The sequence below is a fragment of the Bacillus sp. AR13-1 genome, from assembly GCF_008042285.1.
Classification (GTDB): Bacteria; Bacillota; Bacilli; order Bacillales; family Bacillaceae_G; genus Bacillus_A; species Bacillus_A mycoides.
The window spans coordinates 1-56835 of sequence record NZ_QNUA01000016.1 but is presented as its reverse complement, the minus strand read 5'-3'; the positions used below and the strand labels follow the sequence as shown (position 1 = coordinate 56835).

General features: G+C 39.1%; 72 protein-coding genes and 2 other annotated features. Of the genes, 1 reads left to right on the top strand and 71 read right to left on the bottom strand.

All coding sequences use genetic code 11. The features are described 5' to 3' along the window. Positions 1–22 precede the first annotated feature (22 nt). A complete protein-coding gene (gene kbaA / locus DN408_RS14420; protein WP_002124701.1) occupies positions 23–634 on the bottom strand; it encodes a KinB signaling pathway activation protein KbaA in 612 nt (203 codons plus the stop codon). Positions 635–773: 139 nt separating this feature from the next. Between kbaA and gerD the strand changes: the two genes are divergently transcribed. After that, positions 774–1388: a spore germination lipoprotein GerD gene (gene gerD, locus DN408_RS14415; RefSeq protein WP_002009716.1), complete on the top strand. Its 615-nt coding sequence runs from the start codon at positions 774–776 to the stop codon at positions 1386–1388. A 53-nt stretch (positions 1389–1441) separates the two neighbouring features. On the opposite strand, the gene DN408_RS14410 is transcribed toward gerD, so the two are convergent. From DN408_RS14410 to ctsR, 70 genes are all read right to left on the bottom strand, one after another. Beyond that, positions 1442–2509 (bottom strand): Mrp/NBP35 family ATP-binding protein, encoded by a 1068-nt coding sequence (locus DN408_RS14410; RefSeq protein ID WP_002009718.1) that lies wholly within the window; start codon positions 2507–2509, stop codon positions 1442–1444. 144 nt (positions 2510–2653) lie between these two features. Next, positions 2654–3367, bottom strand: coding sequence for an N-acetylmuramoyl-L-alanine amidase CwlD (gene cwlD / locus DN408_RS14405; RefSeq protein WP_002009721.1), 714 nt, complete (start codon positions 3365–3367; stop codon positions 2654–2656). Between the two features lie 66 nt (positions 3368–3433). After that, positions 3434–3862, bottom strand: coding sequence for a DUF2521 family protein (locus DN408_RS14400; RefSeq protein WP_002029335.1), 429 nt, complete (start codon positions 3860–3862; stop codon positions 3434–3436). 162 nt (positions 3863–4024) lie between these two features. After that, positions 4025–4417 (bottom strand): 30S ribosomal protein S9, encoded by a 393-nt coding sequence (gene rpsI, locus DN408_RS14395; protein WP_002009728.1) that lies wholly within the window; start codon positions 4415–4417, stop codon positions 4025–4027. 21 nt (positions 4418–4438) lie between these two features. Continuing rightward, the gene (gene rplM / locus DN408_RS14390) at positions 4439–4876 is read right to left on the bottom strand and encodes a 50S ribosomal protein L13 (protein ID WP_002029337.1); all 438 of its coding nucleotides are present in this window, start codon (positions 4874–4876) and stop codon (positions 4439–4441) included. 152 nt (positions 4877–5028) lie between these two features. Beyond that, positions 5029–5772, bottom strand: a complete 744-nt coding sequence (gene truA, locus DN408_RS14385; protein ID WP_002169325.1) for a tRNA pseudouridine(38-40) synthase TruA — start codon at positions 5770–5772, stop codon at positions 5029–5031. A gap of 14 nt (positions 5773–5786) precedes the next feature. After that, entirely contained in the window at positions 5787–6581 is a 795-nt protein-coding gene (locus tag DN408_RS14380; protein WP_078178335.1) for an energy-coupling factor transporter transmembrane component T family protein, read from the bottom strand. Next, on the bottom strand, positions 6569–7450 hold the full coding sequence (locus tag DN408_RS14375) for an energy-coupling factor ABC transporter ATP-binding protein (RefSeq protein ID WP_002124690.1): 882 nt from the start codon (positions 7448–7450) through the stop codon (positions 6569–6571). Before DN408_RS14375 ends, DN408_RS14380 begins: the two co-directional genes overlap by 13 nt. Further along, a complete protein-coding gene (locus tag DN408_RS14370; RefSeq protein WP_002009740.1) occupies positions 7426–8268 on the bottom strand; it encodes an energy-coupling factor ABC transporter ATP-binding protein in 843 nt (280 codons plus the stop codon). Before DN408_RS14370 ends, DN408_RS14375 begins: the two co-directional genes overlap by 25 nt. Before the next feature lie 104 nt (positions 8269–8372). Continuing rightward, positions 8373–8735, bottom strand: coding sequence for a 50S ribosomal protein L17 (gene rplQ / locus DN408_RS14365; protein ID WP_000331490.1), 363 nt, complete (start codon positions 8733–8735; stop codon positions 8373–8375). 35 nt (positions 8736–8770) lie between these two features. Further along, positions 8771–9715 (bottom strand): DNA-directed RNA polymerase subunit alpha, encoded by a 945-nt coding sequence (locus DN408_RS14360; RefSeq protein WP_002009743.1) that lies wholly within the window; start codon positions 9713–9715, stop codon positions 8771–8773. Between the two features lie 180 nt (positions 9716–9895). After that, positions 9896–10285: a 30S ribosomal protein S11 gene (gene rpsK, locus DN408_RS14355; protein WP_002009745.1), complete on the bottom strand. Its 390-nt coding sequence runs from the start codon at positions 10283–10285 to the stop codon at positions 9896–9898. A 24-nt stretch (positions 10286–10309) separates the two neighbouring features. Further along, positions 10310–10675 (bottom strand): 30S ribosomal protein S13, encoded by a 366-nt coding sequence (gene rpsM, locus DN408_RS14350; RefSeq protein WP_002009746.1) that lies wholly within the window; start codon positions 10673–10675, stop codon positions 10310–10312. A 21-nt stretch (positions 10676–10696) separates the two neighbouring features. Then, positions 10697–10810 carry a 50S ribosomal protein L36 gene (gene rpmJ / locus DN408_RS14345; RefSeq protein WP_000868344.1) on the bottom strand — a complete coding sequence of 38 codons (114 nt, stop codon included), beginning with the start codon at positions 10808–10810 and terminating at the stop codon, positions 10697–10699. A 35-nt stretch (positions 10811–10845) separates the two neighbouring features. Further along, entirely contained in the window at positions 10846–11064 is a 219-nt protein-coding gene (gene infA, locus DN408_RS14340; RefSeq protein ID WP_001029884.1) for a translation initiation factor IF-1, read from the bottom strand. Between the two features lie 68 nt (positions 11065–11132). Then, positions 11133–11879, bottom strand: coding sequence for a type I methionyl aminopeptidase (gene map / locus DN408_RS14335; protein ID WP_000582542.1), 747 nt, complete (start codon positions 11877–11879; stop codon positions 11133–11135). Beyond that, positions 11879–12529 (bottom strand): adenylate kinase, encoded by a 651-nt coding sequence (locus DN408_RS14330; RefSeq protein WP_002124689.1) that lies wholly within the window; start codon positions 12527–12529, stop codon positions 11879–11881. Before DN408_RS14330 ends, map begins: the two co-directional genes overlap by 1 nt. A 54-nt stretch (positions 12530–12583) precedes the next feature. Beyond that, entirely contained in the window at positions 12584–13885 is a 1302-nt protein-coding gene (gene secY / locus DN408_RS14325) for a preprotein translocase subunit SecY (protein WP_002124688.1), read from the bottom strand. Beyond that, the gene (rplO, locus tag DN408_RS14320) at positions 13885–14325 is read right to left on the bottom strand and encodes a 50S ribosomal protein L15 (protein ID WP_002009754.1); all 441 of its coding nucleotides are present in this window, start codon (positions 14323–14325) and stop codon (positions 13885–13887) included. The genes secY and rplO overlap by 1 nt, the downstream gene beginning before the upstream one ends. A 33-nt stretch (positions 14326–14358) precedes the next feature. Further along, a complete protein-coding gene (rpmD, locus tag DN408_RS14315; RefSeq protein WP_002009757.1) occupies positions 14359–14541 on the bottom strand; it encodes a 50S ribosomal protein L30 in 183 nt (60 codons plus the stop codon). 13 nt (positions 14542–14554) lie between these two features. Beyond that, positions 14555–15055: a 30S ribosomal protein S5 gene (gene rpsE, locus DN408_RS14310; RefSeq protein WP_002009759.1), complete on the bottom strand. Its 501-nt coding sequence runs from the start codon at positions 15053–15055 to the stop codon at positions 14555–14557. A gap of 21 nt (positions 15056–15076) precedes the next feature. After that, positions 15077–15439, bottom strand: coding sequence for a 50S ribosomal protein L18 (rplR, locus tag DN408_RS14305; RefSeq protein WP_002009761.1), 363 nt, complete (start codon positions 15437–15439; stop codon positions 15077–15079). A gap of 31 nt (positions 15440–15470) precedes the next feature. Next, positions 15471–16010, bottom strand: coding sequence for a 50S ribosomal protein L6 (gene rplF, locus DN408_RS14300; protein WP_002009762.1), 540 nt, complete (start codon positions 16008–16010; stop codon positions 15471–15473). 32 nt (positions 16011–16042) lie between these two features. Then, positions 16043–16441 (bottom strand): 30S ribosomal protein S8, encoded by a 399-nt coding sequence (rpsH, locus tag DN408_RS14295; RefSeq protein ID WP_002009764.1) that lies wholly within the window; start codon positions 16439–16441, stop codon positions 16043–16045. A gap of 29 nt (positions 16442–16470) precedes the next feature. Next, complete coding sequence (gene rpsN / locus DN408_RS14290) at positions 16471–16656, bottom strand: 30S ribosomal protein S14 (RefSeq protein ID WP_001085700.1); 186 nt, start codon at positions 16654–16656, stop codon at positions 16471–16473. Positions 16657–16689: 33 nt separating this feature from the next. Continuing rightward, entirely contained in the window at positions 16690–17229 is a 540-nt protein-coding gene (gene rplE / locus DN408_RS14285; RefSeq protein WP_002091528.1) for a 50S ribosomal protein L5, read from the bottom strand. A 26-nt stretch (positions 17230–17255) separates the two neighbouring features. Beyond that, on the bottom strand, positions 17256–17567 hold the full coding sequence (gene rplX / locus DN408_RS14280; protein WP_000558201.1) for a 50S ribosomal protein L24: 312 nt from the start codon (positions 17565–17567) through the stop codon (positions 17256–17258). A 38-nt stretch (positions 17568–17605) separates the two neighbouring features. Further along, a complete protein-coding gene (gene rplN / locus DN408_RS14275; protein WP_000615912.1) occupies positions 17606–17974 on the bottom strand; it encodes a 50S ribosomal protein L14 in 369 nt (122 codons plus the stop codon). Between the two features lie 43 nt (positions 17975–18017). Further along, positions 18018–18281, bottom strand: coding sequence for a 30S ribosomal protein S17 (gene rpsQ / locus DN408_RS14270; protein WP_002091526.1), 264 nt, complete (start codon positions 18279–18281; stop codon positions 18018–18020). A gap of 20 nt (positions 18282–18301) precedes the next feature. Next, positions 18302–18502, bottom strand: coding sequence for a 50S ribosomal protein L29 (gene rpmC, locus DN408_RS14265; protein WP_002091523.1), 201 nt, complete (start codon positions 18500–18502; stop codon positions 18302–18304). After that, the gene (gene rplP / locus DN408_RS14260) at positions 18492–18926 is read right to left on the bottom strand and encodes a 50S ribosomal protein L16 (RefSeq protein WP_000928969.1); all 435 of its coding nucleotides are present in this window, start codon (positions 18924–18926) and stop codon (positions 18492–18494) included. Before rplP ends, rpmC begins: the two co-directional genes overlap by 11 nt. 1 nt (position 18927) lies before the next feature. After that, on the bottom strand, positions 18928–19587 hold the full coding sequence (rpsC, locus tag DN408_RS14255; protein WP_002009771.1) for a 30S ribosomal protein S3: 660 nt from the start codon (positions 19585–19587) through the stop codon (positions 18928–18930). A gap of 3 nt (positions 19588–19590) precedes the next feature. Beyond that, positions 19591–19932, bottom strand: a complete 342-nt coding sequence (rplV, locus tag DN408_RS14250) for a 50S ribosomal protein L22 (RefSeq protein ID WP_002009773.1) — start codon at positions 19930–19932, stop codon at positions 19591–19593. Between the two features lie 17 nt (positions 19933–19949). Continuing rightward, complete coding sequence (rpsS, locus tag DN408_RS14245; protein ID WP_000124452.1) at positions 19950–20228, bottom strand: 30S ribosomal protein S19; 279 nt, start codon at positions 20226–20228, stop codon at positions 19950–19952. Between the two features lie 60 nt (positions 20229–20288). Beyond that, the gene (rplB, locus tag DN408_RS14240; RefSeq protein WP_000511584.1) at positions 20289–21119 is read right to left on the bottom strand and encodes a 50S ribosomal protein L2; all 831 of its coding nucleotides are present in this window, start codon (positions 21117–21119) and stop codon (positions 20289–20291) included. Positions 21120–21147: 28 nt separating this feature from the next. Further along, on the bottom strand, positions 21148–21438 hold the full coding sequence (rplW, locus tag DN408_RS14235; RefSeq protein ID WP_001205557.1) for a 50S ribosomal protein L23: 291 nt from the start codon (positions 21436–21438) through the stop codon (positions 21148–21150). Further along, positions 21438–22061, bottom strand: a complete 624-nt coding sequence (rplD, locus tag DN408_RS14230) for a 50S ribosomal protein L4 (RefSeq protein ID WP_001127261.1) — start codon at positions 22059–22061, stop codon at positions 21438–21440. Before rplD ends, rplW begins: the two co-directional genes overlap by 1 nt. 25 nt (positions 22062–22086) lie before the next feature. After that, a complete protein-coding gene (gene rplC / locus DN408_RS14225; RefSeq protein ID WP_000160209.1) occupies positions 22087–22719 on the bottom strand; it encodes a 50S ribosomal protein L3 in 633 nt (210 codons plus the stop codon). A 34-nt stretch (positions 22720–22753) separates the two neighbouring features. After that, positions 22754–23062, bottom strand: a complete 309-nt coding sequence (rpsJ, locus tag DN408_RS14220; protein ID WP_001040595.1) for a 30S ribosomal protein S10 — start codon at positions 23060–23062, stop codon at positions 22754–22756. 400 nt (positions 23063–23462) lie between these two features. After that, complete coding sequence (gene tuf / locus DN408_RS14215; RefSeq protein ID WP_002009778.1) at positions 23463–24653, bottom strand: elongation factor Tu; 1191 nt, start codon at positions 24651–24653, stop codon at positions 23463–23465. A gap of 117 nt (positions 24654–24770) precedes the next feature. After that, complete coding sequence (fusA, locus tag DN408_RS14210) at positions 24771–26849, bottom strand: elongation factor G (protein WP_002169326.1); 2079 nt, start codon at positions 26847–26849, stop codon at positions 24771–24773. Between the two features lie 207 nt (positions 26850–27056). Further along, entirely contained in the window at positions 27057–27527 is a 471-nt protein-coding gene (gene rpsG, locus DN408_RS14205; protein WP_001137492.1) for a 30S ribosomal protein S7, read from the bottom strand. Positions 27528–27556: 29 nt separating this feature from the next. Further along, positions 27557–27979, bottom strand: a complete 423-nt coding sequence (rpsL, locus tag DN408_RS14200; RefSeq protein WP_001142341.1) for a 30S ribosomal protein S12 — start codon at positions 27977–27979, stop codon at positions 27557–27559. A 114-nt stretch (positions 27980–28093) separates the two neighbouring features. Further along, a complete protein-coding gene (locus DN408_RS14195) occupies positions 28094–28342 on the bottom strand; it encodes a 50S ribosomal protein L7ae-like protein (protein ID WP_000121833.1) in 249 nt (82 codons plus the stop codon). Between the two features lie 113 nt (positions 28343–28455). After that, positions 28456–32067, bottom strand: a complete 3612-nt coding sequence (gene rpoC, locus DN408_RS14190) for a DNA-directed RNA polymerase subunit beta' (RefSeq protein WP_002009783.1) — start codon at positions 32065–32067, stop codon at positions 28456–28458. A 37-nt stretch (positions 32068–32104) separates the two neighbouring features. Beyond that, positions 32105–35638 (bottom strand): DNA-directed RNA polymerase subunit beta, encoded by a 3534-nt coding sequence (rpoB, locus tag DN408_RS14185; RefSeq protein WP_002113316.1) that lies wholly within the window; start codon positions 35636–35638, stop codon positions 32105–32107. Between the two features lie 291 nt (positions 35639–35929). Beyond that, the gene (locus DN408_RS14180) at positions 35930–36529 is read right to left on the bottom strand and encodes a class I SAM-dependent methyltransferase (RefSeq protein WP_002124684.1); all 600 of its coding nucleotides are present in this window, start codon (positions 36527–36529) and stop codon (positions 35930–35932) included. Between the two features lie 76 nt (positions 36530–36605). Further along, positions 36606–36965 carry a 50S ribosomal protein L7/L12 gene (gene rplL / locus DN408_RS14175; RefSeq protein ID WP_002009788.1) on the bottom strand — a complete coding sequence of 120 codons (360 nt, stop codon included), beginning with the start codon at positions 36963–36965 and terminating at the stop codon, positions 36606–36608. Between the two features lie 67 nt (positions 36966–37032). Continuing rightward, positions 37033–37533: a 50S ribosomal protein L10 gene (rplJ, locus tag DN408_RS14170; RefSeq protein WP_002009790.1), complete on the bottom strand. Its 501-nt coding sequence runs from the start codon at positions 37531–37533 to the stop codon at positions 37033–37035. A gap of 39 nt (positions 37534–37572) precedes the next feature. Further along, positions 37573–37718, bottom strand: a sequence feature (ribosomal protein L10 leader region). A gap of 49 nt (positions 37719–37767) precedes the next feature. Next, complete coding sequence (gene rplA, locus DN408_RS14165; protein WP_002009792.1) at positions 37768–38460, bottom strand: 50S ribosomal protein L1; 693 nt, start codon at positions 38458–38460, stop codon at positions 37768–37770. A 180-nt stretch (positions 38461–38640) separates the two neighbouring features. Further along, positions 38641–39066 (bottom strand): 50S ribosomal protein L11, encoded by a 426-nt coding sequence (rplK, locus tag DN408_RS14160; protein ID WP_001085872.1) that lies wholly within the window; start codon positions 39064–39066, stop codon positions 38641–38643. A 168-nt stretch (positions 39067–39234) separates the two neighbouring features. Then, positions 39235–39768: a transcription termination/antitermination protein NusG gene (gene nusG, locus DN408_RS14155; RefSeq protein ID WP_002009795.1), complete on the bottom strand. Its 534-nt coding sequence runs from the start codon at positions 39766–39768 to the stop codon at positions 39235–39237. A gap of 131 nt (positions 39769–39899) precedes the next feature. Next, a complete protein-coding gene (secE, locus tag DN408_RS14150; protein ID WP_002009797.1) occupies positions 39900–40079 on the bottom strand; it encodes a preprotein translocase subunit SecE in 180 nt (59 codons plus the stop codon). Positions 40080–40111: 32 nt separating this feature from the next. Then, entirely contained in the window at positions 40112–40258 is a 147-nt protein-coding gene (rpmG, locus tag DN408_RS14145) for a 50S ribosomal protein L33 (protein ID WP_012260172.1), read from the bottom strand. A 128-nt stretch (positions 40259–40386) separates the two neighbouring features. Further along, a complete protein-coding gene (locus DN408_RS14140) occupies positions 40387–41046 on the bottom strand; it encodes an RNA polymerase factor sigma-70 (protein ID WP_002009799.1) in 660 nt (219 codons plus the stop codon). A gap of 67 nt (positions 41047–41113) precedes the next feature. Further along, positions 41114–41626 carry an NYN domain-containing protein gene (locus DN408_RS14135; protein ID WP_002169327.1) on the bottom strand — a complete coding sequence of 171 codons (513 nt, stop codon included), beginning with the start codon at positions 41624–41626 and terminating at the stop codon, positions 41114–41116. A 3-nt stretch (positions 41627–41629) separates the two neighbouring features. Further along, entirely contained in the window at positions 41630–42373 is a 744-nt protein-coding gene (gene rlmB / locus DN408_RS14130; RefSeq protein WP_002091503.1) for a 23S rRNA (guanosine(2251)-2'-O)-methyltransferase RlmB, read from the bottom strand. Then, complete coding sequence (locus tag DN408_RS14125; protein WP_002063411.1) at positions 42370–42777, bottom strand: Mini-ribonuclease 3; 408 nt, start codon at positions 42775–42777, stop codon at positions 42370–42372. Before DN408_RS14125 ends, rlmB begins: the two co-directional genes overlap by 4 nt. Before the next feature lie 2 nt (positions 42778–42779). After that, on the bottom strand, positions 42780–44177 hold the full coding sequence (gene cysS / locus DN408_RS14120; protein WP_078178336.1) for a cysteine--tRNA ligase: 1398 nt from the start codon (positions 44175–44177) through the stop codon (positions 42780–42782). Continuing rightward, complete coding sequence (gene cysE, locus DN408_RS14115) at positions 44158–44823, bottom strand: serine O-acetyltransferase (RefSeq protein WP_002169329.1); 666 nt, start codon at positions 44821–44823, stop codon at positions 44158–44160. The genes cysS and cysE overlap by 20 nt, the downstream gene beginning before the upstream one ends. A 137-nt stretch (positions 44824–44960) precedes the next feature. Next, positions 44961–45206, bottom strand: a binding site (T-box leader). 47 nt (positions 45207–45253) lie between these two features. Next, positions 45254–46711 carry a glutamate--tRNA ligase gene (gltX, locus tag DN408_RS14110; protein WP_002091496.1) on the bottom strand — a complete coding sequence of 486 codons (1458 nt, stop codon included), beginning with the start codon at positions 46709–46711 and terminating at the stop codon, positions 45254–45256. Positions 46712–46800: 89 nt separating this feature from the next. Then, entirely contained in the window at positions 46801–47277 is a 477-nt protein-coding gene (gene ispF / locus DN408_RS14105) for a 2-C-methyl-D-erythritol 2,4-cyclodiphosphate synthase (RefSeq protein WP_000488386.1), read from the bottom strand. Between the two features lie 113 nt (positions 47278–47390). Continuing rightward, the gene (ispD, locus tag DN408_RS14100) at positions 47391–48071 is read right to left on the bottom strand and encodes a 2-C-methyl-D-erythritol 4-phosphate cytidylyltransferase (RefSeq protein WP_002009811.1); all 681 of its coding nucleotides are present in this window, start codon (positions 48069–48071) and stop codon (positions 47391–47393) included. Positions 48072–48087: 16 nt separating this feature from the next. Then, the gene (locus DN408_RS14095; RefSeq protein WP_002063406.1) at positions 48088–49191 is read right to left on the bottom strand and encodes a PIN/TRAM domain-containing protein; all 1104 of its coding nucleotides are present in this window, start codon (positions 49189–49191) and stop codon (positions 48088–48090) included. 160 nt (positions 49192–49351) lie between these two features. Then, on the bottom strand, positions 49352–50425 hold the full coding sequence (disA, locus tag DN408_RS14090; RefSeq protein WP_000392162.1) for a DNA integrity scanning diadenylate cyclase DisA: 1074 nt from the start codon (positions 50423–50425) through the stop codon (positions 49352–49354). Positions 50426–50428: 3 nt separating this feature from the next. Continuing rightward, complete coding sequence (gene radA / locus DN408_RS14085) at positions 50429–51805, bottom strand: DNA repair protein RadA (protein ID WP_002169331.1); 1377 nt, start codon at positions 51803–51805, stop codon at positions 50429–50431. 94 nt (positions 51806–51899) lie between these two features. Then, positions 51900–54335 carry an ATP-dependent protease ATP-binding subunit ClpC gene (gene clpC, locus DN408_RS14080; protein ID WP_002063405.1) on the bottom strand — a complete coding sequence of 812 codons (2436 nt, stop codon included), beginning with the start codon at positions 54333–54335 and terminating at the stop codon, positions 51900–51902. A 22-nt stretch (positions 54336–54357) separates the two neighbouring features. Beyond that, positions 54358–55422: a protein-arginine kinase McsB gene (locus DN408_RS14075; protein WP_147740220.1), complete on the bottom strand. Its 1065-nt coding sequence runs from the start codon at positions 55420–55422 to the stop codon at positions 54358–54360. A 4-nt stretch (positions 55423–55426) separates the two neighbouring features. After that, positions 55427–55975, bottom strand: a complete 549-nt coding sequence (locus DN408_RS14070; RefSeq protein ID WP_002009823.1) for a protein-arginine kinase activator protein McsA — start codon at positions 55973–55975, stop codon at positions 55427–55429. 169 nt (positions 55976–56144) lie between these two features. Continuing rightward, positions 56145–56606 (bottom strand): transcriptional regulator CtsR, encoded by a 462-nt coding sequence (gene ctsR, locus DN408_RS14065; RefSeq protein WP_078178337.1) that lies wholly within the window; start codon positions 56604–56606, stop codon positions 56145–56147. Positions 56607–56835 lie beyond the last annotated feature (229 nt).

The window sequence follows — 56835 nt, the reverse complement described above, 5'->3', positions numbered from 1 at the left end:
AATTAAAAATCCACTCTCCTCATTAAGCTGACTTACTCTTTTGTCCAATTAAACGATGCAATACAAGTAACTGATATGAATTACATAATAAAAGTGGTATCACCATTAAATATAACCAATCAGTATCATTAATCCGGAGCGCTGGTACCCATTCAAGAATTGTTACAACAACCATAAAGAACAGAGCGGGAACGAATGCTTTTTTATTCGTTTCTTTACTCTTTATATAAGCGACAATTGCCCCAAACACAAATAACATCCCAGCAACAAGTATGTTATTCCCTAATGAAACTTCCCCATTCGCAACAAGTACTGACCTTAAATAAACGAAATCAAACAATACGAACGCAATAAAGAACAGTTGCACTGTATTCCATAAAGAAGATGACCGAAACATCCCTAATCCAAAACGATGGATCGTTAAATACGCAAAGAACCCCATTTGACTTATAACACTAAAAATAAATCCTACGCCCATCAACCAAAAGGAAATTGCTAAAATCTCTTTTCCGTCGAAATTTTGAAAAAATTTAGCGTACTTGTCCCACTCTAAAACAAAACCAATAAAGACTGTGCTAATCCCACCAAGAAACAACGTCGTAAAAAATAGTCGTACCCACTTGCGGCTATTCACAACACATCCCCCATTATTCTTATATTTCTAATTAAATTGTAACAATGACAATTTCAAAAAGCTAGCCATGTTAATGTATAAATTCCTTAAAGAGATTTATATTAAAAAAAGAGAACTTTGCTGAAAGGAGCTCCAACTTATGAAACGGATGCTGCTCGTTTTGATTTCTTCTTTTCTATTTATAGCACTAGCGGCATGTGCACAAGAAAAAGAAGCAAAATCCGAACTTGATTATGATCAAACAAAAAAAATGATTGTTGATATTTTAAAAACCGATCAAGGAAAAAAAGCGATCCAAGATGTATTAACTGATGAAAAAATGAAACAAGCACTCATACTAGATGAAACAGTAGTAAAGAAAACGATTGAAGATGCACTGGTATCTGAAAAAGGGCAACAATTCTGGGAAAAGCTCTTTAAAGACCCTGAGTTCTCATCGAAATTTGCTAAAAGTATGGGAAAAGAACAAACAAACTTAATGAAAACTTTACTAAAAGATCCTGAATACCAATCAGGTGTTATAGAGATTATGAAAAATCCTGAAGTAGAGAAAATTATGTTACAAACAATGAAGAGTAAAGAATATCGTCAATATTTACAGCAAGTACTAACTGAAACTGCCGAAAGTCCTCTCTTCCAAGCTAAGATGATTGACATCATTAGTAAAGGTGTACAAAAAGCCGAAAAAGGTGGGTCTGATAAGAAAGGCGCAGGTGGTGAAGGCGGTTCTCAAGATGGGAACAAAGAACAATAATAAAAATTATAGAACTGAGTGGACAATGTATATATTGTCCACTCATTACTACTTTATTTTTGTGTAACAGCTGTTTTATCAATAACTGTCTCAGCTATCGTACGATAAATGAGACCCGTTGTATGTGTATCTTCATATACTGACGGCGCAAAGTCCTCTTTATTCCAATCAGGTTGTTGAAGTGGAATTCGGCCAAGTATATCCGTTTGGAGTTCCGTAGCCAATTTATCTCCTCCACCTCTTCCAAACACATACTCTTTTTCACCAGTTGCTTTACTTTCAAAATACGCCATATTTTCAACAACACCAAGAATACTATGTTCTGTACGTAAAGCCATGGCTCCAGCGCGCGCTGCTACAAATGCCGCTGTTGGATGCGGCGTTGTTACAATAATCTCTTTACAAGCCGGCAACATCGAATGTACATCTAAAGCAACATCCCCCGTACCTGGTGGTAGGTCCAATACTAAGTAATCTAAATCACCCCACTCTACTTCTGTGAAAAAGTGATTTAACATTTTCCCAAGCATCGGTCCTCTCCAAATAACAGGTGCGTTATCTTCTACAAAGAATCCCATTGAGATTACTTTCACGCCTAGACGCTCCACTGGTATTATCTTATCACCTCTTACGATTGGACGTTTTTCTATACCCATCATATCCGGTACACTAAAACCGTAAATATCCGCGTCGATGATACCAACCTTTTTGCCTAAACGAGCTAAAGCAATTGCAAGGTTAACAGAAACAGTTGATTTCCCTACTCCACCTTTTCCACTTGCCACTGCTAAAAATGTTGTATTTGAGTTCGGTGATAATAAGGATTCACTTTTCTCTTCCTCTTGCGGTGGTGCAAACTGAGCTAATTCCTCTTCTGTAAATTCTGCAAAACGAAGTCCCACTGTTGTTGCTCCAAGTTCTTTTACTAACTTTACAATTCCAGACTGCAACTGCATTTGTTCCGCTGTACCCGTCTTTACAATTGCAATTTTAACACTTACATGTTCCTTCTCAGGCTTGACTGTCACCTCTTTAATTGCATTTGTTTCTTTTAACGTTTTATGTATAAACGGATCTACAATCCCTTCCAATGCTTCCACTACCTGCTCTTTTGTTACCATAATTAGCCCAGCCCCCTGTATGAAAAATAACGTATTGTTAATTAAATTTATCTCTCTTTATTTTTAAAATAAATGCGTTTACATTTCCAGTATAACATATTTTCGGAAAACTTCGTTAACGAGAGAAACTCGAAAAAATCCTCCTTATTCTGGAGGATTTCCTTTTTCCGTAAAATAACGTAATATACCACGATATATTGCAGCAGCTACTTTTTGTTGGTATTTCTCCGAATTTAACATATATCTTTCATTCACATTCGATAAAAAGCCCGCCTCAATTAAAGCACCTGGTGTTTTGGCATACTTCAATAAATACACGTGAGGAATTGTTTTAGCAGAACGATTCGTATTTTCTAAGCTTGTTCTCAATTCAGCTTGTATAAATTTCGCAGCCCGTTCATTTTCAATCGAAGAACGATAGTAGAACGTTTGTGCGCCTTTAGATCCACTACTAGTTAGGGCATTTAAATGAATACTCGCAAAAAAGTCTACATCAGGCTTATTAATGATCTCAACACGCTTTTTTAAATCCTCTGCTTTACGCCTACTATATGACTTTGTATCTTTATTAGCTAAATCATAATCTCCTTCACGCGTTAAAATAACTAAAGCACCTTGTTCTTGTAAATAATCTTGTACCTTTTTTGTAATCTCAAGTGTAATGTCTTTTTCTACAATATCCTTTCCACCAACAGCCCCTCCGTCTGGCCCACCATGCCCAGCATCTAGTACAATCACTTTCCCTGATAAGGGTAAATTCCAAGCTCGCCACGATTTTGTAATTTGAAATTCTTGTTTAACTAAAAAAAACAAAACAACCGCAGCGAGCGCAAAAGAGATAATTCGAATTCTCTTCATACCTTTCCTCCTCCAGCTAGTCCCTCTAATTACTTATATGGGACAAGAGGAAAGTTTATGCTTGTCTTAGTGTAGCTTTAATCGATATCTTCTTTCGCCTTTTTCATAGCCTTCCTGCCACCACAAGCCGATAAACTGCTGGCAAGATTCAAAAAGCAATTCCTCGTCTTGCAACTTAATTTCACGTATAGTCATACTCGTTAAAAATTGAAATAACGTTTCAGTTAATTGTTGTTCTTCTTCTAAAGCCCTATATTTCACATCAAAGAATGATTCGCCATGATAACCAAATTTACTGTATCTCGCTCCTAATAAATAAGATTCTATCCCTAGTTCAATGCAATAATCTTCATACTGACGATGAAGTTCTTGCATCTGAAAGGCATCACGAATATTTAAACGCAATGTTTTTAATGATAATTCTCGCAGCATCTTCCGCTCGTATTTTAACTGCTTTTCTTTTTGTTTTTCTTGTAAGCTGACAATGACATTCATAGTACTTATAAACCTCCCTAATACGTATTAGTCTAAACTTCTAAAGAAGAAGCATACGTAGGACGGTAGCACTAAAATATTCCAAGCTAAAAAAATTACAAAAGAAGAATTAAACATAAAAAAACCCCAACCAAAATGGTTGGGGTTTTTAGTTCGCAAAAATTAACGTTTTGAGAACTGAGGTGCACGACGTGCGCCTTTAAGACCGTATTTTTTACGCTCTTTCATACGTGCGTCACGAGTTAATAGACCCGCACGTTTTAATGTTAGACGGTATTCTGGATCAGCTTTTAATAAAGCGCGAGAAATACCGTGACGAATAGCACCAGCTTGACCAGTGTATCCACCACCATTTACGTTTACAAGTACATTGTAGTTACCTAAAGTTTCTGTTGCAACTAGAGGTTGTTTCACTACTTCACGTAATGCAGCAAATGGGATATAGTTTTCAAAATCACGACCGTTAATAATAACGCGTCCTTCGCCTGGAACTAGGCGTACGCGCGCTACTGAACTCTTACGACGTCCAGTGCCATAGTATTGAACCTGTGCCAAAGTAAGCCCTCCTTTAATTAATTATCCGCGAAGTTCGTAAACTTCTGGTTGTTGTGCTTGGTGTGGATGCTCTGCTCCAGCATACACGTTTAATTTCTTAGACACTTGACGTCCTAAACGTCCTTTTGGAAGCATGCCTTTAATTGCAAGCTCTAACATTTGTACAGGGTAGTTTGTACGCATTTCTAGAGCTGTTCTTTGCTTAAGTCCACCTGGGTGGTTAGTGTGACGGTAGTAAATTTTATCGTTTAATTTATTACCTGTTAAATGAATTTTCTCAGCGTTAATAATAATTACATGATCACCCGTGTCAACGTGTGGTGTAAATGTTGGTTTGTGTTTACCACGTAAAATGGATGCTACTTCAGTAGATAGGCGACCTAAAGTTTGACCTTCAGCATCAACCACATACCATTTACGCTCAACTTCGTTAGCTTTTGCCATAAAAGTCGTACGCATGTGTTTCCCTCCTCGTTATCTTTTCCATAGAAAAAATCTATTGTTTATCTTAAACACGATTTCCTTCCGGGGCTAATCGTGGTTTTAGAAACAATACCATATGTTATGATATACTTTTGAGTTTCTAATGTCAAGCAAATGTTACACCAGGATTAGTTGTTATAGTTTACCTGCCATAAGTAAAGTCCATGACCTGGAGCCATCTTTCCAGAAAACTGGCGATTTTGTTTCGCTAAAATCTCTGGAATACTATCCGGATCAAGCTTTCCTTGACCTACGCTAAGTAACGTACCAACAATAATTCTGACCATATTATATAAAAATCCATTACCTACAAAGCGAAAAATTAATTCATCGTCTTGCTCAATTAATTCGATTTCATAAATTGTTCGTACTTTATCTTTTTTGTCAGTTTTTGCCGAACAAAAAGAAGTAAAGTCATGCGTTCCAATAAAATAAGGAATCGCTTTTCTTATAGAGTTTATTTCGAGTGGATATGGATATTGATATACATAATTTCTACGGAATACATCCGCAGTCTTTGATAATAATACACGATAGCGATATTCTTTTTTCTCGACACCGTAACGTGCATGAAATTCTTCTGTTTTCTTCTCTACCTGCCTGATAATAATATCATCCGGCAACATTGTATTTAAAGCATTACTCCATTGCCACTCTTCAAGAGACAAAGGTGTATCAAAGTGTATCACTTGTCCTTTGGCGTGAACGGTAGAATCCGTTCTGCCTGATGCCTGCACACGAACAAGTTCTCCTTTATGCAACTTCTGCAATGCTTTCTCTATTTCTTGTTGAACAGTCCGATGCTGTGGTTGAATTTGGTAACCACAAAAATGAATGCCATCATATGCAACTGTACATTTTATTCTTTCCATTTCTCTATTCTCCATTACGACCGCACCCATGCCAAAATACAAGCTAAACAAAGTAAGCTTACAATTGTTACTGTATCACTTATTTTCCAGCGTAGTTGCCTAAATTTAGTACGTCCTTCGCCACTTTTATATCCACGAGATTCCATCGCAATCGCTAAGTCCTCTGCACGCTTAAAAGCACTGATAAATAATGGAACGAGTAGTGAGATAATAGCTTTCATCCTATCTTTTATCGGTCCCCCGGCGAAATCAATGCCACGTGACGCTTGTGCTTTCATAATTTTACTCGTTTCATCCATTAATGTCGGGATAAAACGTAGTGAAATTGACATCATTAATGCGATTTCATGAACAGGAACTTTTATACGCTTGAACGGCTTTAATAACGTCTCCAACCCATCTGTAATTTCAATAGGTGTCGTCGTTAACGTTAATAATGTCGTCATTAAAATAATAACGAAGAATCGTATAGAAATGTATATTCCTTGCTCTAATCCTTTTTCATGTATCGAAAACCAACCAAGCTGGAATAGTACTTCCCCTTCTTTATTTGTAAAAATATGCAGGAAAAATGTAAAAATAAAAATCCACAGAATTGGTTTTAAGCCCGAAAGTACATAACGAATCGGCACTTTTGCAAAAAATAAAGCAATGAGTGCATATAAAAATAAAAATCCATATGAAATCGCATTATTTGCTAAGAAAACAACAAATACATATAAAAAGACAATCAACAGCTTCGTACGAGGATCCAGTTGATGAATGAGTGACTGACCTGGAATATATCTCCCAATAATCAACTGCTGCATGATTCATGACCACCTTTTCGTAACACCTGTACAACTTCATGAGTAAGATCCTCTAAAGATAAGGTAGCCTTCGAAATTGAAATACCAAACTTCTCTTCAATTGCACGTTTATACTTTAAAGACATTGGAAGATCCACACCGATTTGTTCTAATTCATCAGCATATGAAAATACTTCCTCTGCTCTTCCTTGCAAAAAGACCGTTCCTTTATGCATGACCACTATTTGATCTGCATACTTAGCGGCATCCTCCATATTATGGGTAACAAGAATGACTGTAAGCCCCTGTTCCTTATGCAAATTGTAAAACATCTCCATGAGCTCGTGCTGTCCTTTTGGATCAAGCCCTGCTGTAGGTTCATCTAATACAAGCACTTCGGGTTCCATCGCAAGTACGCCTGCTATTGCAACACGCCTCATTTGCCCACCGCTTAATTCAAACGGAGAACGTGCTAATAACTCTATGTCCAATCCAACAAGCTGGATTGCATCTTTCGCCTTTTGTTTTGCCTCTTCTTCAGATACACCAAAATTAGTCGGTCCAAAACAAATGTCCTTTTCAACTGTTTCTTCAAATAGTTGATGTTCTGGAAACTGAAAGACAACCCCTACTTTTTTTCGTAGCGGCTTAAGCTTTTTCTCTTTCTTCCCTGCTGAAATTAAATGTTCACCAATTTGAACCGTACCATTTGTCGGCTGCAATAAACCATTTAAATGTTGAATCATCGTCGACTTACCTGAACCAGTATGACCGATAATGGCATAATAGCCCCCACTTGGAAACGACACGTCTACATCATAAAGTGCGCGTCTTTCAAATGGAGTTTTATATTGATAACGATGTTCTACTTTTTGGAATGTAATCTCCAAAGTTCGTTCACCAAGCTTTCCATTGTAAGATGCGTATTTTGCAAGTGAATTTCATTTCTTTTTAATAATTCTGCTATTTTCACCGAAAAAGGTACATCTAATCCAATCTCTTGGAGCATATGAGAGGATTTGAAAATTTGCTCTGGAGTACCTTCCTCTAATATTTCTCCCTTGTTCAAAATAATAATACGGTCTGACTGTGCCGCTTCTTCTAAATCGTGCGTAATCGATAATACCGTAATACCCTTTTGATCAACAAGTTGTCTGACCGTTTCTACTACTTCACGTCTCCCCTGAGGGTCTAACATTGAAGTTGCTTCATCTAGTATTAAAATAGATGGTTGAAGTGCTAGAACACCTGCTATTGCGACTCGCTGCTTTTGTCCACCAGATAACGAATGGGGTTCTTCATTTAAAAAATCTTCCATACGGACAAGTTGCAGAGCTTGTTCTAGTCTTTCTATCATCTGCTCCCTTGGCATTCCGATGTTCTCTAGGCCGAATACAACGTCATCTTGTACTGTCGTTCCAACAAATTGATTATCTGGATTTTGAAATACCATGCCAATTTGCTTTCGAACATCCCATACTGTTTCCTCTGATAAAATCATTGTATCATTTAAAGTAATTTTCCCTGATTCCGGTAAAAATAAGCCATTCAATAATTTTGCAAGTGTAGACTTCCCTGAACCATTTTGTCCAATAACAGATACCCATTCTCCTTCATATAAGGAAAACGAAACATCTTTTAATGCATAAGAGGCTGCCCCAGGATATTGAAATGATATATTTTCTGTCCGAAGTTTCTCTTTTTTCAATACAAGGCACCCTTTCTTTCGTCAAGTTAGCCTATTTTTATACTTAAAAAAAAAGGGCCATGACCAGTTACTTGAAAAGAACTGTCCTGCCCTTTTAATCATCATTATACTAACTCGATAATTACCATTGGTGCTGCGTCTCCGCGACGTGGACCAATTTTTGCAATACGAGTGTATCCGCCTTGGCGCTCAGCATAGCGTGGAGCTACATCAGCGAATAATTTTTGAAGTGCATCTTGACCAGTCTCAGCGTTAGCAACCTCATTACGGATGAAAGCTGCTGCTTGACGACGAGCATGAAGATCTCCGCGTTTACCTAAAGTGATCATTTTTTCCACTACAGAACGAAGTTCTTTTGCACGAGTTTCTGTCGTTTGGATGCGCTCGTTGATAATTAAATCAGTAGCTAAATCACGTAACATAGCTTTACGTTGCGCACTTGTACGGCCTAATTTTCTGTATGCCATTCGTAGTTCCCTCCTTTGTTGATGGGTTTAAATCCTCAGTCGTCTTTACGTAAACCTAAACCTAATTCCTCAAGTTTATGTTTAACTTCTTCTAAGGATTTACGTCCTAAGTTACGAACTTTCATCATATCTTCTTCTGTTTTGTTCGCAAGCTCTTGTACAGTATTAATTCCTGCACGTTTTAGGCAATTATAAGAACGAACAGAAAGATCTAGTTCTTCGATAGTCATCTCAAGAACTTTTTCTTTTTGATCTTCTTCCTTCTCGACCATAATCTCAGCATTTTGTGCTTCGTCAGTTAAACCAACAAAGATATTTAAATGCTCAGTTAAGATTTTGGCACCTAAAGAGATAGCTTCTTTTGGCCCGATGCTTCCATCCGTCCATACATCAAGCGTAAGCTTATCATAATTAGCCACTTGTCCGACACGTGTCTTTTCCACTTGGTAAGTCACACGTGATACTGGAGTATAAATAGAATCAATAGGAATTACTCCTATTGGTTGATCTTCGCTTTTATTTGCATCAGCTGGCGTATACCCACGGCCACGCTTTGCAGTTAAACGCATGCGGAAATGCGCATTTTTTGCTAACGTCGCAATGTGTAAATCTGGATTTAAGATTTCAACATCACTATCGTGAGTAATATCAGCAGCTGTGACAATACCTTCGCCCTGTACATCGATTTCCAACGTCTTCTCTTCTTCAGAGTAGATTTTAAGAGCTAACTTTTTCAAGTTTAAGATCATCGTCGTAACGTCTTCTACTACGCCCTCAACTGTTGAAAATTCGTGTAAAACGCCATCGATTTGGATAGCAGTTACAGCGGCACCAGGGAGTGAGGATAAAAGAATACGACGTAAGGAGTTACCCAAAGTAGTACCATATCCACGCTCAAGCGGTTCAATCACGAATTTGCCATACTTAGCATCTTCGTTAAGTTCAACCGTTTCGATTTTCGGTTTTTCGATTTCAATCATTAACTAAACCCTCCTTCAAAACGTCGAAACCCCGGTTAAACAAAGGAAGAACCTCTGTTTAACCGAAAGTCCCCCTTAGGCAGTTCCCGATTGTGCACAACAAGCGATGTTTCTGTACGAAATTTCTCGATAATGCATCATATCCATTATAGACAAAAGGGAAAATTCTATACAGAAAAATTACACACGACGACGTTTTGGTGGACGACATCCATTATGAGGAACTGGAGTAACATCTCTAATTGCTGTTACTTCTAGACCTGCCGCTTGAAGAGCACGAATTGCAGCTTCACGACCAGCACCAGGACCTTTAACAGTAACCTCTAAAGTTTTTAAACCATGCTCCATTGCAACTTTAGAAGCAGCTTCAGCAGCCATTTGCGCAGCGAATGGAGTAGATTTACGAGATCCACGGAAACCAAGTGCACCAGCACTAGACCAAGAAAGTGCGTTACCATGAGTATCTGTAAGTGTTACGATTGTGTTGTTGAAAGTAGAACGAATATGAGCTATACCAGCTTCAATATTCTTTTTCACACGTTTTTTACGAGTGTTTGTTTTACGTGCCATTGTTAGTTCAACCTCCTTTACTTATTATTTCTTTTTATTTGCTACTGTACGACGTGGACCTTTACGTGTACGAGCATTGTTTTTAGAGTTTTGACCACGAACTGGTAAACCACGACGGTGACGAAGACCACGGTAAGAACCGATCTCCATTAGACGTTTAATGTTAAGAGATACTTCACGACGAAGGTCTCCCTCAACTTTAATACGATCGATGATATCACGGATACGTCCTAATTCATCTTCCGATAAATCACGAACTCGTGTTTCCGAAGAAATACCAGCTTCTGTAAGAATTTTTTCAGCAGTTGTGCGACCAATGCCGAATACGTAAGTTAAAGAAATAACAACGCGCTTGTCACGAGGAATATCTACACCTGCGATACGTGCCATTTTGAATGCACCTCCTTCTGATTAACCTTGTTTTTGTTTATGTTTAGGGTTTTCACAAATAACCATTACTTTTCCACGTCTACGAATAACTTTACATTTTTCGCAGATTGGTTTAACTGACGGTCTTACTTTCATGTCTCGAACCTCCTTAAAGATTACGGAGTGCTATATTATTTAAAACGGTACGTAATACGACCACGATTTAAATCGTACGGAGATAATTCTACCGTAACTTTGTCTCCTGGTAAAATACGAATGAAATTCATACGGATTTTACCAGAAACGTGAGCCAATACGACATGCCCATTCTCTAATTCTACTTTGAACATAGCATTTGGCAACGTTTCAAGAACGGTACCTTCGACTTCAATTACATCATCTTTAGCCATTCAATAGTTCTCCCTTCTTCAAATCAGTAACATTTTACACTGCTCTGAAATCCCGGAGAGCCAGCTACTTATAAAGTGGTAAGGATTTCGTATCCTGCTTCTGTAAGAGCAATCGTGTGCTCAAAATGGGCACACCATTTACCATCTACCGTTACCACTGTCCAGTCATCAGATAGTGTTTTTACATATCGTCTTCCTTGATTCACCATCGGCTCAACACAGATGACCATTCCCGGCTTTAATCTAGGGCCTCTATTTGGTGGACCATAGTGCGGGATTTGAGGGTCCTCATGTAAGTCTTGCCCGATTCCGTGACCAACATACTCCCTAACGATCGAGAACCCATTCTCTTCAGCATGTGTTTGAACCGCATGCGAGATATTTGATAATCTTTCGCCTGGTTTTACTTGTTCTAGACCAAGATACAACGATTTTTCTGTGACATCAAGTAGCTTTTGAACAGATTCAGAAATGTTTCCAACTGGATACGTCCATGCAGAATCACCATGGTACCCATTGTATTTCGCACCAATATCGATACTGATGATATCGCCCTCTTCGAGCTTACGCTTCCCTGGAATCCCGTGTACAAGCTCTTCATTTACAGAAGCACAAATGCTCCCCGGAAATCCGTTGTATCCTTTAAAAGATGGCGTAGCACCATATTTTCGAATCGTCTTTTCCGCTATTTGATCGAGCTCTTTCGTTGTAATTCCTGGAGTAATATGTTGTTTCAACTCTTGATGAGTTAAAGCAACGATCCTGCCAGCTTCTCGCATGATTTCTATCTCGCGAGGAGTTTTGCAGATGATCATTACGCTAAGTCTCCGATGAGAACATCGATATCAGCAAATACTTTATTGATATCTTGCTCACCATTAATGCTTTGTAAGTAGCCAAGCTCCTCGTAGAAATCAAGCAAAGGTTTTGTTTGCTTAATATTTACATCTAAACGATTTGCTACAGTTTCTTCATTGTCATCAGAGCGTTGATATAATTCGCCACCACATTTATCGCACACATCAGCTTTTGCTGGCGGATTGAATTCTAAGTGGTAAGTCGCACCGCATTCTTTACAAATGCGACGGCCTGTAAGGCGTGTTAATAACAACCCTGAATCCACATTAATGTTTAAAACATAGTCGATTTTTTTGCCAAGATCTTTCATAATCTCTTCAAGAGCTGATGCTTGTGCAACAGTTCGTGGGAAACCATCTAATAAGAAGCCTTTAATACAGTCTTCTTGGCTTAAACGTTCACGAACAATTCCAATTGTAACTTCATCTGGAACAAGCGCACCTTTATCAATAAAAGATTTTGCTTGTAAACCAAGTTCAGTTTCAGCCTTCATAGCTGCACGGAACATATCTCCTGTTGAGATGTGAGGGATGTTATACTTGGCAATAATCTGTTCGGCTTGTGTACCTTTACCAGCACCAGGAAGCCCCATTAAAATCAAGTTCATCCTTGTTCCCCCTCAGTACATGAGCATGTAGGGAAGACAGTTCTTCCCACTTACTCACTGCTTGATAAACCCTTTGTAATGGCGTTTTACCAATTGGCTTTCTAGCTGCTTCATTGTTTCTAAAGCAACGCCGACAACGATTAACATACTCGTTCCACCAATCTGTGCAGATGGAGGAAGATTTCCCAATTTCGTAAAGATAACTGGTAAGATTGCAATCGCTGCTAGGAAAATTGATCCCACAAAGGTCAAACGATACAAGATTTTTGTTAGATATTGTTCTGTATTCTTACCCGGACGAATACCTGGAACATATCCACCTTGCTTGTTTAGATTCTCTGACATTTGCTCTGGATTAACCTGAACAAATGCATAGAAATATGTGAAGGCTACAATGAGCGCAACATATATGATCATTCCCACTGGGTGAGAATAGTTAAAGTTTGCAATAATCCACTGCGACACATCATGTTTCGGGAAGAACTGTGCAATAGTTGGAGGCGTAATTAAGAATGAAACAGCAAAAATGACTGGAATAACACCCGCACTATTTACCTTAAGTGGTAAATGAGTGTTTTGTGCTCCAGCATGATTCCCATTCCCTCCTGTTACACGCTTCGCGTATTGAATTGGGATCTTTCTAACAGCCTGTTGAATGAAAATAACACCAACAATAACCGCTAGCACAGCTAGTAAAATCAATGCAACTTTAACGATACTCATGAACAATTGATCTCCGATATTTTGAAACTGTTGTTGATACACTTGAGATATAACACTTGGGATCGCTGCGGCAATACCGCCAAAGATAAGAATGGAAATACCATTACCTACACCTTTAGCTGTAATCTGTTCACCTAACCACATTAAAAATGCAGTACCAGCAGTCAGTACCGTAGCAATGTATAAATAAGTGCTCCAACCTGGATTCAAAATTAATTGCCCACCTACCATACCGTTAAAACCGATTGACATACCAAACCCCTGAATAAACGCAAGAACAATTGTAAAGTAACGCGTGAATTGCGTTAGTTTACGACGGCCCATTTCGCCTTGCTTCGACCATTCCGAAAATTTAGGAACAACATCCATCTGCAATAATTGCACGATGATGGATGCTGTAATATACGGCATGATTCCCATCGCGAAGATGGAGAAGTTTTTCAAGGCGCCACCGCCAAATGTATTTAGGATACCTAAGGCATTTAATTGATCTTGTGCTTTCAGTACGTCTCCATTTGTAAATGGCACTGGGATAAACGTGCCAATCCTGAATACGACTAACATCGCTAAAGTGAATAATATTTTACGTCTTATCTCAGCAACGCGCATAAAGTTGGAGATTGTACGAAACATTAGATCACCTCAACTGATCCGCCAGCTGCTTCAATTGCTTCTTTAGCACTTGAAGAGAACTTGTGCGCTTTAACAGTTAATTTTTTCTCTACTGCTCCGCTTGCAAGAATTTTAACACCGTCGTTTAATTTGCTGATAACGCCAGTTTCCAGCAATAATTCAGGTGTTACTTCTGTACCATCTTCAAAACGATTTAACGTTGATAAGTTTACAATAGTAAACTCTTTACGGTTAATGTTTGTGAAGCCGCGTTTTGGTAAACGACGGAATAGTGGAGTTTGACCACCTTCGAAGCCAAGACGAACACCGCCGCCAGAACGTGCGTTTTGTCCTTTATGACCTCTACCAGCAGTTTTACCGTTACCAGAACCGATACCACGACCGACACGGTTACGTACTTTACGAGAACCTTCTGCAGGTTTTAATTCATGAAGTTTCATTCCCAGGCACCTCCTTATATTAATGAGTTATCCTTAAGCTTCTTTTACAGAGATAAGGTGAGAAACTTTGTTGATCATACCAAGAATAGCAGGAGTTTCTTCCTTAACTACAGTTGAATTCAACTTTTTAAGACCTAAAGCTTCTACCGTCGCACGTTGATCTTGTGGACGACCAATTACACTACGAGTGAGGGTAATTTCTAACTTTTTCGCCATTTGTTTTCCCTCCTTAACCTAGTAGCTCTTCTACAGATTTACCGCGTAATTTTGCAACATCTTCAGCGCGCTTAAGTTCGCTTAATCCGTTCACAGTAGCGCGAATCATGTTGATTGGTGTGTTAGAACCAAGAGATTTCGAAAGAATATCTTGTACACCAGCTAATTCTAGTACCGCACGAACAGGTCCACCAGCAATAACACCAGTACCCTCAGCAGCAGGTTTTAAGAATACTTCACCAGCTCCAAAATGACCGTTGATTGTGTGAGGAATTGTTGTACCAACTAATGGTACAGCGATTAGGTTTTTCTTAGCGTCTTCGATAGCTTTACGGATTGCGTCTGGTACCTCTTGTGCTTTACCAGTACCGAATCCAACATGACCGTTTTTATCGCCAACTACAACTAGTGCAGCAAAGCGGAAACGACGACCACCCTTAACAACTTTCGCGACACGATTTATCGTAACTACACGTTCTTCAAGTTCTAATTTACTTGGGTCAATGCGTTGCATCAATTTTCCCTCCTTTGACCATTAAAATTGTAATCCAGCCTCACGAGCAGCTTCAGCTAGAGCTTTAACACGGCCATGGTATAAGTAACCACCGCGATCAAATACTACTTCTTTAACGCCTTTCTCTACAGCACGCTTAGCAACTGATTCTCCAACTTTCGTAGCAGCTTCAGTATTGCTAGTACCGTTAAGAGCAAGGTCTTTATCAAGAGTAGATGCACTTACTAATGTTACACCATTTACATCATCAATAACTTGAGCGTAAATATGTTGGTTAGAACGGTACACGTTTAAACGTGGACGTTCTGCAGTACCAGTAAGTTTAGCACGTACACGTGCATGTCTTTTCTTACGAGTCGCATTTTTAGCAGCTTTAGTGATCATTCTTGTCACTCCTTTCTTTCACCTAACGGGTTTACTTAGCAGTTTTACCTTCTTTACGACGAACAACTTCGCCTTCGTAACGAATACCTTTACCTTTATATGGTTCAGGAGCACGTACAGCGCGGATGTTAGCAGCAAATTCGCCAACACGTTGCTTGTCGATACCTTTAATTACGATTTTAGTTGGTACAGGTACTTCAACTTCAAGTCCTGCTTCTGGAGTCATTTCTACTGGATGAGAATAACCTACGCTTAAAACAAGTTTATCTCCTTGTTTTTGAGCACGGTAACCAACACCGACTAATTCAAGTCCGCGTACGAAACCTGTAGTTACACCTTCAACCATGTTTCCGATTAAAGCACGAGTTGTACCGTGTAATGCACGGTGTTCCTTCTGTTCAGATGGACGCTCAACTGTTAGTGTATTTTCTTCAATTTTGATAGACATATCAGTTTTGAAAGTACGAGTTAATTCACCTTTAGGGCCTTTTACTGTTACAGTATTGTCTTCTGCAACTGTAATAGTAACACCTGCAGGGATTTCAAGAATCTTTTTACCAATACGAGACATGTGGTCACACCTCCGTTCGTTTTAAATATATATTACCAAACGTATGCTACTACTTCTCCACCAGTTTGTAATTGACGAGCGTCTTTGTCTGTCATTACTCCCTTAGATGTAGAAACAAGAGCGATACCTAATCCGTTAAGTACACGTGGTACTTCATCAGCTTTTGCGTAAACGCGTAAGCCAGGTTTACTGATACGTTTTAATCCAGTGATTACACGTTCATTGTTTGCACCATATTTCAGGAAAATACGAAGGATACCTTGTTTGTTATCCCCAATGTATTCTACATCACGAATGAAACCTTCACGTTTTAAAAGTTCAGCGATCTCTTTTTTGATTTTAGAAGCAGGAACCTCTAATTTCTCATGACGTACCATGTTCGCATTACGGATGCGAGTAAGCATGTCTGCAATTGGATCTGTCATCACCATGTGTTTTACCTCCTTCCCATTTGTGGGTTTTACCAACTAGCTTTTTTAACACCAGGAATTTGACCTTTATATGCAAGTTCACGGAAACAAATACGGCAAAGCTTAAATTTGCGGTATACAGAATGCGGACGACCGCAGCGTTCGCAACGTGTATACTCTTGTACTTTAAACTTAGGAGTACGCTTTTGTTTCGCGATCATAGATTTTTTAGCCACGTTTTCGCCTCCTCTACTTAGCGTTGGCTTCCATTATTTTTGGAATGGCATACCGAATTGTGTTAAAAGTTCACGAGCTTCTTCATCAGTTTTCGCTGTAGTAACGATTACGATGTCCATACCGCGGACTTTACTTACTTTATCATAATCAATCTCAGGGAAAATTAGTTGCTCTTTAACACCTAATGTGTAGTTCCCACGACCATCGAATGATTTCTTAGAAACACCACGGAAATCACGTACACGTGGTAAAGAAACTGATACTAATTTGTCGAAGAACTCATACATTTGTTGTCCGCGTAAAGTTACTTTCGCACCGATTGGCATACCTTCACGAAGACGGAAACCAGCGATTGATTTTTTAGCGCGAGTTACAACAGGTTTTTGACCTGCGATTTGCGTTAATTCTTCTACTGCATTGTCTAAAGCTTTTGAGTTAGATACCGCGTCACCAACACCAGTGTTGATTACGATCTTTTCGATTTTCGGTACTTCCATCACAGATTTATAGTTAAACTTGCTCATTAGAGCAGGAGTAATTTCCTTTTGGAACTTCTCTTTAAGGCGATTCAATGAAGTGACCTCCTTTCTTAAGAAAATTATTTATCTAATAATTCACCAGATTTTTTTGCAATACGAACTTTTTTACCATCTTCTACTTTGAAGCCTACGCGAGTAGGTTCGCCTGTTTTCGGATCTAATACCATAACATTAGAAACGTGAATAGGTGCTTCTTTCGTAATAATTCCACCTTGTGGATTTAATTGAGATGGCTTAGAGTGTTTTTTAACGATGTTAACACCCTCAACGATAACACGGTTTTGCTTTGGGAAAGCCACAAGGATAACGCCTTGTTTTCCTTTGTCTTTACCAGTGATTACCTGAACTTTATCACCTTTTTTTACATGCATCTTAATTCTGCACCTCCTTAGCAAGGCAATACCTTAAATTATAGAACTTCTGGAGCTAAAGAAACGATCTTCATGAAGTTGCTATCACGTAATTCACGAGCTACTGGTCCGAAGATACGAGTACCACGTGGGCTCTTATCGTCTTTGATGATAACCGCTGCGTTTTCATCAAATTTAATATAAGAACCGTCCGGACGACGAGCTCCGCTCTTCGTACGTACCACTACTGCCTTAACAACGTCACCTTTTTTAACAACGCCACCTGGTGTTGCTTGTTTTACCGTAGCAACGATAATATCACCAATATTAGCATATTTACGACCAGAGCCGCCTAATACTTTAATTGTTAAAAGTTCACGTGCACCAGAGTTGTCAGCAACTTTCAAACGAGATTCTTGTTGGATCATGTTATGAAACCTCCCTTCGGACTAAAAATTCCGATTCGTCTATTTAGATAACAACCGCTTCTTCAACGATTTCAACTAAACGGAAACGCTTAGTAGCAGAAAGCGGGCGAGTTTCCATGATTTTAACGATATCGCCAAGTTTTGCTTGGTTTTGCTCATCATGGGCTTTGTACTTTTTAGAATACTTAACACGTTTTCCGTACAAGGAATGAGTTTTGTAAGTTTCAACTAAAACTGTAATCGTTTTGTCCATTTTATCAGACACAACACGACCAGTATAAACTTTGCGTTGGTTACGTTCGCTCACTATGCAAACCTCCCCTCAATTTATCGATTAATTCCGATCTCTCTTTCACAAACTACAGTTTTCATACGAGCAATCGCTTTACGCACTTCACGGATGCGAGTTGGATTCTCTAATTGTCCTGTAGCAAGTTGGAAGCGAAGATTGAACAATTCTTCCTTTAAAGCTTTAACTTTTGTTTCGATTTCGGCAGTGGTTAATTCACGAATATCATTAGTTTTCATTAGATTCACCACCATTTTCTTCACGTTTTACGAACTTACATTTCACAGGTAGTTTGTGAGCTGCAAGACGTAATGCTTCGCGTGCTACCTCTTCAGATACACCCGCGATTTCAAACATAATTTTCCCAGGTTTTACTACTGCTACCCAGCCTTCTGGTGCCCCTTTACCGGAACCCATACGTACTTCTAGAGGTTTTGCAGTGTAAGGTTTAGAAGGGAAAATTTTAATCCATACTTTACCGCCACGTTTCATGTAACGAGTCATTGCACGACGAGCAGCTTCGATTTGACGGTTTGTAATCCATGAAGCAGCTTGTGCTTGTAAACCGAATTCACCGAAAGCAATTTCAGTTCCACCTTTTGCACGACCACGCATTTTACCACGATGCTCTCTACGATATTTTACGCGTTTTGGCATTAACATATTATTTTCCTCCTTCCTCAGAAGCTTTCTTTTTTGTAGGAAGGACTTCTCCACGGTAGATCCATACTTTTACGCCTAATTTACCGTATGTTGTATCAGCTTCAACTGCTGCATAGTCAATATCAGCGCGAAGTGTATGAAGTGGAACAGTTCCTTCACTGTAAGATTCTGCACGAGCGATATCAGCCCCGCCAAGACGACCAGAAACCTGTGTTTTAATACCTTTTGCTCCTGCACGCATAGCACGTTGAATAACTTGCTTTTGTGCACGACGGAATGATACACGGTTTTCTAATTGACGAGCGATGTTTTCGCCCACTAATTTAGCGTTAAGATCAGCTCTCTTAACTTCTAAAATGTTAATGTGTACACGCTTGCCTGTTAATTGGTTAAGAGCTTTACGAAGTGCTTCAACTTCAGTACCACCTTTACCAATTACCATACCAGGTTTTGCAGTGTGAATTGTAACATTTACACGATTTGCTGCACGTTCGATTTCTACTTTAGCAACAGCAGAATCTTTTAAGCGTACAGTAATGTACTCACGGATTTTGATGTCTTCATGTAATAACGTAGCATAATCTTTCTCAGCGAACCAACGAGATTCCCAGTCGCGGATAATACCGACACGAAGACCAATTGGATTAACCTTCTGACCCATCGATTATCCCTCCTTCTTTTCTGATACCACAACTGTGATGTGGCTTGTGCGTTTGTTAATTTGGCTTGCACGACCCATTGCACGTGGACGGAAACGTTTCAACGTTGGACCTTCGTCAACGAAGACTTTTTCAACAACTAGGTTGTTAATATCCATCTCATAATTGTGCTCTGCATTTGCGATTGCAGATTTTAAAACTTTTTCTACAACTGGAGAAGCAGTTTTTGGTGTGTGGTTAAGGATAGCAATCGCTTCACCCACTTGCTTACCTCGGATTAAGTCTACTACTAAACGAACCTTACGAGGAGCAATACGAACTGTTCTCACTACTGCTTTAGCTTGCATTGAAGTGCCTCCTCTCATTATCTTCTAGTTTTCTTATCGTCAGCAAGGTGACCTTTATACGTACGAGTTGGTGCGAATTCACCTAACTTATGGCCAACCATATCCTCAGTGATGTACACAGGTACGTGTTTACGACCATCATATACAGCAATTGTATGTCCGATGAACTGAGGGAAGATTGTTGAACGGCGAGACCAAGTTTTAACAACTTGTTTTTGCTCAGATGCAACTAATTTTTCCATTTTGTTCATTAAGTGATCATCGACAAATGGTCCTTTTTTTAAGCTACGAGCCATTTTGGTGCCTCCCTTCGTGATTGGCGTACGGTTCTTGAAATGAACCGTACTACAATCCCATTATTTTTTACGACGACGAACGATAAATTTATCAGACGCTTTGTTTTTCTTACGAGTCTTGAATCCAAGAGTTGGTTTACCCCATGGAGACATTGGAGACTTACGTCCGATTGGAGAGCGTCCTTCACCACCACCGTGTGGGTGATCAACCGGGTTCATTACAGAACCACGAACTGTTGGGCGCTTACCTAACCAGCGAGAGCGACCTGCTTTACCGATTTTGATAAGTTCGTGTTGTTCGTTACCAACTTGACCGATTGAAGCGCGACAAGCAGATAATACTAAACGTACTTCACCAGAAGTTAAACGTACAAGTACGTATTTTCCTTCTTTACCAAGTACTTGAGCAGATGTACCAGCAGAACGGACTAATTGTCCTCCACGACCAGGCTTAAGCTCGATATTATGAACAACAGTACCTACTGGAATGTTGATTAATGGTAATGCGTTACCGATTTTAATGTCAGCTTCAGGGCCAGACATAACTTCCATACCTACTTCTAAAGTTTTAGGAGCAAGAATGTAACGTTTTTCACCGTCAACGTAGTTAATTAATGCGATATTCGCAGAGCGGTTTGGATCGTATTCGATCGTAGCAACGCGTCCTGGAATTCCATCTTTGTTACGCTTAAAGTCGATGATACGGTATTGACGCTTATGTCCGCCACCTTGATGACGTACAGTAATTTTACCTTGGTTATTACGACCAGCCTTTTTGCTTAAAGGAGCAAGTAAAGACTTTTCTGGTCTGTCGGTCGTGATTTCAGCGAAATCATTCGTAGTCATGTTACGACGACCGTTAGTAGTTGGATTATACTTTTTAATTCCCATCTCAATTTCCCTCCTTCTTTAGTAAGAATTAAACGCCTTGGAAGATTTCGATTTCTTTGCTGTCAGCAGTTAGCTTAACGATTGCTTTACGACGACGGCTAGTAAAACCAGCGTGACGACCAACACGTTTTGCTTTCGGCTTGTAGTTCATGATATTTACTTTGTCTACATTAACACCAAAGATCGCTTCTATAGCGTCTTTAACCTCTGTTTTATTAGATTTAACGTCCACGTCGAACGTGTATTTTTTTTCAGCCATCATTTCCATAGAACGTTCAGTGATAACTGGGCGCTTAATGATATCACGAGGATCTCTCATTATGCAAGCACCTCCTCTACTTTTTCCACTGCCGCTTTTGTCATGATTAGCTTATCATGATGAAGCACATCTAGCACGTTTACGCCATCAGCAGTGATTACTGTTACTCCAGGGATATTGCGAGCAGATAACTCTACAGATTCGTTTGCATCAGCAGTTACGATAAGAGCTTTCTTCTCAACAGTTAATCCTTTAAGTACTGCTACCATGTCTTTTGTTTTTGGTGCATTTAACACTAGGTCCTCAAGAACTACAATGTTGTTCTCAACTACTTTAGTAGCTAATGCAGATTTGATTGCTAAACGACGAACTTTCTTAGGAAGTTTGTACGCATAGCTTCTTGGTGTAGGTCCGAATACCGTACCACCACCACGCCATTGAGGAGAGCGGATAGAACCTTGACGAGCACGTCCAGTTCCTTTTTGACGCCATGGTTTACGACCACCACCACGAACTTCAGAGCGAGTTTTTACTTTGTGTGTACCTTGACGTAAAGATGCACGTTGCATCATTACAGCTTCAAATAGTACAGCTTCATTTGGTTCGATACCGAAAATAGCTTCAGCTAATTCGATTTCACCAACCTGTGAACCAGTTTGGTTATATACAGTAACTTTTGGCATTGGAATTCCTCCTTCCTATTGTGAATTATTTGCTAACCTTCACAGCGCCTTGAACAACTACAAGAGATTTCTTAGCACCTGGAACGTTACCTTTTACTAGTAATAAGTTGCGCTCAGTGTCAACTTGAACGATTTCTAAGTTTTGGATAGTAACTTGGTCTCCACCCATACGTCCAGCAAGTTTTTTGCCTTTGAATACACGGTTCGGAGCAACTGGCCCCATTGAACCTGGACGACGGTGATAGCGAGAACCATGAGACATAGGTCCGCGAGATTGTCCGTGGCGTTTAATAACACCTTGGAAACCTTTACCTTTAGAAATTCCTGTTACGTCAACGATTTCACCTGCAGCGAAAACTTCAACTTTTACCTCTTGACCAACCTCTAATCCGTCCACGTCTGCATCGCGGATTTCGCGAATGAAGCGCTTAGGAGTTGTAGATGCTTTAGCAGTGTGGCCTTGTTCAGGTTTGTTAGTTAACTTTTCACGTTTATCTTCAAATCCTAACTGAATTGCGTTGTAGCCATCAGTTTCAGTTGTTTTCTTTTGAAGAACAACGTTTGGATTAGCAGCGATTACCGTTACTGGGATTAACTCACCGTTCTCAGCAAATACTTGAGTCATACCGATCTTTCTTCCTAAGATTCCTTTGGTCATGAGTTACACCTCCTACATTTTTAAGTTATATGAATTATAGTTTGATTTCGATATCTACACCAGATGGTAAATCTAAACGCATTAATGAATCTACTGTTTGCGGAGTAGGACTCACGATGTCGATTAGACGTTTGTGTGTGCGCATTTCGAATTGTTCACGAGAATCTTTGTACTTATGAACAGCACGAAGAATTGTGTAAATAGTCTTCTCAGTTGGTAATGGGATCGGACCAGAAACTGTTGCCCCAGAACGCTTAGCTGTTTCTACAATTTTCTCAGCTGATTGATCAAGAATACGGTGATCATAAGCTTTTAAACGGATACGAATTTTTTCTTTTGCCATTATTTTCCCTCCTTCGTTCGCCTATTTCTAAAATAGACCTTCTCCATGGAAATTTCCCCACACCATGCCATGGCAAAGCGGCCGGGTGTGTCAGCAACCTTCCACTTCATCGCAGTCAAAGACCAACATTGTCTATTATACAATGTTATTCGTCTAGATGCAAGCATCTTTTTGTTCGCATCTGCTTTTCTCTACTTTTGCTATTATACATGGCACTTTAAAGAATATCAAGTTTTCATCTACTCTTATTCACCTTACAGTTTTTGGGTGTTGTTTTCGTTTTATATACTATAGAAGAAACTCATCCAAAAATAGAAAATACATCTCTTTCTTCTATAGTAATAAGCAATAAAAAAACTCAAGGGAGAATCCCTTGAGTTTTTAATAATCTAATTAAAGACTACTCAGCAACGATTGTAGCAACTACACCGTAACCTACTGTACGTCCACCTTCACGAATAGAGAATTTAGTTCCCTCTTCGATAGCGATTGGAGCGATAAGTTCGATAGTCATTTCGATGTTGTCACCAGGCATTACCATTTCAGTACCTTCTGGTAATTGGATGATACCAGTTACGTCAGTTGTACGGAAGTAGAACTGTGGACGGTAGTTAGCGAAGAATGGAGTATGACGTCCACCTTCTTCTTTAGATAATACGAAAACCTCAGCTTTGAATTTAGCGTGTGCTTTTACAGAGCCAGTTTTAGCAAGAACTTGTCCACGTTGGATGTCTTCACGAGCAACCCCACGAAGTAGAGCACCGATGTTGTCTCCAGCTTGAGCTTGGTCAAGAAGCTTACGGAACATTTCTACACCAGTTACAGTTGTAGTAGCATTCTCTTCAGCAAGACCGATGATTTCTACTACGTCACCAACTTTAACGATTCCACGCTCAACACGACCAGTTGCAACTGTACCACGACCTGTGATAGAGAATACATCCTCGATAGGCATTAAGAATGGTTTGTCAGTTTCACGTTCTGGAGTTGGGATGTAAGCATCAACTTCAGTCATTAATTCGATGATTTTTTCTTCCCACTCAGCTTCTCCTTGAAGAGCTTTAAGAGCAGAACCTTTAATTACAGGAATATCGTCGCCTGGGAATCCGTATTCAGATAATAGGTCGCGAACTTCCATTTCTACTAATTCTAATAATTCTTCGTCATCTACCATGTCGCATTTGTTTAAGAATACAACGATGTAAGGAACACCTACTTGACGAGAAAGAAGGATGTGCTCACGTGTTTGAGGCATTGGACCATCAGCAGCAGATACTACTAAGATACCGCCGTCCATTTGAGCAGCACCAGTGATCATGTTTTTAACATAGTCAGCATGACCTGGGCAGTCAACGTGTGCATAGTGACGAGTTTCAGTTTCGTACTCAACGTGTGCAGTTGAGATTGTGATTCCGCGCTCTCTTTCTTCTGGAGCAGCGTCGATTTGATCGTATCCGCGTGCTTCAGCACCACCAGCTTTTGCAAGAACTGTAGTGATCGCAGCAGTTAATGTAGTTTTACCATGGTCAACGTGGCCGATTGTACCGATGTTAACATGGGGTTTAGAACGTTCGAATTTAGCTTTAGCCATTCTAAATTCCTCCTTAGTTTATATGGGTTATTTTATATTTAGACTAGAAAGTGAAACTTGCGTCTCACTTTCTAAGCTTACATAAGTAGTTATACTTGAACAATCGATAAAAATCAATTATTCACCTTTATTTTTTTTAATAATTTCTTCAGAAACAGACTTCGGTACTTCTTCATAATGATCAAATGTCATTGAGAATGTTCCGCGTCCTTGAGTGTTAGAACGTAATGCCGTTGCATAACCGAACATTTCAGAAAGTGGAACCATAGCGCGAACAACTTGAGCGTTACCGCGAGCTTCCATACCTTCTACACGTCCACGACGAGATGTTACGTCGCCCATAATGTCACCCATGTACTCTTCAGGAATTACAACTTCAACTTTCATCATTGGCTCAAGAATTACTGGGCTACATTTAGAAACCGCAGCTTTAAGCGCCATAGATGCAGCGATTTTGAACGCCATCTCAGATGAATCGACATCATGGTAAGATCCGTCAACTAACGCAGCTTTGATGTCAACTAGTGGATAACCAGCTAGTACACCATTTTTAAGTGAGTCTTCAAGACCCGCTCCAACAGCTGGGATGTATTCACGTGGAACTACACCGCCGACGATTTTGTTTTGGAATTCAAAACCTTTACCTTCTTCATTAGGTTCAAACTCAATCCAAACGTGACCGAATTGTCCACGACCACCAGATTGACGAGCGAACTTACCTTCAACTTTCGCAGCAGCGCGGAAAGTCTCACGGTATGCTACCTGAGGAGCACCAACGTTTGCTTCCACTTTGAATTCACGGCGCATACGGTCAACGATGATATCAAGGTGAAGTTCACCCATACCAGCGATGATTGTTTGGCCAGTTTCTTGGTCAGTGTGAGCACGGAATGTTGGATCTTCTTCAGAAAGCTTAGATAATGCTGTACCCATTTTATCTTGGTCAGCTTTAGATTTTGGTTCGATAGCTACAGAGATAACTGGTTCTGGGAATTCCATAGACTCAAGGATAACAAGGCTCTTCTCGTCACAAAGAGTATCACCAGTAGTAGTATCTTTTAAACCTACAGCAGCAGCGATATCACCAGCGTAAACTGTTGAAATCTCTTCACGGCTGTTAGCGTGCATTTGTAGGATACGACCTACACGCTCACGCTTACCTTTAGTTGAGTTTTTCACGTATGATCCAGAGTTTAACACACCAGAGTACACACGGAAGAACGTTAACTTACCAACATAAGGATCAGTCATGATTTTGAATGCTAAAGCTGCGAATGGTTCTTCATCGCTAGACTTACGCTCGATAGCTTCATCTGTATCCGGAAGAGTACCTTTAATAGCAGGTACATCTAATGGAGATGGTAGGTAGTCGATAACTGCGTCTAACAGAATTTGAACACCTTTATTTTTGAATGCAGAACCACAGATTACTGGGAAGAATTCTACAGAAGTTGTAGCCTTACGGATACCAGCTTTAAGCTCTTCTACAGTGATTTCTTCACCTTCTAGGTACTTCATCATCATTTCTTCATCAAGCTCAGCTACCGCTTCAATAAGTTTTCCACGGTATTCTTCAGCTAATTCTTTATGCTCTTCAGGAATTTCGACACGCTCGATGTCTGTTCCTAAATCGTTAGAGTACATGTAAGCACACTCTTCAACAAGGTCAATGATACCATTGAACTCATCTTCAGCACCGATTGGTAACTGAATTGGATGTGCGTTTGCTTGTAAACGATCGTGGATTGTTCCTACAGAGTATAAGAAATCTGCACCAATCTTATCCATTTTGTTAACGAATACGATACGAGGTACACCATAAGTAGTAGCCTGACGCCAAACAGTTTCTGTTTGTGGTTCTACACCAGATTGTGCATCAAGTACTGCTACTGCGCCATCAAGTACGCGTAAAGAACGTTCTACTTCTACTGTGAAATCTACGTGTCCTGGAGTGTCAATGATATTTACACGGTGACCTTTCCATTGTGCTGTAGTTGCAGCAGAAGTAATTGTGATACCACGTTCTTGCTCTTGCTCCATCCAGTCCATCTGAGATGCACCTTCATGAGTTTCACCGATTTTATGAATACGTCCTGTGTAATACAGAATACGCTCAGTTGCTGTTGTTTTACCAGCATCGATGTGAGCCATGATACCAATATTACGAGTGTTTTCTAAAGAGAACTCTCTAGTCATTTGGTGTCTTGCTCCTTCCATATATGGATTGGATTATTTTATTTTAAGTAGCAAAAAAGCCACTTTATATTGTTACATATGCCAGTGTCCAGTACCCTCATTATGTAAAACGAGCGCCCAACGAAAGGGAGAGGCATTCTCCCTCTCCACACTTCCATAAGCGACAAATAAAGCGGTTTATGCTTACAATTTATTTTACGTTGAATCCTACCAACGGTAATGAGCAAATGCTTTGTTAGCTTCTGCCATTTTATGAGTGTCTTCACGTTTCTTAACAGATGCACCAGCGTTGTTAGCTGCATCTAAGATTTCGTAAGCTAGACGCTCTTCCATAGTTTTTTCACCACGAAGACGAGCATAGTTTACTAACCAGCGAAGACCTAAAGTTGTACGGCGTTCTGGACGAACCTCAACTGGAACTTGGTAGTTAGCACCACCAACACGACGAGCGCGTACTTCAAGAACAGGCATGATGTTCTTAAGAGCTTGCTCGAATACTTCCATTGGTTCTTTATCTGAACGTTCACGAACGATATCGAAAGCGTTATAAAGAATTGTTTGAGATTTACCTTTTTTACCGTCAACCATCATTTTGTTGATTAGGCGTGTTACAAGTTTAGAATTGTACATTGGATCTGGTAACACGTCACGTTTCGCAACAGGTCCTTTACGAGGCATATTGAGTTCCTCCTTTCATTATAAGTTTATTATTTTTTAGCAGGTTTTGGTCGCTTAGTACCATATTTAGAACGTCCTTGCATACGTTTGTCAACACCAGCTGTATCAAGCGCACCACGAACGATGTGGTAACGTACCCCTGGTAAATCCTTTACTCGACCACCGCGAATTAATACTACGCTATGCTCTTGTAGGTTATGACCGATACCTGGGATGTAAGCTGTAACTTCAATACCGTTTGTTAAACGTACACGAGCGTATTTACGTAACGCTGAGTTCGGTTTCTTCGGAGTCATTGTACCAACACGAGTACACACACCACGTTTTTGAGGTGCAGAGATATCAGTTGATTTTTTCTTTAAAGAATTAAAACCTTTGTTTAACGCAGGTGATTTAGACTTCCATACTTTATCAGTACGACCATTTCTCACTAATTGGTTAATAGTAGGCATTTGATTATCCTCCCTTCGCATGTTTGTATGACCACATATCCAGGTGGTTCATTATTAGTTGAAAACAAAGTTTTTGCAAGGAAGAGCAAATGCTCTCTCCTCACAAAAACAGTTTTAACTTATTATTCCTATTGCTGAAGCTCCCACTTGAATCCCCGAAACTTTTCCAAGCTTACGAACTGATTCAACTTTGGTTATGGGTATGTTATGTTGCAAGGCAGTACGAATGATAACATGGGTTAACCGCACATCAGCATCTTCCGCAATAACAACTTCTTTAACTATACCATTTTTGATTGCTTCCAATGTTCGTTTATGACCAACGACTACATTTTCAGCATTTGACACTTTTTGATAAGACATTTAAATATCCTCCAAAGCATCGTTCAGGAGCAACCTTGATTATAGTAACATTTTGTCTCATACAATGTCAACTAGGATCAGCTGTTTTTATACAAAATTTACGACGGAAAATTTTACTGTTCCACATAAACTTCATCGTTTTCTACATTCATGTTATCTTGTGTTGTTTTTACAAGATCCACTTTGCGATAACGATTCATACCTGTTCCAGCAGGAACAAGCTTACCGATAATAACATTCTCTTTCAATCCTAGAAGCTCATCGCGTTTACCCTTAATTGCTGCATCTGTTAGAACACGAGTTGTTTCTTGGAATGACGCCGCAGATAAGAACGAATCTGTCTCAAGTGAAGCTTTTGTAATACCAAGTAGAACCGGTCTAGCCGTTGCTGGTTGTTTACCTTTCAGTAACACCTTCGCATTCGCATCAGTAAACTGATGGATATCTAGTAATGTTCCTGGTAATACATCTGTTTCACCCGCATCACTTACACGAACTTTACGTAGCATTTGACGTACCATTACTTCTACGTGTTTGTCACCAATTTCTACCCCTTGCATACGGTATACTTTTTGAACTTCACGTAATAAGTATTCTTGAACTGCTGTAATGTCCGTTACTTTTAGTAATTCCTTCGGATCAATAGAACCTTCTGTTAACTCTTTACCGTGGCTAATTGGCTGTCCTAGAGTTACTTTCAGACGAGCACCGTAAGGAATAGCATACGTACGAGCTTCAACTTCACCCTGTACAACTACTTCTTGGCGATCTTTAACATCGTTGATCGCTGCGATAACACCGTCAATTTCACTGATAACTGCCTGCCCCTTCGGATTACGAGCTTCGAAGATCTCTTGGATACGAGGTAAACCTTGTGTGATATCATCCCCGGCAACCCCACCTGTATGGAACGTACGCATCGTTAACTGTGTACCTGGCTCACCGATAGATTGAGCTGCGATAATACCTACCGCTTCTCCTACTTCTACGTCTGTACCAGTTGCTAAGTTACGACCGTAACACTTCTTACATACACCATGGCGAGTATTACACGTAAACGCTGAACGAATGTTTACAGTTTCAACACCCGACTTTTCAACGATATGAGCAATATCTTCAGTAATTAATTGATTTTCAACAACTAATACTTCACCTGTTTCAGGATGTTTTACAGTTTTTCTTGCAAAACGTCCAACAAGACGATCATATAGTGACTCAATAACTTCATTACCCTCTTTAATCGCACCAATTAGTAAACCGCGATCTGTTCCACAATCATCTTGACGAACAATTACATCTTGTGCAACGTCTACAAGACGACGTGTTAAGTAACCAGAATCGGCAGTTTTAAGTGCTGTATCGGCAAGACCTTTACGCGCACCATGCGTAGAGATGAAGTACTCAAGTACTGTTAAACCTTCACGGAAACTCGATTTGATCGGAAGCTCAATGATACGACCAGATGGATTGGCCATCAGACCACGCATACCAGCAAGCTGAGTAAAGTTCGATGCGTTACCACGGGCACCGGAATCACTCATCATGAAGATTGGGTTGCGTTTATTCAAGGATTTCATCAGCTTTCCTTGGATAACATCTTTTGCATTACTCCAAATAGAGATAACACGATCGTAACGTTCTTCTTCCGTGATTAAACCGCGACGGAATTGTTTAATTACATTATCTACTTTTGCTTGTGCTTCATGGAGAATTTCATCTTTTTCACCTAATACAAGAATATCTGATACCCCAACTGTAATACCAGCTTTTGTAGAGTATTTAAATCCTAAGTTTTTCATACGGTCAAGCATGCGAGACGTTTCTGTAATTTGGAAACGTTTGAATACTTCCGCAATAATATTACCAAGGATTTTCTTGCTAAATGGTGCCACTTCTTCGCGACTAGCAATAATTTCTTTAATGTTCGCACCTTTTTCAACGAAATATTCCGCTGGTGTTTCTTTTTCAAGGTTTGAGTTTGTTGGTTCATTAATATAAGGGAACGACTCTGGTAAGATTTCGTTAAATATTAATTTACCAACTGTTGTTAATAGAAGCTTACTCTTTTGCTCTTCAGTAAACGTTACATTATTTACCGAACTCGCAGCAACTGCAACACGTGTGTGCAGATGTACATATCCATTTTGGTATGCAAGTATTGCTTCGTTTGCATCTTTGAAGACCATACCTTCACCGATTGCACCCTCGCGCTCAAGTGTTAAGTAATAGTTACCTAATACCATATCCTGAGATGGAGTAACAACTGGTTTTCCGTCTTTTGGATTCAAGATGTTTTGTGCCGCTAACATAAGGATACGAGCTTCTGCTTGTGCCTCTGATGATAACGGAACGTGAACCGCCATTTGGTCACCGTCAAAGTCCGCGTTGTATGCAGTACATACAAGTGGGTGAAGACGGATTGCACGACCTTCTACTAGTGTAGGTTCAAACGCCTGGATACCAAGACGGTGAAGTGTTGGTGCGCGGTTTAGAAGTACTGGATGCTCTTTAATCACAGATTCTAAAACGTCCCAAACTTCAGGGTGTACACGCTCGATTTTACGTTTAGCACTCTTAATGTTGTGTGCTAATCCTTTTCCAACTAACTCTTTCATAACGAAAGGTTTAAACAATTCAAGTGCCATTTCTTTCGGCAATCCACATTGGTACATCTTTAAGTTCGGTCCTACGACGATTACAGAACGGCCAGAGTAGTCAACACGTTTACCTAATAAGTTTTGACGGAAACGTCCTTGTTTACCTTTAAGCATGTGAGATAGTGATTTTAATGGACGGTTACCTGGTCCAGTAACTGGACGGCCACGGCGACCATTATCGATTAATGCGTCTACAGCTTCTTGTAACATACGTTTTTCGTTTTGAACGATAATGCTTGGCGCACCTAAGTCCAATAGACGTTTTAAACGGTTGTTACGGTTAATTACACGACGATATAAGTCGTTTAAGTCAGAAGTAGCAAAACGTCCACCATCTAACTGTACCATCGGGCGTAGTTCTGGTGGGATAACTGGAAGAACCTCTAAGATCATCCAAGATGGGTGATTTCCAGAGTTACGGAATGCTTCTAATACTTCTAGACGTTTAATAGCACGAGTACGGCGTTGTCCTTGTGCTGTTTTTAATTCTTCTTTTAAGAAGTCTACTTCTTTATCTAAATCGATGTCTTGCAGTAATTTTTTAATCGCTTCTGCACCCATAGCAGCATGGAATGTACTGCCATATCGATCACGATATGCACGGTATTCTTTTTCAGAAAGTAATTGCTTCTTATCAAGTGGTGTATCTCCACTTTCTGTTACAACATAAGAAGCGAAATAAATTACTTCTTCAAGCGCGCGAGGGGACATGTCTAAGACAAGTCCCATGCGGCTCGGGATACCTTTGAAATACCAAATATGAGATACAGGAGCAGCTAATTCGATATGACCCATACGTTCACGACGAACTTTTGCACGCGTTACTTCAACGCCACATCGATCACAAACTACACCTTTATAACGTACACGTTTATATTTCCCGCAATGACATTCCCAGTCCTTTTGTGGTCCGAAAATACGCTCACAGAACAAGCCATCTTTTTCAGGCTTTAACGTACGATAGTTAATTGTTTCTGGTTTCTTAACTTCACCGTATGACCAAGAACGAATCTTGTCAGGTGAAGCAAGTCCAATCTTCATATATTCAAAGTTATTTACATCTATCAAGGGGCCTACCTCCCTTTTAGTCTACAGGTTATCCCAATTATTCCTTAGTTGTCTCAACTTCAACATTCAATTTATCTGCTGATTGATGATCATCGTCATCTTCCGTATCACGCATTTCAATTTCTGTATCGTTGATAGACATCATTTTAACGTCCATACCTAAACTTTGCAGTTCTTTAATCAATACTTTGAATGATTCAGGAACGCCTGGTTCTGGAACATTTTCACCTTTAACAATTGCTTCATACGTCTTAACACGTCCAATAACATCATCAGACTTCACTGTTAAGATTTCTTGAAGAGTATAAGCAGCACCATAAGCTTCAAGTGCCCAAACCTCCATCTCACCGAAACGCTGTCCACCGAACTGAGCTTTACCTCCAAGAGGTTGCTGCGTTACAAGTGAGTATGGTCCAGTAGAACGAGCATGAAGTTTATCGTCAACCATGTGCGCAAGTTTGATCATATACATGACACCAACAGATACACGGTTATCGAATGGCTCACCAGTACGTCCGTCATACAGGATTGTTTTCGCGTCATTTGCCATACCAGCTTCTTCAATTGTGCCCCATACATCTTCCTCACGAGCACCATCGAATACCGGTGTTGCAATGTGAATACCAAGGTATCTTGCTGCCATACCAAGATGAAGCTCTAATACCTGACCGATATTCATACGAGATGGTACCCCTAATGGGTTTAACATGATATCGATTGGCGTACCATCTGGTAAGTAAGGCATATCTTCTTCCGGTAAAATACGGGAGATAACACCTTTGTTACCATGACGACCGGCCATTTTGTCACCTTCAGAAATTTTACGCTTTTGAACGATATATGCACGTACAAGTTGATTCACGCCTGGTGGCAATTCATCGCCATCTTCACGGTTAAACACTTTTACGTCTAAGATAATACCGCCACCACCGTGTGGTACACGTAGTGATGTATCACGTACTTCACGTGCTTTTTCACCGAAGATTGCATGTAATAGACGTTCTTCTGCCGTTAATTCTGTTACACCTTTTGGCGTTACTTTACCAACAAGTAGATCTCCATCTTTTACTTCAGCACCGACGCGAATAATACCGCGCTCGTCAAGATTACGAAGTGCATCTTCTCCAACATTCGGGATATCACGTGTAATTTCTTCTGGTCCAAGCTTCGTATCACGAGCTTCTGATTCATATTCTTCAATATGGATAGAAGTGTACACATCATCTTTTACAAGGCGCTCACTCATGATGATCGCATCCTCATAGTTATAACCGTCCCATGTCATAAAGCCAACAAGCACGTTACGTCCAAGCGCCAGTTCACCTAGTTCCATAGAAGGACCATCCGCAAGGATTTCACCTTTTACAACTTGGTCTCCAACACTTACGATTGGACGTTGGTTGTAGCAAGTTCCTTGGTTAGAACGAATGAATTTTTGCATTTTGTAGCGATCTAAGTCGCCTTTTACTGTTTGACCGTCAACGTCTACATAGCGACGTACCCAAACTTCACGTGCTTCTACGCGCTCAACAACACCAGGCTGTTTACAGATTACTGCAGCACCTGAGTCTTTTGCTGATACGTACTCCATACCTGTACCTACAATCGGAGATTCCGGATTTATTAACGGAACCGCCTGACGTTGCATGTTCGCTCCCATAAGTGCGCGGTTAGAGTCATCGTTTTCTAAGAACGGAATACAAGCTGTCGCTGCCGACACTACTTGTTTTGGAGATACATCCATGTAGTCGATGCGTTCTTTATTTGTGACAATGTTTTCACCACGGAAACGAGCTACGATATCTTCATCAAGGAATTCCCCTACTTCAGATAATTTCATATTCGCTTGGGCTACAACATAGTTATCTTCTTCATCTGCTGTTAAATAATCAACCTGCCCTGTTACAAGACCAGTTTCTGGGTCAACACGACGGTATGGCGTTTCAATGAAACCAAACTCATTTACTTTCGCAAACGAAGATAATGAGTTAATCAAACCGATGTTTGGTCCCTCTGGTGTTTCAATTGGACACATACGACCATAGTGAGAGTAGTGAACGTCACGTACTTCAAAGCCTGCGCGCTCACGCGTTAAACCACCGGGTCCTAATGCAGATAGTCTTCGTTTGTGAGTTAACTCTGCTAATGGGTTTGTTTGATCCATGAACTGAGATAACTGAGAACTTCCGAAGAACTCTTTAATAGATGCAATAACCGGGCGAATGTTAATTAACGCTTGTGGTGTAATTGCATTTGTATCTTGAATCGACATTCTCTCACGAACAACACGTTCCATACGAGAAAGACCGATACGGAATTGGTTTTGTAGTAACTCTCCTACAGAACGCAGACGACGATTTCCTAAGTGGTCAATATCATCTGTATCCCCTACTTTATATAGCAAGTTAAAGAAGTAGCTAATAGAAGCAAGAATATCACCTGGTGTGATGTGTTTTATATCACGAGTAATATTTGCATTCCCAATTACGTTTATAGATCGTTCGCCTTCTGATTCTGGAGCATAAATCTTAATAGATTGCAGCTCAACATCGCCTGCTACCACTCCACCCATTGGTTTCGCTGTTTTGAATCCAATGTTTTTCTCTAAGTAAGGTAGAATGCGATCCAGTGTACGACGATCTAAGACTGTTCCTTCTGCCGCTAAAATTTCACCAGTTTCTGGATCCACCAGTGTTTCAGCTAAACGTTGGTTAAACAATCTGTTTTTAATGTGTAGCTTTTTGTTGATCTTATAGCGACCTACATTTGCTAAATCGTAGCGCTTCGGATCAAAGAAACGAGACACAAGTAAGCTCTTTGCATTTTCTACTGTTGGTGGTTCACCAGGGCGTAGACGCTCATAAATTTCAAGCAATGCCTTCTCAGTGCTATCTGTGTTGTCTTTTTCTAACGTATTGCTTAAGTATTCGTTATCACCTAAAAGCTCGGTGATTTCTTGATCAGAGCCAAACCCTAATGCGCGTAACAAAACAGTTACAGGAAGTTTACGCGTACGGTCAATACGCACATATACAACATCCTTAGCATCTGTTTCATACTCTAACCAAGCTCCGCGGTTTGGAATTACAGTAGCAGTAAAACCACGTTTTCCGTTTTTATCCACTTTGCCACTATAGTATACGCTTGGAGAGCGAACTAACTGGGAAACGATAACACGTTCTGCACCGTTAATTACGAATGTTCCAGTCTCTGTCATGAGTGGGAAATCTCCCATGAACACATCTTGTTCTTTTACTTCACCAGTTTCCTTGTTGATTAGACGCACTTTTACACGAAGTGGTGCTGCATACGTCACATCACGCTCTTTGCATTCTTCTACAGAGTATTTAGGTTCACCCAAGCTGTAGTCGATAAATTCAAGCGATAGATTTCCCGTAAAGTCTTCGATCGGAGAAATGTCTTGGAACATTTCTCGCAAACCCTCATCAAGAAACCACTGATAAGAAGAGGTTTGAATTTCGATAAGATTTGGTAACTCTAATACTTCACTAATACGGGCATAACTTCTTCGTTGGCGGTGGCGTCCGTATTGAACTAGTTGACCTGTCAACTGCTTCACCCCTCAAATCATGAGTATTATAAATGCACAAAAAAATTTGTGCAAAATCACAAATAAATACAACTACTGCTATTAGCGTAGTTTTTTTCTCTTAAAGATAGATACGTTGAGTCTTTCTACCTGCTCAAAAAAGAAAAATGGCTTCTATAAGAAAACCATCATTCTGTTTCATAATCTGCTGATTTTACTATCTTTTCCAAGAGAAGCAAAAATATACATCTTTCTCAACGCAGAAAATCATATATTGGCATTGTATAATGTTAACATAGCCAAAAATAACCGTCAACGCTTTTTTGATTTTATGATATAATATCCTTTTTTCTTTTCTACAACTTCAACTTCAGAAAATACTTCTTCTAGTTTTTTCATCGCAGATGGCGCACCTTGTTTCTTTTGAATAACAATCCACAATTCTCCACCTGAAACTAAATACTCCACAGCCTTTTCTAAAATCTCATGCACGATATCTTTACCAGCACGAATTGGAGGATTAGATAGAATAACAGCATACTTGCCATCTACATTTTCATAGACACTACTTTGCAAAATACGTATATTTTCAATTCTGTTATTAGCGGCATTTTCTTTTGCAAGTCCCAAGGCCCTTTCATTCACATCCACCATGTGAATTTCACGATTTTGAAACTCTTTCGCTAACGACAAACCGATCGGACCGTACCCACATCCTACGTCTAACACATTACCTTTAACATCTGGCATTTGAAACGCTTCAATTAAAAGACGAGAACCAAAGTCCACTTCGTTTTTCGAGAACACCCCATGGTCAGATAAAAAAGTAAATCGAGATTCACGAAGTGTAACTTCCCATCGTTTACGATCACTTTTACTAGAAGGGTCGTTAGAAAAATAATGGTCTGCCATATGGCCACCTCTTTTCTTTACAGTTAAAAAAAAAGCTCGCATAAGAGCGAGCTTTTTTTAAAGCACCAAAAGTTAATTACTTAACTTCTACAGCAGCGCCAACTTCTTCAAGTTTAGCTTTCATTTCTTCAGCTTCCTCTTTAGTAACGCCTTCTTTGATTGCTTTTGGAGTGTTGTCAACTAATTCTTTAGCTTCTTTTAAGCCAAGACCAGTGATTTCACGTACAGCTTTGATAACTTTGATTTTTTGAGCGCCAGCACTTGCAAGTACTACGTCAAATTCAGTTTGCTCAGCAGCAGCTTCACCAGCGCCACCAGCTACAGCTACAGGAGCAGCAGCAGTTACGCCGAATTCTTCCTCGATAGCTTTTACTAAGTCGTTAAGTTCTAATACAGTCATAGATTTAACTGCTTCAATGATTTGTTCTTTAGTCATTGTAAATATCCTCCCTTAAATAGGTTTGTATTATTTTATAGATAACAAGTAATTATCTTTTAAAAAATTAAGCGCCTTGCTCTTCCTTTTGATCTGCAACTGCTTTAGTAGCAAGTGCAAGGTTACGGATTGGAGCTTGAAGAACGCTAAGAAGCATAGAAAGTAAGCCTTCACGTGATGGAAGAGTAGCGATAGCTTTAACCTCATCAAGTGTTACAAGTTTACCTTCGATTACGCCCGCTTTAATTTCTAAAGCTTCATGATTTTTAGCGAAGTCGTTTAATACTTTCGCAGGAGCAACTACATCCTCGTTACTGAACGCGATTGCGTTTGGTCCTGTTAAGAATTCGTTTAACTCAGCCATTTCAGCAGACTCTGCAGCACGACGAGTTAAAGAGTTTTTGTAAACTTTGAACTCAACGCCAGCTTCACGTAAGTTTTTACGTAATTCTGTTGCTTCAGAAACTGTTAAACCACGGTAGTCAACAACAATTGTAGATTTACTCGCGCGAAGTTTTTCAGCGATTTCAGTTACAACTTGTTGTTTAGTTTCGATTACTTTGCTCATGTTATTACACCTCCTGTAGATTATATAGAAGATGTACCGAAAGTGCACTAAAAACCTCCATGCCCAACTTGTAGACATGGAGGCATATAGTCACAGAAAAAAGATTCCGCTTCGTATATTAACACCTAGGTAGGAAATTAAGTCGAATCGACTCCTACTGTCTACGGTACACTATTAAAATTCACAACATAAATGATTATATTAAAACTTCTTTATGAAGTCAACTTCCAATTTTTACGCAAGTGTAGAAACGTCTACGCGTACGCCAGGTCCCATTGTAGAAGCAACAGTTGCGTTCTTCATGTAAGTACCTTTTGCAGCAGCTGGCTTAGCTTTTTGTAGCGTGTCAGCAATTGTTTTGAAGTTTTCTACTAATTTAGCATCTTCGAAAGATACTTTACCGATTGGAACGTGGATGTTACCAGCTTTATCAACGCGGTATTCAACTTTACCAGCTTTGATTTCGTTAACAGCTTTAGTTACATCGAAAGTAACTGTTCCAGTTTTAGGGTTTGGCATTAAACCTTTAGGTCCTAATACACGACCAAGTTTACCAACTTCACCCATCATGTCAGGAGTTGCTACTACTACATCGAAATCGAACCAACCTTTTTGGATTTTACCGATGTAATCAGCATCGCCTACGAATTCAGCGCCAGCAGCTTCAGCTTCTTTTGCTTTTTCGCCTTTAGCGAATACTAATACACGTTGTACTTTACCAGTACCGTGTGGAAGAACAACTGCACCACGAATTTGTTGGTCAGCTTTCTTAGGGTCAACACCTAAACGGAATGCAGCTTCTACAGTTGCATCAAATTTAGCTGTGTTTGTTTTCTTTACTAATTCTACTGCTTCTGTTGCAGAGTAAGCAGATGCACGATCAACAAGCTTCGCAGCTTCAACGTACTTTTTACCTCTTTTAGCCATGTTTGTTTCCTCCTTGAATGTGGTTTTAGCGGAATAACCTCCCACGTTTACGCCTTCATTCCGGGAACCCCCGAGGATGTGCGCCCATCCATTTATTTAAAAATGATGATCATTTACGATAATAAAGGTTGCGAATTGGAATTCCAGACCCGCAACCTTTTTTACAAAAAACAAATCGAATTAGTCTTCGATAACGATGCCCATACTGCGCGCAGTACCTTCAACCATACGCATTGCAGCTTCTACGCTAGCAGCGTTTAGGTCAGGCATTTTAGTTTCAGCGATTTCGCGTACTTTATCACGCTTAACAGTTGCCACTTTATTACGGTTTGGTTCACCAGAACCAGACTCAATACCAGCTACTTTCTTAAGAAGAACAGCAGCAGGAGGAGTTTTAGTAATGAAAGTGAATGAACGGTCTTCAAATACCGTAATTTCAACAGGGATGATAAGACCAGCTTGATCAGCTGTACGAGCGTTAAACTCTTTACAGAAGCCCATGATGTTAACACCTGCTTGTCCTAATGCTGGACCAACCGGCGGAGCTGGATTAGCTTTACCTGCAGGAATCTGAAGTTTTACCATTTTAATTACCTTTTTAGCCACGAGACACACCTCCTTAAGTCCGTGATGTGGTCAATTGGGCAGTGATTTGCCCTCCCACTTCATATTTTATCATAATGATAAAATCTTTTTCAAAAAACGTCTCCGTTACCGAAGACGTACTGACTTAAAAGATATTATCACTTTTTACAATTCATTTCAAGTTTCATTTTATAATTTTTCAATTTGATGGAAATCAAGTTCAACCGGAGTCTCGCGACCGAACATGTCTACAAGCACGCTAACTTTTTTCTTTTCCACATCAATTTCTTCAATCGCACCTGTATAATCCGCGAATGGCCCCTCATTTACACGCACTGTTTCATGAAGTTCAAATTCGAAATCAACCACTTCATTGTCCATTCCCATATGCTTCATGATGGTAACAACTTCCTCTTCTAATAGAGGCGATGGTTTAGATCCTGAACCAGAAGAACCGACAAAGCCTGTTACACCTGGCGTATTACGAACAACATACCAAGAATCGTCAGTCATGATTAGTTCTACTAATACGTAACCTGGGAACACTTTTCTTTTCGTTATTTTTTCTTTACCATTTTTCATTTCTACTTCTACTTCTTCCGGGACAACAACACGGAAAATTTTATCTTGCATACCCATTGATTCTACACGTTTCTCTAGGTTTGCTTTTACTTTATTTTCATATCCAGAATAAGTATGGACAACATACCAACTTTTTTCCATTCATTTAGGACGAGCGTCCTTCCCTCCCTGACGTACATTTTTTTGCGCAAATGAAAAAACCCGTTCACCGGGCTTTTACACAGTTCTTATAAATAACATTATATCATGGATAAGTGCTTCTTATTCAAGAATTAACCAAGAATTAACCGAATTAAAGAAGAAATGCCCATATCAACCACTGCGAAGAAAATCGCAAAGAACACAACTGTCGCGATAACAGTCGTTGTTGATCGGAGTAATTCATCTTTTTTAGGCCAACTTACTTTTTTCATTTCGCGACCTACATCGCCGAAAAAGTTCGTTAAACGCATCTACGGGACCTCCAGTTTATTATTTCAATTATTTATTTTGTTTCTTTGTGAACTGTATGCTTATTGCATGTTTTACAAAACTTCTTTATCTCAAGTCGCTCTACTGAGCTCGTATCTTTCATCGTAGAGTAGTTTCGATTTTTACACTCTTCACATGAGAGTACAACTTTTTTCCTCATTAGTTACACCAACCTTGTAACATTGTCCCTAAAAATGTATCATACAACAAAAGACAATGTCAATGTCATGACTTTCACTCTCTTAACAAAAAGAAAACAGGTGAATTATTTTACACCTGCGGCACTTGCTATGAATTTAAAGTTGTGCTCTCTCTCATCTCCATATATCTTTCTAATTTCCTTTTTACACGCTGCAATGCGTTATCAATAGATTTCACGTGCCTGTTTAACTGTTCTGAAATTTCTTGATAGGAACGACCATCTAAGTATAAAGAGAGCACTTTTCTTTCTAAATCGCTTAATAATTCAGATATTTTAGATTCTATGTCTGTATATTCTTCCTGACTTATAATCATCTCTTCTGGATCAGTTACTTTCGATTCCGAAATAACATCTAATAATGTTCGATCAGATTCCTCATCGTAAATTGGCTTGTCTAAAGACACATACGAATTTAACGGAATATGTTTTTGCCTTGTTGCTGTTTTAATAGCGGTAATAATTTGTCGAGTGATACACAGTTCAGCAAATGCTTTGAACGAAGACAGCTTGTCCCCTTTATAATCACGAATAGCTTTAAACAATCCAATCATGCCTTCTTGAACAATATCTTCTCGATCGGCACCCACTAAGAAATAAGATCTTGATTTCGCGCGAACAAAGTTCTTATATTTGTGAATTAAATATTCTAGAGCGTCAGTATTACCTTTTCGAACTAACTCAACGATTGCCTCATCCTCTAAATCACGAAATGTAACGTCGCCTACACTTACGAAGCCTGCTTCCACCCTGATCCCTCCGACCGCTATATATTTAGCAATATTATACAGTAAAAAGATAAAGAGCGTCAATGCTTCAACGCTCTCCTCTTCTTAATTTTTCTAATTTTTCTGTAATATCTTCACTAAATATCTTTCGCATGGCGGGTTGCTTTTCTTTCGTGTCTTTTGTACACCTTCTTACTTGTTGTTCCATCGCTTGCACTTCTAACTCTAATTCACGCGCAGATTTTCGAAGTGCACCTTGCGCAAATATAATCCATTGCTCCGTATAATCCGAAGTTGCAACGTATATTTGTGTATTTACATTTCTAAGCTCAATCGCAAGTTGTTCTATCTTTTCATCTGCAGTTTGATTTTTTCTCGTGAATATTACTTCCACCCGTGATTGTTTCATCTTTTTTTCAATACCATAGACTGTATAGGCATCAAAGACAATCATTACCTTTGTGCCTGTATAGCCTTGATAATCCGCCATCTTATCAATAAGCGCGTCTCTTGATGACTGTAAATCTACATCCCGCAGTTTCTTCAAGTCTCCCCAAGCCCCGATAATGTTGTAACCGTCAACGATTAAAATATCGTTCATTTTTTATTTACCAATTTCGTGACGTTTACGATATACCTCATACATTAACAAACTTGCGGCTACTGAAGCATTTAAGGATGTAACTTTACCGACCATCGGTAAAGTAATTAGGAAATCACACTTTTCACCAATAATACGACTCATACCTTTTCCTTCACTACCAATTACTAGTCCGATTGGCATATTACCATCTAAATTACGGTAATCTGTTTTCCCTTTGGCATCTGTGCCAGCAATCCAAAGTCCACGTTCTTTTAATTCATCAATTGTACGCGATAAGTTTGTTACACGTGCAACAGGAATATATTCAATTGCCCCAGTCGACGCTTTCGCAACTGACGCTGTAAGCCCCACCGCTCTTCTTTTTGGAATAATAACCCCATGAGCCCCTGTTGCATCCGCAGTACGCATAATAGAGCCTAAGTTATGTGGGTCTTCAATTTCATCTAAAATTAAGAAGAACGGATCTTCATTGCGTTTTTCTGCTAATTTAAACAAATCCTCTAACTCAGCATATTGATATGCAGCTACTTGAGCAATTACACCTTGATGATTACCCTCAACCAATTGATCTAATTTCTTCTTTGGTGCGTGTTGCAAGATAACCTTATTCTCTTTTGCTAATGCTAGTACAATTTGCACTTGTCCTTTGGCAGCACCTTCCGCTACCAAAATTTTATTAATATCTCGCCCCGCTCTTAAAGCTTCAATTACAGGGTTACGTCCGATAATATATTCACTACTCATGATGATGTGCTCCCTTCCTTTTCTTCCAAAACGTCAATCGCCTTATATACAATCTCGTCCAATCTTTCACGATTATTCAACAAGTGATGATAACCGATTAGCGCTTCAAAGGCTGTACTGTGTCGATATGTTTGTACATCTGTATTTTTTGGAACAGTACCCGAATTCGCATTACGCCCTCTTCTTAATACCGCCTCTTCCTCTTCTGTCAAAAATGCCGTTTCTAATAAATGATAAACAACTTTCGCCTGTGCTTTTGCCGAAACAAAGCTCGTCCCTAAGCGATGTAATTGATTAGGGCGAACTTTCCCCTTTTGAAGGAGGTGATAGCGGATATATTGCTCATATACCGCATCACCCATATATGCTAAAGCTAAGCTGTTTAATTGCTTTGCATCAATCATTCTTATCCTCTTTTCCATCTTGTACCTTGAGTGGTATCTTCTAAAATAATATTACGTCCTTTTAAATCATCACGAATTTGATCAGATAGTGCGAAGTCACGATTTTGACGAGCTTCAATACGCTTTTGGATTAGTGCTTCAATTTCTTCATCAAGCAACTCTTCTTGCGCTAATTCTAATCCTAAAATACTAAATAATGTTTCAAGTTGTTTTACATACGCTTCAATTACAACTTTAGAAGTATGTTCTTCTAACAAATATTGATTTGCGTGATTTGCTACGTTATATAATTCAGTAATCGCATTAGCCGTATTGAAATCATCATCCATCGCTTCTTCGAATGCAACCTGGAACTTTTCCATTTCAGCTAACCATTTTTCATTATGATCCGTTAAATCCGTACTACTTTCCATACGATGCTTTAAGTTACCGTAAGCTGTTTTAATTCTTTCTAGTCCATTATTAGTACTTTGCAATAAATCCTCGCTAAAGTTAATTGGGTGACGGTAATGTACCGATAGCATAAAGAACCTGATTAACTGTGGATCATATTGTTTAATGATATCGTGAACTAAAATGAAGTTTCCAAGCGACTTAGACATCTTCTCGTTATTAATATTAATATATCCGTTATGCATCCAATAACGTGCAAATGTTTTTCCTGTCAACGCCTCAGACTGCGCAATTTCATTTTCATGATGAGGAAACGCTAAATCTTGACCACCAGCATGAATATCAATTGTATCCCCTAAATATTTACGCGCCATTGCTGAGCATTCAATATGCCACCCTGGGCGTCCTTTCCCCCAAGGGCTTTCCCAGAAGATTTCTCCTTCTTTCGCAGCTTTCCATAAAGCAAAATCAAGAGGGTCTTGTTTCTTTTCTCCTACTTCAATACGTGCACCGTGACGTAAGTCTGCAATCGGTTGATGTGATAATTTACCGTAACCTTCGAATTCTTTCGTTTTAAAGTACACATCACCTTCTGATTCATATGCATACCCTTTATTCACAAGTTCTTGAATAAATTCAATAATGATATCCATATTTTCCGTTACACGTGGATGAACCGTTGCATGTTTGCAACCTAGTGCCGTTACATCTTCAAAGTAAGCTTCAACAAAACGATCTGCAATTGTTGGCACATCTTCACCTAATTCGTTTGCCGCCTTAATTAATTTATCATCCACGTCAGTAAAGTTAGATACATACTGCACATCATATCCTTTATATTCTAAGTAACGGCGTACTGTATCAAACACCATAGGTGGTCTTGCATTCCCAATGTGAATGTAGTTATACACTGTAGGTCCGCACACATACATCTTTACCTTATTTTCTTCTAATGGCATAAACTCTTCTTTTTGACGCGTTAACGTATTATAAATGTGAATAGTCATTTTTATCCTTCCTTCCTACCTTTACTTCGAGTTGCTTTCTCAATTTATCAAGTTCTACTTCCATAACCTTTAATTTATCAAAAATCGGATCCGGAAGATCAGAATGATTTAATTCTTGACCAATCTTTACTCCATTTTGAATAACGACTCGGCCAGGTATACCTACAACTGTAGAATGCGCAGGAACTTCCTTTAACACGACAGATCCTGCTCCAATTTTAGAATTCTCTCCAATAGTAATAGAACCTAGTACTTTAGCACCTGTTGCAATTAATACATTATCCTGAATTGTAGGGTGCCTCTTTCCTTTTTCTTTACCTGTACCACCTAATGTGACACCTTGATAAATTGTTACGTTTTCGCCAATTTCACACGTTTCTCCAATTACAACCCCCATTCCATGATCAATGAAAAAACGACGACCAATAGTTGCTCCTGGATGAATCTCAATGCCAGTAAAAAAACGACTAACTTGCGAAATCCAACGTGCCATAAAGAAAAAATCCCTTTTATAAAAAGCATGTGCAATTCGATGGGCCCAAACTGCATGTAATCCAGAGTAAGTTAAAATGACTTCGAAATAACTTCTTGCCGCTGGATCCTGTTCAAAAACGACTTCAATATCTTCCCGAAGCCTCTTAAACATCGATGTTCCCTCCCCTTTATGGGCTGCTTTTTTCGAGTGAACTAACTCCCCACTTCCCCCTAAATCTTTATACAAGGGGATAAAACTTATACTCACACCATTTACATGGTATAAAAAAAAGACGCCTCTGTCATATAGACAGAGACGCCTTTTAAGCGCGGTTCCACTCTGTTTAGGCTAAAGAAGCCTCAAACTCATTCATGATAACGGTTTACACCGCTTCTGTTTACTTTGCGCCCTAAGACGTTCCGCGAAATACTTCGCTGTTCAACAGAAGACTCGAAGGGGCATTTCAAAAATCCGCTTATAAACCACTTCCAGCCTAAGGGTGGTTCTCTCTGTAAAAAGCCTGATTTTCTACTTCTCCTTCTCGTCGCTTTTCCTTATTAGATTTTAGATATACTTATTATATTGCTAAACCTAGAAAATGTTAACCAATTACTTTTTGAATACGATTTAAAACTTTTTCTTTTCCAAGAAGAGCAATAGCGTTAGGAAGCTCTGGACCATGTGTTTGTCCAGTAGTAGCAACACGGATTGGCATAAATAGGTTTTTACCTTTATGTCCTGTTTCTTTTTGAACTGCTTTAATAGCCGCCTTAACTGCCGCTGGCTCCATTGCTTCTAAAGCTTCTAATTGATCGGCAAATGCACGAAGTACTTCAGGTACTTGTTCACCTTTCAATACTTCTTGTCCCTCTTCTTCATGATCAACATGATCTTTAAAGAACATTTCAGAAAGCTCTACAATTTCAGCTCCAAAGCTCATTTGGTCATGATATAAAGCAATTACATCACGAACCCACGCTTGTTCTTGTTCGCTTAAGTTTTCACCTACGCGACCCGCCTTCACTAAATGCGGTAAGCTTAGTTCAACAACCGTATCTAAATCTTGTTTTTTCATATATTGGTTGTTCATCCATTTTAGTTTTTGGGAATCAAATAATGCAGGTGATTTTGATAAACGAGCTGCATCAAACATTTTGATAAACTCATCTTGAGAGAAGACTTCTTCTTCACCTACTGGTGACCAACCTAGTAATGCAATAAAGTTAAAGATTGCTTCTGGAAGATATCCAAGCTCTTTATATTGCTCAATAAATTGAATAATAGATTCGTCACGCTTACTTAGCTTTTTACGGCTTTCGTTTACAATTAAAGTCATATGACCGAACTTCGGGATATCCCAACCGAAAGCTTCATAAATCATCATTTGTTTTGGCGTGTTTGAAATATGATCATCACCACGAAGTACGTGTGTAATCTCCATTAAGTGATCATCTACCGCTACCGCAAAGTTATAAGTTGGAATTCCATCTTTTTTCACGATAACGAAATCACCAAAATCATTTGAATGGAATGCAACTTCATCTTTTACGAGATCTTTAAACGTGTAGTCGCTATCAGCCGGCACACGGAAGCGAATACTTGGAATACGGCCTTCAGCCTCAAATCCTTTAATTTGCTCCTCAGTTAAATCACGGTGGTTTCCTGCATAACGCGGTGTTTCACCACGAGCGATTTGACCTTCACGCTCTGCTTCTAGCTCTTCTTCTGTCATATAACATTTGTAAGCTAAATCACGCTCTAATAAATCTTTATATAATTTTTTATAAATATCTAAACGCTCTGTTTGACGATATGGTCCAAATTCACCACCAACATCAACACCTTCATCCCAGTCCATACCGAGCCATTTCAAGTATTTTAATTGGCTTTCTTCTCCACCAGCAACATTACGTTTCACATCAGTATCTTCAATACGAATAATAAACTTACCATCTTGATGACGAGCAAATAAATAATTAAATAATGCCGTACGCGCATTTCCGATATGTAAGTGTCCTGTTGGACTTGGCGCATAGCGCACTCTCACTTGCTTTTCCATAGTTGGTACACCTTCCAATCTTAATGTCAACACATTCTATAATTGTACACCAAAAAAACGTGATTATCCATCTTACGAATTAAAAACCACTATTTTTTCTGTAATAAAACAACCGCTTGAGAAGCAATCCCTTCTTCTCTACCTGTAAATCCTAATTTTTCTGTTGTTGTTGCCTTTACATTAATATTATCAATAGACGTTTCTAATAGTTCACTAATGCGTTTACGCATGCTTTCAATATGCGGTGCCATTTTTGGCTTTTGGGCAATAATTGTACAATCTAGGTTCCCTAGCTCATAACCTTGTTCACGCACAAATTCCCAAACCTTTTGTAACAATACAGCTGAATCCGCATCTTTAAAGGCAGGATCTGTATCGGGAAAATGTTTTCCAATATCTCCTGCTGCAATTGCTCCTAGACATGCGTCAGCAATCGTATGTAACAATACATCTGCATCCGAGTGACCGATTAATCCTTTTTCATGAGGAATTGTAATTCCACCGATAATTAACGGTCTACCTTCCGCAAATTCATGTACATCAAAACCTTGTCCAATTCGAAACATTCTTTACATCCTCCTCAATCTAAACTACTTTATGAATTCTATATTATATTGCTATCTCTATAAAGAAAAGCCCGGCAACTGCCGAGCTTTTCTTTACTATAATACCATCACTTCTATTTCTTCTGAACATGAAGGAAACTTTCAGCAATTAGTAAATCCTCTGGAGTCGTCACTTTAATATTATAGTAACTCCCCTCTACTACGCCTACTTTCTTCCCTACACGTTCTACGAGACTTGCGTCATCTGTACCAAGAAAACAACTTTGCTTTGCACTTCTATGAGCTTCTAATAAAAGAGGAACAGAAAATCCTTGCGGTGTTTGAACCGCTTTAAGCTGAGAACGTTCTACCGTTTCAACAACAACACCCTGTTCTACTTTCTTAATGGTATCCTTCACTGGCACCGCACAAATGGAAGCACCATATTTCTCTGCTGCAGTTAATACATCTTGCATCATCTTATTCGTTACGAACGGGCGCGCACCATCGTGTACGAGAACATATTCAACACCACTCACATACTGAAGCGCATTATACACACTATCTTGTCTTTCGGCCCCGCCTTGAATAAATTGCACCTGCTTTTCAACCGGGTACTTCTGCATTAACTCCTCAAAATAAGGGCGTTCCTCTTCGTTAATTGCCATGATAATACGTTTACATGCTTTATCTTTTTCAAAAGCACGTAATGTATGCACAATGATAGGTACTCCATTTATAAGTAAGAACAACTTGTTTTTGCCAGCACCCATCCGTTTCCCTTGACCCGCTGCTGGAATAATTAACGTATACATATTAATAATCCTCTACTTATAATGCTTTTTCTAATAATTTACGTTTTGCGAAAATCATACGACCTGCCGATGTTTGCAACACACTTGTAACTAGTACATTAAGTTGCGAACCGACATATTCTCTACCGTCTTCTACTACAATCATCGTGCCATCATCTAAATATGCCACACCTTGATTTTGTTCTTTACCATCTTTCACAACATAAACACTTAATTCTTCGCCAGGGAGTACGACTGGTTTAATTGCATTTGCTAAATCGTTAATGTTTAATACTGTTACTCCTTGTAATTCAGAAACTTTGTTTAAGTTGAAATCATTTGTTACAACAGTTCCACCAGTGATTTTAGCTAACTTTACAAGCTTGCTATCCACCTCTTGGATATCCTCAAAATCGCCTTCATAAATTTCCACCGGAATTGGTAGCTCTTTTTGAATACGATTTAAAATGTCTAATCCTCTGCGACCACGATTACGCTTTAAAGCATCAGAAGAATCGGCAATATGCTGAAGCTCTTCTAATACGAATTGTGGAATCACAATTGTTCCTTCTAAAAACTTCGTTTGGCAAATATCCGCAATACGTCCATCAATAATTACGCTTGTATCGAGAATTTTCCAATGAGTTGTAGATTTTTCTACCTCTACCTCTTCGTTCTCGCTATTGTTTTTCTTCTTACCTCCACGCTGGGGTAATGTAAATAATCCTAGCAATTCATTTCTCTTTTTAAATCCTACTTGGAATCCTAAATAACCAAGTAAAAGAGTAAAGAACACTTGTAATACTGTACTAATGACTGGAATCGTGAATTCACGAATTGGTATCAAAATTAAATATGCAACAATAAGACCAGAGATCAACCCTAATGTACCAAATAAAACATCCGCTACCGGTGCCTTTACAAGGGCTTCTTCGATATGTTTAATAAGTTGAACAATATAATCCACAAGCCAAAATGTTGTTAAAAATAAAATAATTGCACCAATAATTGCACGAACGTACGATCCCTCAAGCAAAGGAACAGCACCAACGTCCAATACATTAATAACTTTTGGGATTAGAAAAATCCCTAACGCTCCCCCGATCACTAAAAAGAAGAGCTGTACGATCCTTTTTAACATCCAACCACCTCCTACTCATTATTAACCATTGTTTTGCTAATCAAAACGCCGAATGCAAAAGCGGACGTGTTTTTTTGTAAATAGTTTTATTTACCAATATACCATATCATATAACAAAAATGTTCTAGTGTCGTTATATTATGGAATCAATGTAATATTCTTAATTGTGTCTACTCATATAGAGATGCTCTTGAATTCTTTTTAGGCCCTCTCGTATTTTCTTCGCCCTAACTTCCCCAATTCCTTCCACATCATCCAATTCATTAATAGTTGCACGACAAACACCTTGCAATGTTTTAAATCGATTAATTAAATTTTCAATGATAAGTGGTGGAACACGAGAAATTTTGCTTGCGATTCGGTATCCCCTCGGTGTCACGCTTTCTTCTAAGCTCATTTGCCCTGGATAGCCGAGCAATTTAACTAAATCGCTATCCTCTAAAAGCTGTGTATTTGCAAGATCTTGTAACTTTTTCAAGATTTGATGGTGATCCTGCGTTTTTTCTTGATAATAATCCTTAATTAATAACGCTGCCTCTGCTTCTAAGTCGGCTAGTAATTCTGTAAGTTGTAAACGAATTAATCTTCCTTCCGTTCCTAACTCATGAATGTAGCTCACTATTTCATTTTTAATACGCAGTACCATTTCAACACTATGTAAAACGTGAACTACCTCGGACATTGTAACGACCTCTTCAAATTCTAGAATGCCCAAATTCGTAATCCCATCATTCCATACAGCTTTATATTTTTCTAACGTTTGAATAGCTTGGTTTGCCTTTGTTAAAATTACACCTATATCTTTTAGTGTATAACGTAAGTTCCCTTGATATAGTGTAATTACGTTACGTCTTTGTGAAATAGCCACAACAAGGCTAGCCGTCTGCTTTGCTACACGCTCTGCCGTTCGGTGACGCATACCTGTTTCAATAGAATCAATGGATGGATCTGGAACTAATTGTGCATTTGCAATTAAAATTTTGCTCCCAGTTTCATTTAAAATAAGTGCCCCATCCATTTTTGCTAATTCATATAAACTAGCCGGCGAGAATGCACAATTAATGTGAAATCCTCCATCAACAATACTTTTAATCTGCTCATTATACCCAAGAACAATTAGCCCTCCAGTTTGCGCACGAAGTACGTTATCTATCCCTTCGCGTAGTGGTGTTCCTGGGGCAACAAGCTGTAGAATATTAATCATACTTTTGACACGTTGCTTGTTTTCCTCCATAGCCTAGCCTCCTAATGTCAAACGAAGCGCTTCTCCTAAATTAGAAACACCTACTACCTCAATCCCATCTGGAATTGTCCATCCTCCCAAATTTTTTCTAGGAATAATAGCACGTTGAAATCCTAATTTCGCTGCTTCTTGTACACGTTGTTCAATTCTTGATACTCTCCTTATTTCTCCAGTTAGGCCTACTTCTCCTATTACCGCATCGGCTGGTGCAGTAGCTTTATCTCTGAAACTTGAAGCAATACTTAAGGCGACAGCTAAATCGATTGCTGGTTCATCTAATTTCAAGCCACCCGCAACTTTTAAATATGCGTCTTGATTTTGCAACAATAAACCTGTTCTTTTTTCTAGCACTGCCATAATAAGTGAAACGCGGTTATGATCAATTCCCGTCGCCATTCTTCGAGGATTTCCAAAACTAGTAGGGGAGATTAATGCTTGTATTTCTACTAAAACCGGCCTTGTTCCTTCCATTGAAGCAACCACTGTGGATCCTGCAACTCCAACTGGACGTTCCTCAAGGAAAATTTCAGAAGGATTTAGTACTTCTGCAAGACCTAGTTCCTTCATTTCAAAGATACCCATTTCATTTGTGGAACCAAAACGGTTCTTCACAGCTCGCAAAATACGATATGTATGGTGACGATCTCCTTCAAAGTAAAGAACTGCATCAACCATATGTTCTAGCATACGTGGTCCTGCAATTGCCCCTTCTTTTGTCACATGTCCGACGATAAAAATAGGAATCCCTTTCGTCTTTGCAAGTTTCATTAATTCCGCTGTACATTCACGTACTTGCGTTACACTCCCTGGGGCTGACGTCACTTCAGGTAAATGTATCGTCTGGATGGAGTCAATAACAACAAAAGCTGGATTCATCTCCTCAATGTGCGCTGCAATTCTCTGTAAATCAGTCTCTGCTACAACAAATAGATTACTACCCTTTACATGCAAACGATCTGCACGAAGTTTGATCTGCTTTGCTGACTCCTCACCTGATATGTATAGTACATCATATAAAGAATCTGCTAATTGCGATGAAATTTGTAATAACAATGTTGATTTCCCAATCCCAGGGTCTCCACCAATAAGTACTAAAGATCCATCTACAATCCCGCCACCAAGTACACGGTTAAACTCTTGAAATTTCGTTTCAATACGCGCCTCAGACTTTGTTTCTACCTCTGTTAAGCGTCTTGGTTTTGTTACTTCTGATTGAATTGCATTGGCATAATTAAGGCGTCTTGATGATACAACTGGTTCCATCTCTTCAACAAGCGTATTCCATTGACCACATCCAGGACATTTCCCCATATATTTTGGCGACTGATAACCACATTCTTGACATGTAAATTTTGTTTTCTTTTTAGCCATATCTTTTATAGTTCACTTCACTTTCATCTACAAACGTTTATCCTTCTCGTACAAGAAAGAGGGCTATCGCGTAGCCCTCTTTGTTTGTCTATACTTATTTTACCTTTTCCGCACTATGAATGACAAATGATTCTCCTTCTATATCAAAGATAACTTTTTGTCCTTTCTCAATAGCACCTTTTAACAGTTCTTCTGATAGTCTATCTTCTACATGTTTTTGAATTGCTCTACGAAGCGGACGAGCACCGTACTCTCGATCAAATCCTTTATCAGCAATTGCTGAAATTGCTCCTTCTGTTAAATGCAATTCAATCTCTTGTTCTTTTAAGCGATTCACTAACTGATTCACCATAAGAGTTACAATTTCTTGAATATGTTTTTTCTCAAGCATATGGAACACGATAATTTCATCAATACGGTTTAAGAATTCTGGACGAAATGCTTTTTTCAATTCATCCATTACTTTACCTTTCATATCTGAATAATCGCGGCTCTCATCTTGTACGTTAAATCCAAGATGTTTATTACGTTTTAATGCGTCTGCACCAACATTAGACGTCATAATAACAATTGTATTACGGAAATCAACTGTACGTCCTTTAGAATCTGTTAAACGGCCATCTTCTAATACTTGTAGTAAAATATTAAACACATCAGGATGAGCTTTCTCTACTTCATCTAATAAGACAACTGAATATGGCTTACGACGAACTTTCTCTGTTAATTGTCCACCTTCTTCATATCCAACATATCCTGGAGGAGATCCAACTAAACGAGAAGTAGAATGCTTTTCCATGTACTCAGACATATCGATGCGGATCATTGCATCCTCATCACCGAACATAGATTCCGCTAATGCCCTTGCTAGTTCTGTTTTACCTACACCAGTAGGTCCTAGGAAAATAAATGAGCCAATTGGACGTTTCGGATCTTTTAATCCCGCTCTCGCACGACGAACAGCTTTTGCCACAGCTACAACTGCTTCATCCTGCCCAATTAAACGATCATGTAAAATTGATTCCAAGTTTAATAATTTATCTGTCTCTGTTTGTGCAAGTTTAGAAACTGGAATACGCGTCCATGTGGAAACGACATTTGCAATATCTTCTACTGTTACTTCTGAGTTTTCTTGTCCTTGTTTCTCTTTCCACTGACGCTTTGTATCTTCTAACTTTTCACGCAAACGTTGTTCCATATCACGTAAGGAAGCAGCTTTTTCAAATTCTTGGCTTTGTACAGCTGCATCTTTTTCTTTTCTAATTTCCTCAAGCTTCACTTCAAGCTCTTTTAAGTTTGGCGGTGTTGTATAAGAACGTAAGCGCACTTTTGATGCAGCCTCATCAATTAAATCGATTGCTTTATCAGGTAAAAAACGGTCTGTAATGTAACGATCTGAAAGTTTTACAGCCGCATCGATTGCATCATCTGTAATAGATACGCGGTGATGCGCCTCATAACGGTCACGTAAACCTTTTAAAATCTGAACTGATTCTTCTAAGTTTGGTTCATCAACATGAATTGGTTGGAAACGTCTTTCTAATGCCGCATCCTTTTCAATATATTTACGATATTCGTCTAAAGTTGTTGCACCAATACATTGTAATTCACCACGTGCTAAAGATGGTTTTAAAATATTCGATGCATCAATTGCACCTTCCGCCCCTCCTGCACCAATTAACGTATGAAGCTCATCAATAAATAGAATGATGTTACCAGCTTGGCGAATCTCATCCATCACTTTCTTTAAACGATCCTCAAATTCACCACGATATTTTGTTCCAGCAACAACTGTACCCATATCTAATGTCATAACACGCTTATCTCTTAAAGTTTCAGGAACTTCATTATTTACAATTTGCTGTGCTAATCCTTCCGCAATTGCTGTCTTACCTACACCAGGTTCTCCAATTAATACTGGATTGTTTTTTGTTCTACGGCTTAACACTTCAATTACACGTTGAATTTCTTTACTGCGTCCAATAACAGGATCTAAACGATTTTCACGTGCAACAACTGTTAAATCACGTGCTAGACTGTCAAGTGTAGGTGTATTCGCATTTGTTGATGAACCACCCTGGTGACCTGAACTAGCTTCATTACTTCCAAGGAGTTGTAACACTTGTTGTCTTGCTTTATTTAGACTTACACCTAAATTATTTAAAACGCGTGCTGCTACACCTTCACCTTCACGGATTAAACCAAGTAAAATATGTTCTGTTCCAACGTAGGAATGGCCTAGCTTACGAGCTTCGTCCATAGACAACTCAATAACTTTTTTAGCACGAGGTGTGTAATGTACTGTTTGAGAAGCTTCCGTTCCACGTCCAATTAATGCTTCTACCTCTTTTTGAACTTTCTCTGGACTTAATCCAAGAGCAATTAACGCTTTTGCTGCAATTCCTTCACCTTCGCGTACAAGCCCAAGTAAAATATGTTCTGTTCCAATATTATTATGCCCAATGCGAATTGCTTCCTCTTGAGATAAAGCTAATACTTTCTGTGCTCGTTCTGTAAATCTTCCAAACATCATAGAAATCGCCTCCTACTTGCGCTTAATTTTGTTCAATTCGTAATCGCTCACGGATTAAGGTTGCTCTTCGATAATCTCTTTCTTCTGGTCCTAAAGGTCCTCCTGCATATTGTTGCAAAATGCCTGGCTGAGTAAGAACCATTAACTCAGTTAAAATATTTCTCGATATACCTTGTATATATCCTAAGTCAATACCAAGCCGTACATCTGATAAGCAAGTGGCTGCTTCTGCAGATTGAATTAAACGACTGTTAGCTAGTATTCCGTAAGAACGATATACCTTATCTTCAAGCTCAATGCTTGAATTTTGTACAATTAATTCTCTAGCCGTTTTTTCTTGATGGATGATTTGTTGAATGACACTCTTTAAATCTGCAATAATATCTTCTTCTGATTTCCCTAGTGTCATTTGATTTGACACTTGAAATATATTACCTAACGCTTCGCTACCTTCACCGTATATTCCTCTTACTACTAACCCTAATTTTTGAATTACTTGTATAATATGGTTAATTCTTTTCGTTAAAACCAGTCCCGGCAAATGAATCATTACCGAAGCCCTTAATCCTGTACCGACGTTAGTGGGACAACTCGTAATATATCCAAGCGATTCATCAAAAGCATATTCAACCTGCTCCTCGATCCAATTATCTATTTGATTGGCACTTTGAAGCGCCTCTGATAACTGTAAACCTGAAAATAGGCACTGAATCCTAACATGATCCTCTTCATTAAGCATGATACTTATATGTTCACTTTCTGATAGTAGGCATGCTCCGTATTCTGTTCCTGCAAGATTTGGACTAATTAAATGCTTCTCAACTAAAACTCTCCTTTGAAGAGGATTTAATTCATTCATTTTTAATAGTTCAAACTCCCCAAAAGGTTCTACAGGTTTTTTTATAAACTTCTTCTTAAATAACTCATGAATCTGCTTAGCTTCTTCCTCGTTTTGCATAGTAGAGAATTGATATTTTTTAAAATTACGAGCCAAACGAATTCGACTACTTAAAACAATATCAGAATCAGGGCCATCTCCCTTCATCCATGGACTAATCGCTTCATTCATGATTCTGTCCAGTGACATAGAACTATTCCCCCTCTCTATGCTCACTAAGCTGATTTACAAGACCTCGAATTTTATCTCGTACTTCAGCCGCTTTCTCAAATTCCTCTTTCTGTACATATTGTTTCAGATTGAGTTTTAGTTCATCTAATTCTTTCTTTAAGTAGATATTTCCTTCTATACGTTCAGGAATTTTTCCACAATGATCCGTATGCCCACCGTGAAGTCGTTTTAACAATGGTTTTAAATGCCCCTTAAATGTATCGTAACAAGAAGCACATCCAAAGCGTCCCACTTTTGTAAATTGTTCATATGTCATCTTACAATTCGGACATCTTGATATATTTGTATTTGAAAATGCATCTTGCCCTTCTTCAAACATTGCCGGTTCACTATGCAATAATCCGGCTAATAGGTCATGGAATGAAAAATTAGATTGCGGTGATTGAAAGAAAGACGTATAGCCACTTTGTTCTGCACATTGCTCGCAAAGATGAACTTCCGCCTTTTTTCCGTTGATTACTTTTGTATAATGTAAAGTTGCTGGTCTTATATTACAGTTTTGACAAGTCATCGCTATCCCCCACCTTTACAACAGGAACGATCTATCTCATGATACTTTTCATACATTACTAGATTGTTCTCTTTCCTTAATCCATTTAGTAAAAGCACATGTCATCTTTCAAAATCCCTACAATATTAAACTGCATTATCTTAGCTATCATTCTTAACAAAAGTTATATTTATTTATATTTCAGTGTTCTTAACATTGCGCATAATATTCGAGCCCTAAGTTCATCTCGAGAAGGAACATCCATTAATAATACAGAACGATCTAGTACGCTTAACATAAGTTTAGCTTCACGATTTGTTATAATACCCTCTTCTATTAAACGTATAATCATGCTTTCTGCATTTCCTTGTACAACGCTATGATCAATCATATGAAGCATTTGATCAATAATGTCTATATCATCATGCAGTTTGACTTTTATAATGCGAATGTAACCTCCTCCACCTCGTTTACTTTCTACTACGAATCCTCTTTCTAACGTAAAACGGGTATTGATTACATAGTTGATTTGAGACGGCACACAATCGAATCGATCAGCGACCTCATTCCTCTTGATTTCAATCGCATTATTATTGCTTAAGTCAATAACTTGCTTTAGATATTTCTCAATGATATCAGATATATTTCTCATTTATCCGCCACCTTTATTGACTTTGACTATCTTTGACTTTAATTATATACGTATTAAAAAAATTTGCAACTCTTTTGCTTATTCACTATCCTAGCCACATTTCCCTGTCTTTAATCAAAAGGACGATTCTTTAAGTAAAGATTTTTTAAATTACTATGAATTGTAAAAAGAAACACGAAAAAACACAAGTCAAAAGACTTGTGTTTTTATTTTGCTTGGCGACGTCCTA

Coding starts and splice junctions, on each gene's coding strand:
- gerD (WP_002009716.1), top strand. CDS start 774: ATGAAACGGATGCTGCTCGTTTTGATTTCTTCTTTTCTATTTATAGCA.
- DN408_RS14410 (WP_002009718.1), bottom strand. CDS start 2,509: ATGGTAACAAAAGAGCAGGTAGTGGAAGCATTGGAAGGGATTGTAGAT.
- cwlD (WP_002009721.1), bottom strand. CDS start 3,367: ATGAAGAGAATTCGAATTATCTCTTTTGCGCTCGCTGCGGTTGTTTTG.
- DN408_RS14400 (WP_002029335.1), bottom strand. CDS start 3,862: ATGAATGTCATTGTCAGCTTACAAGAAAAACAAAAAGAAAAGCAGTTA.
- rplM (WP_002029337.1), bottom strand. CDS start 4,876: ATGCGTACGACTTTTATGGCAAAAGCTAACGAAGTTGAGCGTAAATGG.
- truA (WP_002169325.1), bottom strand. CDS start 5,772: ATGGAAAGAATAAAATGTACAGTTGCATATGATGGCATTCATTTTTGT.
- DN408_RS14380 (WP_078178335.1), bottom strand. CDS start 6,581: ATGCAGCAGTTGATTATTGGGAGATATATTCCAGGTCAGTCACTCATT.
- rplQ (WP_000331490.1), bottom strand. CDS start 8,735: ATGGCATACAGAAAATTAGGCCGTACAAGTGCGCAACGTAAAGCTATG.
- DN408_RS14360 (WP_002009743.1), bottom strand. CDS start 9,715: ATGATTGAAATCGAAAAACCGAAAATCGAAACGGTTGAACTTAACGAA.
- rpsK (WP_002009745.1), bottom strand. CDS start 10,285: ATGGCACGTAAAACAAACACTCGTAAAAAACGTGTGAAAAAGAATATT.
- rpsM (WP_002009746.1), bottom strand. CDS start 10,675: ATGGCACGTATCGCAGGTGTAGATATTCCTCGTGACAAGCGCGTTGTT.
- rpmJ (WP_000868344.1), bottom strand. CDS start 10,810: ATGAAAGTAAGACCGTCAGTTAAACCAATCTGCGAAAAATGTAAAGTT.
- infA (WP_001029884.1), bottom strand. CDS start 11,064: ATGGCTAAAGATGATGTAATTGAAGTCGAAGGTACCGTTCTTGAAACG.
- map (WP_000582542.1), bottom strand. CDS start 11,879: ATGATCATCTGCAAAACTCCTCGCGAGATAGAAATCATGCGAGAAGCT.
- DN408_RS14330 (WP_002124689.1), bottom strand. CDS start 12,529: ATGAACTTGATTTTAATGGGGCTTCCTGGTGCTGGTAAAGGTACACAA.
- secY (WP_002124688.1), bottom strand. CDS start 13,885: ATGTTTCGTACAATCTCCAACTTTATGCGCGTTGCTGAGATAAGACGT.
- rplO (WP_002009754.1), bottom strand. CDS start 14,325: ATGAAACTTCATGAATTAAAACCTGCAGAAGGTTCTCGTAAAGTACGT.
- rpmD (WP_002009757.1), bottom strand. CDS start 14,541: ATGGCGAAAAAGTTAGAAATTACCCTCACTCGTAGTGTAATTGGTCGT.
- rpsE (WP_002009759.1), bottom strand. CDS start 15,055: ATGCAACGCATTGACCCAAGTAAATTAGAACTTGAAGAACGTGTAGTT.
- rplR (WP_002009761.1), bottom strand. CDS start 15,439: ATGATCACTAAAGCTGCTAAAAATGCGACTCGTAAGAAAAGACATGCA.
- rplF (WP_002009762.1), bottom strand. CDS start 16,010: ATGTCTCGTATTGGTAAAAAGATTCTTGAAATCCCTGCAGGTGTTACT.
- rpsH (WP_002009764.1), bottom strand. CDS start 16,441: ATGGTGATGACAGATCCAATTGCAGACATGCTTACTCGCATCCGTAAT.
- rplX (WP_000558201.1), bottom strand. CDS start 17,567: ATGCATGTAAAAAAAGGTGATAAAGTTCAGGTAATCACTGGTAAAGAC.
- rplN (WP_000615912.1), bottom strand. CDS start 17,974: ATGATCCAACAAGAATCTCGTTTGAAAGTTGCTGACAACTCTGGTGCA.
- rpmC (WP_002091523.1), bottom strand. CDS start 18,502: ATGAAAACTAATGATATTCGTGAATTAACCACTGCCGAAATCGAAACA.
- rplP (WP_000928969.1), bottom strand. CDS start 18,926: ATGTTAATGCCAAAACGCGTAAAATATCGTAGAGAGCATCGTGGTAAA.
- rpsC (WP_002009771.1), bottom strand. CDS start 19,587: ATGGGTCAGAAGGTTAATCCAATTGGTCTTCGTGTCGGTATTATCCGC.
- rplV (WP_002009773.1), bottom strand. CDS start 19,932: ATGCAAGCTAAAGCAGTAGTGAGAACAGTTCGTATTGCTCCTCGTAAG.
- rpsS (WP_000124452.1), bottom strand. CDS start 20,228: ATGGCTCGTAGCTTAAAAAAAGGACCATTTGTCGATGATCACTTAATG.
- rplB (WP_000511584.1), bottom strand. CDS start 21,119: ATGGGAATTAAAAAGTATAATCCAACTACTAACGGTCGTCGTAACATG.
- rplW (WP_001205557.1), bottom strand. CDS start 21,438: ATGAGAGATCCTCGTGATATCATTAAGCGCCCAGTTATCACTGAACGT.
- rplD (WP_001127261.1), bottom strand. CDS start 22,061: ATGCCAAAAGTTACTGTATATAACCAAACTGGTTCACAGGTTGGTGAA.
- rplC (WP_000160209.1), bottom strand. CDS start 22,719: ATGACCAAAGGAATCTTAGGAAGAAAGATCGGTATGACTCAAGTATTT.
- rpsJ (WP_001040595.1), bottom strand. CDS start 23,062: ATGGCAAAAGAAAAAATTCGTATCCGTTTAAAAGCTTATGATCACCGT.
- tuf (WP_002009778.1), bottom strand. CDS start 24,653: ATGGCTAAAGCTAAATTCGAACGTTCTAAACCCCATGTTAACATCGGT.
- fusA (WP_002169326.1), bottom strand. CDS start 26,849: ATGACTAGAGAGTTCTCTTTAGAAAACACTCGTAATATTGGTATCATG.
- rpsG (WP_001137492.1), bottom strand. CDS start 27,527: ATGCCTCGTAAAGGACCTGTTGCGAAACGTGACGTGTTACCAGATCCA.
- rpsL (WP_001142341.1), bottom strand. CDS start 27,979: ATGCCTACTATTAACCAATTAGTGAGAAATGGTCGTACTGATAAAGTA.
- DN408_RS14195 (WP_000121833.1), bottom strand. CDS start 28,342: ATGTCTTATCAAAAAGTGTCAAATGCTGAAAATGTAGTCGTTGGTCAT.
- DN408_RS14180 (WP_002124684.1), bottom strand. CDS start 36,529: ATGGCAGACCATTATTTTTCTAACGACCCTTCTAGTAAAAGTGATCGT.
- rplL (WP_002009788.1), bottom strand. CDS start 36,965: ATGACTAAAGAACAAATCATTGAAGCAGTTAAATCTATGACTGTATTA.
- rplJ (WP_002009790.1), bottom strand. CDS start 37,533: ATGAGCAAAGTAATCGAAACTAAACAACAAGTTGTAACTGAAATCGCT.
- rplA (WP_002009792.1), bottom strand. CDS start 38,460: ATGGCTAAAAGAGGTAAAAAGTACGTTGAAGCTGCGAAGCTTGTTGAT.
- nusG (WP_002009795.1), bottom strand. CDS start 39,768: ATGGAAAAAAGTTGGTATGTTGTCCATACTTATTCTGGATATGAAAAT.
- secE (WP_002009797.1), bottom strand. CDS start 40,079: ATGCGTTTAACGAACTTTTTCGGCGATGTAGGTCGCGAAATGAAAAAA.
- rpmG (WP_012260172.1), bottom strand. CDS start 40,258: ATGAGGAAAAAAGTTGTACTCTCATGTGAAGAGTGTAAAAATCGAAAC.
- DN408_RS14135 (WP_002169327.1), bottom strand. CDS start 41,626: ATGAACGATATTTTAATCGTTGACGGTTACAACATTATCGGGGCTTGG.
- rlmB (WP_002091503.1), bottom strand. CDS start 42,373: ATGAGTAGTGAATATATTATCGGACGTAACCCTGTAATTGAAGCTTTA.
- DN408_RS14125 (WP_002063411.1), bottom strand. CDS start 42,777: ATGATTGATGCAAAGCAATTAAACAGCTTAGCTTTAGCATATATGGGT.
- cysS (WP_078178336.1), bottom strand. CDS start 44,177: ATGACTATTCACATTTATAATACGTTAACGCGTCAAAAAGAAGAGTTT.
- cysE (WP_002169329.1), bottom strand. CDS start 44,823: ATGTTTAAGAGGCTTCGGGAAGATATTGAAGTCGTTTTTGAACAGGAT.
- gltX (WP_002091496.1), bottom strand. CDS start 46,711: ATGGAAAAGCAAGTGAGAGTGCGCTATGCGCCAAGTCCAACAGGACAC.
- ispF (WP_000488386.1), bottom strand. CDS start 47,277: ATGTTTCGAATTGGACAAGGTTTTGATGTACATGAATTTGCGGAAGGT.
- ispD (WP_002009811.1), bottom strand. CDS start 48,071: ATGTATACGTTAATTATTCCAGCAGCGGGTCAAGGGAAACGGATGGGT.
- DN408_RS14095 (WP_002063406.1), bottom strand. CDS start 49,191: ATGTTAAAAAGGATCGTACAGCTCTTCTTTTTAGTGATCGGGGGAGCG.
- disA (WP_000392162.1), bottom strand. CDS start 50,425: ATGGAGGAAAACAAGCAACGTGTCAAAAGTATGATTAATATTCTACAG.
- radA (WP_002169331.1), bottom strand. CDS start 51,805: ATGGCTAAAAAGAAAACAAAATTTACATGTCAAGAATGTGGTTATCAG.
- clpC (WP_002063405.1), bottom strand. CDS start 54,335: ATGATGTTTGGAAGATTTACAGAACGAGCACAGAAAGTATTAGCTTTA.
- DN408_RS14075 (WP_147740220.1), bottom strand. CDS start 55,422: ATGTCACTGGACAGAATCATGAATGAAGCGATTAGTCCATGGATGAAG.
- DN408_RS14070 (WP_002009823.1), bottom strand. CDS start 55,975: ATGACTTGTCAAAACTGTAATATAAGACCAGCAACTTTACATTATACA.
- ctsR (WP_078178337.1), bottom strand. CDS start 56,606: ATGAGAAATATATCTGATATCATTGAGAAATATCTAAAGCAAGTTATT.